Source organism: Flavobacterium sp. TR2 (genome assembly GCF_025252405.1).
Classification (GTDB): Bacteria; Bacteroidota; Bacteroidia; order Flavobacteriales; family Flavobacteriaceae; genus Flavobacterium.
This window is the reverse complement of record NZ_CP104307.1, coordinates 864144-921814: the sequence shown is the minus strand read 5'-3', so window position 1 is coordinate 921814 and position 57671 is coordinate 864144. Positions and strand designations below refer to the sequence as shown.

50 protein-coding genes (2 of these 50 cut by a window edge) are annotated in these 57671 nt (G+C 36.5%); 19 read left to right on the top strand and 31 right to left on the bottom strand.

The window, feature by feature from the left end:
• The 3 genes from N4T20_RS04405 to N4T20_RS04395 all read left to right on the top strand — a co-directional run.
• Nucleotides 1-232: the 3' portion of a thioredoxin family protein gene (locus N4T20_RS04405; RefSeq protein ID WP_260671890.1), read on the top strand. 233 nt of this gene lie to the left of the window's left edge; only the last 232 of its 465 coding nucleotides appear in the window; its start codon lies beyond the left edge, outside the window; its stop codon occupies nt 230-232.
• Between the two features lie 18 nt (nt 233-250).
• A complete protein-coding gene (locus N4T20_RS04400) occupies nt 251-1435 on the top strand; it encodes a lycopene cyclase family protein (RefSeq protein ID WP_260671889.1) in 1185 nt (394 codons plus the stop codon).
• Nucleotides 1436-1564: 129 nt separating this feature from the next.
• Nucleotides 1565-1975 (top strand): BrxA/BrxB family bacilliredoxin, encoded by a 411-nt coding sequence (locus N4T20_RS04395; protein ID WP_111284876.1) that lies wholly within the window; start codon nt 1565-1567, stop codon nt 1973-1975.
• A gap of 122 nt (nt 1976-2097) precedes the next feature.
• Here the strand turns inward: N4T20_RS04395 and N4T20_RS04390 are convergent, their stop codons facing one another.
• Genes N4T20_RS04390 through N4T20_RS04380 form a run of 3 tightly spaced genes read right to left on the bottom strand, consistent with a single transcriptional unit; the run spans nt 2098 to nt 7796 of the window.
• Entirely contained in the window at nt 2098-3465 is a 1368-nt protein-coding gene (locus N4T20_RS04390) for an efflux transporter outer membrane subunit (protein WP_260671888.1), read from the bottom strand.
• Entirely contained in the window at nt 3458-6631 is a 3174-nt protein-coding gene (locus N4T20_RS04385) for an efflux RND transporter permease subunit (protein ID WP_260671887.1), read from the bottom strand. The genes N4T20_RS04390 and N4T20_RS04385 overlap by 8 nt, the downstream gene beginning before the upstream one ends.
• Nucleotides 6632-6650: 19 nt before the next feature.
• Nucleotides 6651-7796, bottom strand: coding sequence for an efflux RND transporter periplasmic adaptor subunit (locus N4T20_RS04380; protein WP_260671886.1), 1146 nt, complete (start codon nt 7794-7796; stop codon nt 6651-6653).
• A gap of 232 nt (nt 7797-8028) precedes the next feature.
• Here N4T20_RS04380 and N4T20_RS04375 point away from each other — a divergent pair, with 232 nt between their 5' ends.
• The 5 genes from N4T20_RS04375 (at nt 8029) to N4T20_RS04355 (ending at nt 13941) form a co-directional block, all read left to right on the top strand.
• Nucleotides 8029-9018 carry a polyphosphate kinase 2 family protein gene (locus N4T20_RS04375; protein WP_260671885.1) on the top strand — a complete coding sequence of 330 codons (990 nt, stop codon included), beginning with the start codon at nt 8029-8031 and terminating at the stop codon, nt 9016-9018.
• 70 nt (nt 9019-9088) lie between these two features.
• A complete protein-coding gene (locus N4T20_RS04370; protein WP_260671884.1) occupies nt 9089-10768 on the top strand; it encodes a SulP family inorganic anion transporter in 1680 nt (559 codons plus the stop codon).
• A 158-nt stretch (nt 10769-10926) separates the two neighbouring features.
• Entirely contained in the window at nt 10927-12285 is a 1359-nt protein-coding gene (locus tag N4T20_RS04365) for a rhodanese-related sulfurtransferase (protein ID WP_260671883.1), read from the top strand.
• A 184-nt stretch (nt 12286-12469) separates the two neighbouring features.
• Nucleotides 12470-13711, top strand: a complete 1242-nt coding sequence (locus N4T20_RS04360) for a peptidase U32 family protein (protein WP_260671882.1) — start codon at nt 12470-12472, stop codon at nt 13709-13711.
• The gene (locus tag N4T20_RS04355) at nt 13711-13941 is read left to right on the top strand and encodes a ferredoxin (RefSeq protein ID WP_260671881.1); all 231 of its coding nucleotides are present in this window, start codon (nt 13711-13713) and stop codon (nt 13939-13941) included. Before N4T20_RS04360 ends, N4T20_RS04355 begins: the two co-directional genes overlap by 1 nt.
• A 77-nt stretch (nt 13942-14018) precedes the next feature.
• On the opposite strand, the gene N4T20_RS04350 is transcribed toward N4T20_RS04355, so the two are convergent.
• From N4T20_RS04350 to N4T20_RS04340, 3 genes are read right to left on the bottom strand one after another with little or no spacing between them, the layout of a single operon-like run.
• Entirely contained in the window at nt 14019-14561 is a 543-nt protein-coding gene (locus N4T20_RS04350) for a hypothetical protein (protein WP_260671880.1), read from the bottom strand.
• Nucleotides 14562-14580: 19 nt separating this feature from the next.
• Nucleotides 14581-15927, bottom strand: coding sequence for an ankyrin repeat domain-containing protein (locus N4T20_RS04345; protein ID WP_260671879.1), 1347 nt, complete (start codon nt 15925-15927; stop codon nt 14581-14583).
• A gap of 35 nt (nt 15928-15962) precedes the next feature.
• On the bottom strand, nt 15963-17138 hold the full coding sequence (locus tag N4T20_RS04340) for an ankyrin repeat domain-containing protein (protein ID WP_260671878.1): 1176 nt from the start codon (nt 17136-17138) through the stop codon (nt 15963-15965).
• Nucleotides 17139-17474: 336 nt separating this feature from the next.
• Between N4T20_RS04340 and N4T20_RS04335 the strand changes: the two genes are divergently transcribed.
• The 6 genes from N4T20_RS04335 (at nt 17475) to N4T20_RS04310 (ending at nt 26414) form a co-directional block, all read left to right on the top strand.
• Nucleotides 17475-18860, top strand: a complete 1386-nt coding sequence (locus N4T20_RS04335) for a regulatory iron-sulfur-containing complex subunit RicT (RefSeq protein WP_260671877.1) — start codon at nt 17475-17477, stop codon at nt 18858-18860.
• Nucleotides 18844-19323 carry a gliding motility lipoprotein GldH gene (locus N4T20_RS04330; RefSeq protein WP_260671876.1) on the top strand — a complete coding sequence of 160 codons (480 nt, stop codon included), beginning with the start codon at nt 18844-18846 and terminating at the stop codon, nt 19321-19323. The genes N4T20_RS04335 and N4T20_RS04330 overlap by 17 nt, the downstream gene beginning before the upstream one ends.
• Nucleotides 19324-19333: 10 nt before the next feature.
• Entirely contained in the window at nt 19334-21634 is a 2301-nt protein-coding gene (locus N4T20_RS04325; protein ID WP_260671875.1) for a penicillin-binding protein 1A, read from the top strand.
• A gap of 166 nt (nt 21635-21800) precedes the next feature.
• Nucleotides 21801-22505 carry a CoA transferase subunit A gene (locus N4T20_RS04320; RefSeq protein WP_260671874.1) on the top strand — a complete coding sequence of 235 codons (705 nt, stop codon included), beginning with the start codon at nt 21801-21803 and terminating at the stop codon, nt 22503-22505.
• Between the two features lie 93 nt (nt 22506-22598).
• Entirely contained in the window at nt 22599-23255 is a 657-nt protein-coding gene (locus tag N4T20_RS04315) for a CoA transferase subunit B (protein ID WP_260671873.1), read from the top strand.
• A gap of 369 nt (nt 23256-23624) precedes the next feature.
• The gene (locus N4T20_RS04310; RefSeq protein ID WP_260671872.1) at nt 23625-26414 is read left to right on the top strand and encodes a M4 family metallopeptidase; all 2790 of its coding nucleotides are present in this window, start codon (nt 23625-23627) and stop codon (nt 26412-26414) included.
• Between the two features lie 111 nt (nt 26415-26525).
• Here the strand turns inward: N4T20_RS04310 and N4T20_RS04305 are convergent, their stop codons facing one another.
• The gene (locus N4T20_RS04305; RefSeq protein ID WP_260671871.1) at nt 26526-27053 is read right to left on the bottom strand and encodes a DUF6646 family protein; all 528 of its coding nucleotides are present in this window, start codon (nt 27051-27053) and stop codon (nt 26526-26528) included.
• A 50-nt stretch (nt 27054-27103) separates the two neighbouring features.
• Nucleotides 27104-27838 (bottom strand): metallophosphoesterase family protein, encoded by a 735-nt coding sequence (locus tag N4T20_RS04300; RefSeq protein WP_260671870.1) that lies wholly within the window; start codon nt 27836-27838, stop codon nt 27104-27106.
• Nucleotides 27839-27978: 140 nt separating this feature from the next.
• Between N4T20_RS04300 and dinB the strand changes: the two genes are divergently transcribed.
• Nucleotides 27979-29061, top strand: a complete 1083-nt coding sequence (dinB, locus tag N4T20_RS04295) for a DNA polymerase IV (RefSeq protein WP_260671869.1) — start codon at nt 27979-27981, stop codon at nt 29059-29061.
• A gap of 102 nt (nt 29062-29163) precedes the next feature.
• Nucleotides 29164-29664, top strand: a complete 501-nt coding sequence (locus tag N4T20_RS04290) for a PAS domain-containing protein (RefSeq protein ID WP_260671868.1) — start codon at nt 29164-29166, stop codon at nt 29662-29664.
• Between the two features lie 117 nt (nt 29665-29781).
• Here the strand turns inward: N4T20_RS04290 and N4T20_RS04285 are convergent, their stop codons facing one another.
• From N4T20_RS04285 to N4T20_RS04225, 13 genes are all read right to left on the bottom strand, one after another.
• Complete coding sequence (locus tag N4T20_RS04285; protein ID WP_260671867.1) at nt 29782-31386, bottom strand: fumarate hydratase; 1605 nt, start codon at nt 31384-31386, stop codon at nt 29782-29784.
• 82 nt (nt 31387-31468) lie between these two features.
• The gene (locus tag N4T20_RS04280; protein WP_260671866.1) at nt 31469-32212 is read right to left on the bottom strand and encodes a hypothetical protein; all 744 of its coding nucleotides are present in this window, start codon (nt 32210-32212) and stop codon (nt 31469-31471) included.
• Nucleotides 32213-32232: 20 nt separating this feature from the next.
• A complete protein-coding gene (locus tag N4T20_RS04275; RefSeq protein WP_260671865.1) occupies nt 32233-32892 on the bottom strand; it encodes a hypothetical protein in 660 nt (219 codons plus the stop codon).
• Between the two features lie 204 nt (nt 32893-33096).
• Nucleotides 33097-34536: a nucleoside recognition domain-containing protein gene (locus N4T20_RS04270; protein ID WP_260671864.1), complete on the bottom strand. Its 1440-nt coding sequence runs from the start codon at nt 34534-34536 to the stop codon at nt 33097-33099.
• Nucleotides 34537-34785: 249 nt separating this feature from the next.
• Nucleotides 34786-35859, bottom strand: coding sequence for a winged helix DNA-binding domain-containing protein (locus tag N4T20_RS04265; RefSeq protein ID WP_260671863.1), 1074 nt, complete (start codon nt 35857-35859; stop codon nt 34786-34788).
• Nucleotides 35860-35948: 89 nt separating this feature from the next.
• A complete protein-coding gene (locus N4T20_RS04260; protein WP_260671862.1) occupies nt 35949-36662 on the bottom strand; it encodes a 3'-5' exonuclease in 714 nt (237 codons plus the stop codon).
• Nucleotides 36663-36846: 184 nt separating this feature from the next.
• Complete coding sequence (locus N4T20_RS04255) at nt 36847-37323, bottom strand: methylated-DNA--[protein]-cysteine S-methyltransferase (RefSeq protein WP_260671861.1); 477 nt, start codon at nt 37321-37323, stop codon at nt 36847-36849.
• Between the two features lie 147 nt (nt 37324-37470).
• Nucleotides 37471-39342 (bottom strand): DUF2207 domain-containing protein, encoded by a 1872-nt coding sequence (locus N4T20_RS04250; protein WP_260671860.1) that lies wholly within the window; start codon nt 39340-39342, stop codon nt 37471-37473.
• Between the two features lie 149 nt (nt 39343-39491).
• On the bottom strand, nt 39492-40313 hold the full coding sequence (locus N4T20_RS04245; protein ID WP_260671859.1) for an NAD(P)H-binding protein: 822 nt from the start codon (nt 40311-40313) through the stop codon (nt 39492-39494).
• Between the two features lie 95 nt (nt 40314-40408).
• Nucleotides 40409-40828, bottom strand: coding sequence for an SRPBCC family protein (locus N4T20_RS04240; RefSeq protein ID WP_260671858.1), 420 nt, complete (start codon nt 40826-40828; stop codon nt 40409-40411).
• Nucleotides 40829-40850: 22 nt separating this feature from the next.
• Complete coding sequence (locus tag N4T20_RS04235; RefSeq protein ID WP_260671857.1) at nt 40851-43244, bottom strand: M28 family peptidase; 2394 nt, start codon at nt 43242-43244, stop codon at nt 40851-40853.
• Between the two features lie 15 nt (nt 43245-43259).
• On the bottom strand, nt 43260-43607 hold the full coding sequence (locus N4T20_RS04230; protein WP_008465546.1) for a hypothetical protein: 348 nt from the start codon (nt 43605-43607) through the stop codon (nt 43260-43262).
• Complete coding sequence (locus N4T20_RS04225) at nt 43604-45133, bottom strand: bifunctional GNAT family N-acetyltransferase/carbon-nitrogen hydrolase family protein (protein ID WP_260671856.1); 1530 nt, start codon at nt 45131-45133, stop codon at nt 43604-43606. Before N4T20_RS04225 ends, N4T20_RS04230 begins: the two co-directional genes overlap by 4 nt.
• 177 nt (nt 45134-45310) lie before the next feature.
• Between N4T20_RS04225 and N4T20_RS04220 the strand changes: the two genes are divergently transcribed.
• Complete coding sequence (locus N4T20_RS04220) at nt 45311-45634, top strand: single-stranded DNA-binding protein (RefSeq protein ID WP_260671855.1); 324 nt, start codon at nt 45311-45313, stop codon at nt 45632-45634.
• A 367-nt stretch (nt 45635-46001) separates the two neighbouring features.
• Here N4T20_RS04220 and N4T20_RS04215 read toward each other — a convergent pair whose 3' ends face one another.
• From N4T20_RS04215 to metG, 8 genes are all read right to left on the bottom strand, one after another.
• Nucleotides 46002-46694 (bottom strand): DUF2461 domain-containing protein, encoded by a 693-nt coding sequence (locus N4T20_RS04215; RefSeq protein WP_260671854.1) that lies wholly within the window; start codon nt 46692-46694, stop codon nt 46002-46004.
• 352 nt (nt 46695-47046) lie between these two features.
• Nucleotides 47047-47565, bottom strand: a complete 519-nt coding sequence (locus tag N4T20_RS04210) for a ferritin (protein ID WP_111368145.1) — start codon at nt 47563-47565, stop codon at nt 47047-47049.
• A gap of 159 nt (nt 47566-47724) precedes the next feature.
• The gene (locus tag N4T20_RS04205; RefSeq protein WP_260671853.1) at nt 47725-49119 is read right to left on the bottom strand and encodes a hypothetical protein; all 1395 of its coding nucleotides are present in this window, start codon (nt 49117-49119) and stop codon (nt 47725-47727) included.
• Nucleotides 49120-49152: 33 nt separating this feature from the next.
• Nucleotides 49153-49782 (bottom strand): chloramphenicol acetyltransferase, encoded by a 630-nt coding sequence (locus N4T20_RS04200; RefSeq protein ID WP_260671852.1) that lies wholly within the window; start codon nt 49780-49782, stop codon nt 49153-49155.
• Nucleotides 49782-50489 (bottom strand): HAD family hydrolase, encoded by a 708-nt coding sequence (locus N4T20_RS04195; RefSeq protein WP_260671851.1) that lies wholly within the window; start codon nt 50487-50489, stop codon nt 49782-49784. The genes N4T20_RS04200 and N4T20_RS04195 overlap by 1 nt, the downstream gene beginning before the upstream one ends.
• Before the next feature lie 164 nt (nt 50490-50653).
• Nucleotides 50654-51541 carry a DMT family transporter gene (locus N4T20_RS04190; protein WP_260671850.1) on the bottom strand — a complete coding sequence of 296 codons (888 nt, stop codon included), beginning with the start codon at nt 51539-51541 and terminating at the stop codon, nt 50654-50656.
• A 74-nt stretch (nt 51542-51615) separates the two neighbouring features.
• Nucleotides 51616-53211: a hypothetical protein gene (locus N4T20_RS04185; protein ID WP_260671849.1), complete on the bottom strand. Its 1596-nt coding sequence runs from the start codon at nt 53209-53211 to the stop codon at nt 51616-51618.
• Nucleotides 53212-53325: 114 nt separating this feature from the next.
• Entirely contained in the window at nt 53326-55461 is a 2136-nt protein-coding gene (metG, locus tag N4T20_RS04180; protein WP_260671848.1) for a methionine--tRNA ligase, read from the bottom strand.
• Between the two features lie 570 nt (nt 55462-56031).
• On the opposite strand from metG, the gene N4T20_RS04175 reads away from it, so the two are divergent.
• On the top strand, nt 56032-56259 hold the full coding sequence (locus N4T20_RS04175; RefSeq protein ID WP_119793435.1) for a CDGSH iron-sulfur domain-containing protein: 228 nt from the start codon (nt 56032-56034) through the stop codon (nt 56257-56259).
• Nucleotides 56260-56322: 63 nt separating this feature from the next.
• Here the strand turns inward: N4T20_RS04175 and N4T20_RS04170 are convergent, their stop codons facing one another.
• Nucleotides 56323-57225, bottom strand: coding sequence for a PhzF family phenazine biosynthesis protein (locus tag N4T20_RS04170; protein ID WP_260671847.1), 903 nt, complete (start codon nt 57223-57225; stop codon nt 56323-56325).
• Nucleotides 57226-57392: 167 nt separating this feature from the next.
• On the opposite strand from N4T20_RS04170, the gene N4T20_RS04165 reads away from it, so the two are divergent.
• The gene (locus N4T20_RS04165) at nt 57393-57539 is read left to right on the top strand and encodes a hypothetical protein (RefSeq protein WP_260671846.1); all 147 of its coding nucleotides are present in this window, start codon (nt 57393-57395) and stop codon (nt 57537-57539) included.
• 22 nt (nt 57540-57561) lie between these two features.
• On the opposite strand, the gene N4T20_RS04160 is transcribed toward N4T20_RS04165, so the two are convergent.
• A protein-coding gene (locus N4T20_RS04160; RefSeq protein ID WP_260671845.1) for a protease complex subunit PrcB family protein crosses the window boundary here: on the bottom strand, nt 57562-57671 show its final stretch. It continues 319 nt past the right edge of the window; 110 of the gene's 429 nt are visible here — the last part of the coding sequence; the start codon falls outside the window, past its right edge; its stop codon occupies nt 57562-57564.

Below are 57671 nucleotides of genomic sequence, written 5' to 3'. Positions count from 1 at the left end.
CAATGCAGAAGAAAAACGAGATATTACTTTCCAAAAACAAACTTTTAAATACCTGCCTTCGGGCAATAATGTGGGCGTTCATGAACTGGCGCTACAATTGGGAACCATCAATAATCAGATTGCATACCCGACCTTGTGCGTTTTGAACGAGAAAAACGAAATCATTTTTCAGTATAATATTTATTTAAGCACAAAAGAGTTTAAAATTCTTTTGGAAAAACTGGAAAAATAAATTTTCTTATTTTTGAAAATGAACTCTTCGCAAATTCCACATTTCGATTACATTTTTACAGGAGCTGGACTCGCCTCTTTGATGACGGTTTATAAAATGGTTCTGTCTGGGAAATTCTCCGACAAATCGATTTTATTATTAGATCAAGATGCAAAGAGAACCAATGACAGAACTTGGTGCTTTTGGGAGAAAGAAGAAAGCGACTGGAATTCGGCGATTTCAAAAAAGTGGGACTTGGCTTTTTTTGCTAATGGGAACTTTAGACAAGACTTGGAGCTAAAACCTTATTCCTATAATAAAATCAATGGATTAGATTTTTATAATTTCGTTTTCGAAGCTATTTCAAAACAATCAAATATTACTTTTTTAAACGAAAAAGTAACCGATATCAACGAACTTGAAACACACGTTTTTGTCGGGACAGAAGAAAACCGATACACCTGCGAGTATCTTTTCAATAGCATTTATACTCAGGCTTTCGCAGAAGGTCAAATTAAATATCCCGTTCTGCAGCAGCATTTTGTGGGCTGGTTTGCGAAAACGCAGGAGGAAGTTTTTAATCCGGCAGAAGTCACTTTCATGGATTTTTCGGTTGAGCAAAAAGGAAATACAAGATTTATGTATGTGCTGCCAATTTCAAAAACAGAAGCTTTGGTGGAATATACTTTGTTTTCGGAAAAGCTGCTTCCGAAGGAAGAATATGAAAAGGAAATTCAAATTTATCTGGAGAAATTAGGCGTAAGCCAATATCAGATTCTCGAAAAAGAGGAGGGAAGCATTCCAATGACGTGTTATCCTTTTTGGGAAAGAAATACCAAACGTGTTTTGAATATCGGTACGGCAGGAGGCTGGACAAAAGCAAGTACGGGGTATACCTTTAAAAATTCAGACAAAAAATCATCAGAATTGGTTGGATTTATTGCTGATGCAAGCGCTTCTCCCGAAGCTTCGGGATCGCTCAATATGAAATCGTTTCATAAAAAGAATAGATTTTGGTTTTACGATTTATTGCTTTTGGATATTCTCTACCGTCATAACGAATTGGGAAGTTCTATTTTTTCTTCTTTATTCAGAAAAGGAAATCCCAAATTGATTTTCAAGTTTTTAGATGAAGAAACTAGTTTTTATGAAGATGTTCAAGTAATCTTGAAATGCTCGAAAGGGCCATTTATAAAGGCTTTATTTCGAGTAATGTTCAAATAATAGAAGATAGAATTGAGACTTTCAACTTTCTCAATCAAACTATAACAAAACTTTATACTTGAAAGTAACTAGTTGCGAGTAAACTTTGTAACTTTGCAGTTCAAAAGTAAAATTTTAAAAAACAAGAATATGTATCCACTAGACATGGTAAAACCAATGGAGGCTGAATTAACAGCTGCTGGTTTTCAAGACTTACATAGTGCTGAGGCTGTAGAAAATGCTATCAAAGCCGAAGGTACCACTTTAGTTGTTGTAAACTCTGTTTGCGGGTGCGCTGCAAGAAATGCACGTCCGGGAGCAAAAATGAGTTTGGATAATGCTAAAAAACCAGATCATTTAATTACTGTTTTTGCAGGTGTTGACAAAGAAGCTGTTGATGCTGCAAGACAGCATATGTTTCCATTTCCTCCATCTTCGCCATCTATGGCTTTGTTTAAAAACGGAGAATTGGTTCATATGTTAGAGCGTCACCACATCGAAGGACGTCCAGCAGAATTAATTGCTGAGAATTTACAGGATGCGTTTAACGAATTCTGCTAATTTGTAAGGTTCAAAGAAGCAAAGGTACAGAGGTACAAAGATTAAAAAAAGCACTATAAAATAGTGCTTTTTTGTTTTTTAGAATAGTTGAGAAACCTTTGTCACTTTGAACCTTTGTGCCTTTACAGACTCCATCCTCCGCCAAGGGCTTTATACAATTCGATCATAGAGCTTAATTGTCTTTCAGATAATTGCGCAAGGCTCAACTGGGCGTTAAAAAGGTTAGTTTCTACATCTAAAACTTCTAAGTAAGAAACGTAACCGCTCTCATATCTTTCGTGGGATAGTTTGTAGTTTATTAAAGCAGCCTGAACTTGTCTGTTGCGTGCTTTCCATTCTTCTTGATAAGTTCTAACGTTTTGTATAGACTGTTCAACTTCAGAAACGGCATCGATATATGCTTTTTGATAAAGGAATTTGAACTGTTCTGCCTGCTGTCTGTTTATTTCGACTCTTCTTTTGTTTTTTCCGAAAGCGAATATTGGTCCTGCAATTCCTCCAGAAGCATTTTGCAAATATGAACTTCCTAAAAACAGATTGCTTAAATCGGCACTGGCAAACCCAGCTATGGCAGCTAGGTTAATAGAAGGAAAACGCATGGCTTGAGCAACGCCAATTCTTTCATTTGCAGCTGCATATCTTAATTCGGCTGCTTTTACATCGGGTCTGTTTTCTAATAAGGCAGACGGAATTGACAACGGAATTTTACTGATTATCTGAAGTTCGGTATTGCTTTTACCTCTCGGAATTTCAGTAGGAAGCTGGCCTGTAAGCAATGCAATGGCATTTTCTTGATAGGTTATTTGTCTTTCAATGTTAGGAATTGCCGCTTCCGCAATGGCAACCTGCTGTTCAATCTGCACTTTGTCTACTTCAGAGATATAGCCTTTTTCGAACCTCTCGCTAATAATTTGATAGTACTTCTCTCTGGTTTCGAGAGTGTGCTTGGTTATTTCCAGCTGATCATCAAAATTTCGCATCTGAAAGTACGCTATCGCAATATTGGCAACGATATCAGATAATATTACTTTGCGAGCCTCTTCTGTAGCAAGGAGTTCATTTTTTACAGCATTATTTTCATGGCGAAATTTACCCCAAAAATCAAGTTCCCAAGACATACTGGCTACTGCGGTTGATGGCGTAATATATTTTTCGTTGCTGTTTATAGTGGCTCCGTATTGAATGCTTGGAAATAAATCTGCTTTGGTGTAACCCAATTGGGCACGAAACTGCTCGATTCTTGATACCGCAATTTTGAGATCATAATTATTCTCAAGACCTTTTTGGATCAGACCTTTTAAAACATCATCATTAAACAGATCAAACCATTTTAGATTGGTTACCGAAGCGAGACTGTCCAAATTTCTTTCGTTTCTGTAAGAGTCAGATTTTAATTGCTCCGGTTTTTTATATTTCGGTCCTACCATACATCCAGCCGGAAATAGGGTAAGAACCAATACAATAACGATTATTTTATACTTCTTACTCATGGTCTGTAGTATTTGATTCTACATTGTTTTCTCCTGTTGTGATTGTTTCTTCTTTTTTGTGTCCAATTTTTTCAATCATAACAAATAGACCTGGTACAATTAATACACCTAAAACGGTGGCGATCAACATTCCGCTAAATACGGCCATTCCCATTACAATACGGGCTTGCGAGCCGGCACCTGTAGCAGTCAGCAACGGCACAACCCCGAGAATGAAAGCAAAAGCAGTCATCAGAATAGGGCGAAAACGAAGTTTCGCCGCGTACATTGCCGATTCGTAAAGCGGTTTTCCTCTTTCATATTCTTCTTTGGCAAACTCAACGATCAGGATGGCATTTTTAGCTACCAATCCGATAAGTAAAACGAGTCCGATTTGGGCAAAAACGTTATTGACATAAGCATCACTTCCAAATCTTGCCAAAAGAAGCCCCAGAAACGCTCCAAATACGGCAAACGGAGCTCCAAGCAGTACGCTAAAGGGCAGTTTCCAGCTTTCGTATTGTGCGGCAAGGATTAAGAATACAAAGACCAATGCCATAACAAATACAGAAGATCCTCCAGGAGAATGTTTTTCCTGATACGATAAGTTAATGTAATCGTAACTCATATCTGCAGGCAAGGTCTGTTTGGCAACTTCCTCCAATGCGGTTAAAGCCTGAGCACTACTGTAGCCATCATTCGGACTTCCTCCAATTTCAGCAGATCGGAATAGGTTCAGACGATTTGTAAAATCGGGGCCAGAAACTTTGGTCGCTGTAACCAGTGTAGAAACAGGAAGCATATCGCCTTTGTTGTTCCTTACATAAATCATGTTTAGATCTTCGGGTTTCACACGATTAACAGCTTCTCCTTGCACATAAACTTTATATTGGCGTCCAAAACGGTTAAAGTCATTTACATAGCTTCCTCCTAAAAATGCTCCAAGCGCTTCGGTGACTTTAGAAACGGGTATTCCTAATTTCATTGCTTTATCATTGTCGATATCCAACTTAATTTGTGGAGTACCAGCATTAAAAGTGGTGTAAATTCGTTTTATTTCAGGACGCTGCTGTGCTGCAGCAATAAATTTTTGTGTCTGTTCTGCCAAATATTGCGGCGTATTTCCTCCGCGGTCTTGCAGCATTAAGCTAAATCCAGCAGAAGCTCCAAGACCCTGAATTGCGGGAGGGCCAAATGAAAAGCAGGTTGCCGTCGTAATTTGAGTAGCCAGTTTTTTATTGAATCGGTCTACAAACTGTTTAGCCGTTTCAGCTCTCTCTTCCCAAGGTTTTAAGGAAATAAAAATGAAAGCGTTGTTAGGCTGATAGGAGTTTGTAAGCATACTAAATCCGTTTATCGTTGTATAAGAAAGAATAGATTTTTCTTCTTTTAGGAAACTGTCTACTTTTCTGGATATTTCATCGGTACGCTGTAAAGACGATGCAGGCGGTAAAGAAATATTCACTAAAACATAACCCTGATCTTCCTCTGGAATAAATCCTAATGGAATTTTTTTGCCTAAAAAAACAATCGAAACGAGTATTACGGCTAGTAAAACAATAATGCGCATTGCTTTTTTGGCGAAAAATGTTGCTCCTCCAATATATTTTCCAGTAACATTTTCAAAAACTCTATTAAACCAGGAGAAGAATTTGGCAAGCCATCCTTTTTGCTGGTCAAGCGGTTTTGTCGGTTTTAACAGCATGGCACAGAGCGCGGGGCTCAAGGACAAAGCACTAAATGCCGAAAACGCGACCGAGACGGCAATGGTTATGGCAAATTGCTGATAAAAACGTCCTGTGATTCCGGGTGTCATGGCAACGGGGATAAAAACGGCACACAGAATTAATGCAATCGCAATTACAGGTCCAGATACTTCTTTCATGGCTTGAATTGTCGCTTCCCGCGGATTTTTTCCATGTTCGATATGATGTATTACAGCTTCTACAACCACAATTGCATCATCGACTACAATACCAATTGCCAATACTAATCCTAAAAGGGAAAGCGTATTGATTGAAAACCCTAACATTGGAAAAACCGCAATGGTACCAACAAGAGAAACAGGAACGGTAATTAACGGAATTAAAGTAGCGCGCCAGTTTTGAAGGAATATGAAAACTACTAAAATAACTAGAATAATAGCTTCAAAAAGGGTGTGCACAATATCATCGACCCCAGCGGTAATGGCAAGAGTGGTATCTAAAGATTCTTGGTATACAACGTCTTGCGGAAATCGTTCAGATAATTGCTTCATCGTTGCTTTTGCAGTCTCTGCCACATCAAGAGCATTACTTCCCGGCATTTGATACAAAGCAACAACGGCGCTAGGAGCACTGTTTCTTCTAGCAGTTGAGCTGTAATTTTCAGTTCCTAGTTCGATACGGGCAATATCGCCCAATAAAACCTGAGCGCCATCTTCCTTGCTTCGAACTACGATATTTCCAAATTCTTTTTCGGTCACTAATCGGTCCTGAAGTGTTACACCGTATGTAAATTCAGTATTAGGAGGTGCTGGCTCTGCTCCAAACTTTCCTCCCGGGCTAATCATGTTTTGTGCGTTCAATGCATTTTTAACATCTTCAACCGTTATGCCGAGTTTGTTCATCATATCGGCCTTCAGCCAAATACGCATCGAATAGTCGCTACCTCCAAAAAGCGCAACTTCTCCAACTCCTTTTATACGGGCCAGCTGGTCAACAACATTTATACTGGCGTAGTTATTTAAAAACTTGGCGTCATACTTCGGATTGGTTGAGGTAATGGTAAACAGCACCATCGGAAACGATAGCGATTTTTTTACAACCACACCTTGCTGCTTCACACTTGAGGGCATAAATGGAGCAGACTGGTTTTGTCTGTTTTGGGTAAGCATATTGGCATTATCCAAATTAGTTCCTACATCGAAAGTAACTTCAATGGTACAAGCGCCATCAGAAGTGTTGATCGATTTCATGTACAGCATATTTTCAACACCATTTACTTTTTGCTCAATAGGAGTAGCTACAGCCTGCTCAACATTCAGTGCATTTGCTCCAGTAAAAGAAGTCGTAATTTTTACAACAGGCGGGTTGATGTCCGGATATTGTGAAATAGGTGTTTTTTGTAATGCCAGTAATCCAAGTATCACAATAATAATACTAATTACAATGGCAACAATTGGTCTTCGGACGAAAAATTCTCCCATAATAGTATGTGATTTTAGATTACTTTGCAGCTACAGTTTCTGGATCGCCCAATTGCCATTGAACAATTTTTGGAGTGATGACGCTTCCATTTTTTAATAAAGAAGTACCTCCCATGGCTATCTTATCGCCTGGTTTTAGCCCTTCTTCAATAATATATCCGTTTTTAACAGCTGGACCAGGTTTCACAATCTGCATTTGGACTTTATTGTCATTGCCTACTACATAAACTTGATAGATTCCTTGGACTTCGATAACGGCACGCTGCGGAATTACGATTGCTTCCTTACGAATATCTGTTAGCAATGCAACTTTTACATATTGTCCAGGACGAAGCAATTTATCGGGATTAGGAAAGGCTGCTTCAAATGTGATTGCTCCCGTAGAAGGATCAATCTGTCTGTCGGCAAAACTTACTTTTCCTGTTTCAGGGTAGATAGAACCGTCAGATAATTTTATGGTAACAGTTGCTCCAGAGCCTTTTAATGCAGAATTGGGTTTGCTAAATTCTCTAAAAAGACGCAGAAACTCTTGTTCGCTAATAGTAAATCGTACTCTCACATCTCCCAAATCTGAAATGGTATTTAGGACTGACATTGCGCCGGGTCTCACATAATCGCCAACGCGAACTTTAGAAATACCGATTAATCCTGAAATAGGCGCCAAAATTTGGCAATAGCCCAGTTCAATCTTAGCATTGTCTACTGAGGCATCAGAGGCTTTTATTTGGGCTAATGAAGCGTTGTAAGCTGCTTTTGCCGAAACCAACTCTCTCTGGCTGACAGCATTCATCTTTGCTAAAGGCGTTATCATATCCAAATCTGATTTGGTTTTAGACAAACGTGCCTGCGATTCTGCTGCAACTCCTTGGGCTTCATTAAGTTTTGCCTTGTACGGTAAAGGATCAATAGTATAAAGCACTTGTCCTTTTTTAACAAAACTTCCTTCTTTGAAGTTCATGCTTTCGATAATACCATCAACTCGCGGGTTAATTTGTATATCCGATTGACCAAAAGTCTGCCCCGTATATTCAGACTCTAATTTTACATCTTGCTGTAAGACTGAAGTGACTGAAATTTCGAGAGGTTTGGGGCTTGGAGGAGTCTCTTTTTTGCAAGAAAACATAAAGAGGCTTAGTAAGATTGCTGAGGAGTAGATTTTGTTCATTGTTAAAATTCTTTAGGTGAAATTCATTAAATACAACTAATTAAAAACCAATAGAGTGCATGAGCTAAGTTAGCGTTTTTTTGGTTAAATGGATAAATATTGTTGGAATTTCGTTAATTTTAGTTAAAATTTTATTTATCTCACTTTCAGGAGATAGCATGAAGTAGGACGAAATGTAATATTCTATCGATGAACTGTGTTTTTGTAAGAAGATTTATTTCAAAAAATAGCAATGATAATTCAAAAAACCTTAATGATTATGTCTAAAAACAATAAGAAAAAAACCAAGAAAACAGATCAAGACGACAATGATTTAAAAAAAATAACCAAAAAAGAATTATTGCACCGAGCAAAAAAGTTCTCTGAGCAATATTGTGTAGGCGATGATAAAAATTTCACATTAAAAAATAAACCAACTTCTTATTTTGGTGATGAAGGGAAAGAGTTGATTAAAGAAACATTACAAATGGGAGTCAAAGCGCTTGCTGCTATGCAGGACATTTTGTATGCGCAGGATAAATGGTCGGTTCTTATCATATTTCAAGCCATGGACGCGGCAGGCAAAGACGGTGCAATCAAACACGTTATGTCGGGTATAAATCCGCAGGGCTGCCAAGTTTCTTCTTTTAAAGCGCCAAGTTCCGAAGAATTAGACCATGATTATTTATGGCGCTGCCAAAAGCATTTGCCAGAAAGAGGCCGAATCGGAATTTTTAACCGCTCTTATTATGAAGAAGTGCTGGTTGTTCGTGTTCATGAACAGATTTTAAAAAGTCAAAAAATCCCTGAAAAATTGATTACCAAAGATATTTGGGAGAATCGTTTTGAAGACATTCGAAACTTTGAAAAATATCTAAACAGAAATGGAACAGTTGTCATTAAATTTTTTCTAAATGTTTCTAAAGACGAACAAAAAAGAAGATTTATAGAAAGAGTTGACAATCCTGATAAAAACTGGAAGTTTAGTGCAGCCGATGCCAAAGAACGAGGATTTTGGAATGAGTATATGCACGCTTACGAAGAATTAATCAGAAACACATCAACCAAGAAATCGCCTTGGTATGTAATTCCTGCAGATAATAAATCGTATGCCCGAATTGCTATTGCTTCTGCAATAATTCATGCCTTAGACGAAATGGATTTGGAATATCCTAAAGTAAGCCCTGAGAAACTGGCTGAATTGAATGAGGTTAAAAAAGCGCTATTGGAAGAGAAGGAGTAACTTTTTTTTGCCGCTATAAAGATTGATTTATGCTTGTGAATTACGTACTATCTTAAATCTTTTTTCCAATATGATTTCTAAACTTTTACCTGCGGTAGACTGGATCAAAAATTATGAAAGGCAGAATCTTAAAAAAGATTTTATTGCAGGAATAACTCTTGCTGCGTACGGAATTCCTGTGTCTCTTGCTTATGCAACGCTTGCAGGTCTGCCTCCGCAGTATGGGATTTACGGTTACCTCATTGGCGGAATATTTTATGCTTTGCTTGGCACTAGCAGACAGCTTGCTATCGGACCCACGTCTGCCATTTCTTTATTGGTAGGCACAACAATATCTGGCATGGCGCATGGAGACGTACAGCGCTGGTCTGAAATTGCCTCATTGACAGCATTAGTATTCGCCGGAATGGCAATCATTGCTTATTTGCTGAGGTTGAGCGGCATCATTAATTTTATTAGCGAAACGGTTTTGGTGGGGTTCAAAGCCGGAGCGGCTATTACTATTGGTTTAACTCAATTGCCTAAATTATTGGGAGTTAAAGGCGGTGGAGATAATTTTTTTGACCGAATTATTATGCTCTTTCATCAAATTCCAGACATAAATACAGCTGTTTTTATTTTTGGAATAATAGCGATTGTAATTTTAATTGTGGGAGAAAAAATTGCGCCTCAGCTGCCTGTAGCCATTTTGATTGTCACTCTATCGATTATTCTTATTTCGACCACATCATTAAAATACGCAGATTTCAAAACAGTCGGGATTATTCCCACGGGGCTTCCAGAATTCCATCTGCCTTCTCTTCGAATTCGTGATGTCGAAGGAGTTTTGCCCCTTGCTATGGCTTGCTTTTTATTGTCTTATATCGAAAGCGTTTCAGCCGCGCGAACGTTGGCGCAAAAAAACGGATATGTTATTGATCCGCGTCAGGAACTACTGGCACTAGGAGTAGCTAACGCAGCTGTTTCTCTCGGACACGGATATCCTGTGGCTGGCGGTTTATCGCAATCAGCCGTAAATGATGCCGCAGGGGCAAAAACACCGTTATCTCTTTTGTTTGCTTCTGCTGCAATTGCCTGCTGCCTTTTATTTTTAACCCCATATCTTCAAAATCTTCCAACAGTAATTTTGGCTGCCATTGTTCTAGTAGCCATAAGAGGGCTTTTTGATTGGAAAGAAATGAGGCATCTTTATAAAATAAACAAACAAGAATTTGCCGTTGTCATGATTGCACTTGCAGGAGTATTAATTTGGGGAATTCTCGCGGGAGTTTTGCTTGCAACACTTGTAACCCTGCTGTTATTATTAAAAGCAGCTTCAAAACCTCATGTCGCTTTTTTGGGCAAAGTTCCAGGAACTAGAATTTATACTGATATGAAAAGGCATCCTGATAATGAGGAAATTGAAGGCGTATTGATTGTTAGAGTTGAATCTTCCATATTTTATTTTAATGCCGAATACATTAAAGAACGAATTTTAGAAAAAGTATACAGCGAAAACGGTTCTCTAAAAACAGTAATATTAGACCTCAATTCGTCTCCGCGCATCGATATAACGGGAGCGCGTTTTTTAAAAAATCTTTTTATTGACTTGCAGGCAAAGAATATTGCGCTAAAAATTGCCGAAGCCCGTTCTGATGTTAGAGACAGCCTTCGCGCAGAAAATCTTGAAATTCTCTTTGGGCATATTAGCCGCTCTGTATCAGTAGACGATTTGGTTCAGCGATCTGTAAAAGACTATCAAAAGGAATAGTTTAGGCTGGAAATCAGTATTTAAAGCATTGAGAGATGTTAAAAAAATCAGATAATTGGGGCTTGACCATTTTTAATCTCAAAATAAACTCTAAATTTGCCGCAGATTTTAAGGAAAATCTAAAAAATATATATTCTTAACTTAAAACTGTTTATAGCATGCAACTGTATAACACTTTAAGCGCAGAAGAAAGAGCCATCATGATCGATGATGCAGGTAAACAACGACTTACGTTGTCTTTTTATGCGTATGCCAAAATTCAAGATCCACAAAAATTTCGTAATGATTTATTCGTAGCCTGGAATGCCCTTGACGCATTAGGCCGAATCTACGTTGCTAATGAAGGAATTAATGCTCAGATGAGTGTTCCTGCCGAAAATTTTGAAGCTTTTAGAGAAACTCTTGAAGTTTACGATTTCATGAAAGGCATACGATTGAATGTCGCCGTAGAACAAGACGATCATTCTTTTTTAAAATTGACTATCAAAGTGCGTAATAAAATCGTTGCTGACGGTTTAAACGATGACACTTTTGATGTTACTAATATTGGCGTTCACTTAAAAGCCAAAGAATTCAACGAAATCCTCGATGATCCAAACACAATTGTAGTAGATTTTAGAAATCACTACGAAAGTGAAGTAGGGCATTTTAAAGGAGCTATTACTCCAGATGTTGAAACTTTCAGAGAAAGTTTGCCAATTATCAACGAACAGCTTAAAGATCACAAAGACGATAAAAATCTGGTAATGTATTGTACTGGAGGTATTCGCTGTGAAAAAGCAAGCGCTTATTTTAAACACCAAGGCTTCAAAAACGTTTACCAATTAGAAGGCGGAATCATTAATTACGCTAAACAATTGAAAGAAGAAGGTTTAGAAAGTAAATTTATCGGTAAAAACTTCGTGTTTGATAATCGTCTGGGCGAAAGAATTACAGACGATATTATTTCGCAATGCCACCAATGCGGAAAACCTTGCGATAATCACACCAACTGTGAAAACGATGGCTGTCATTTGCTGTTTATTCAGTGTGATGAATGTAAAGCCGCAATGGAAAACTGTTGTTCTACAGAATGTCTTGAAATTATCCATATGCCATTAGTTGACCAAGTTCGTCTTCGAACTGGAAAACAAGTTGGAAATAAAGTTTTTAGAAAAGGAAAATCAGAGAATCTAAAATTCAAACACTCAGGCGAACTACCTGAAACTGCTTTGGCTACAGCACAAAAGCCAGCTGATATCCGTCAGAAAATAAAAGTAAAGAAAGTTCTTCTTGGAAAAGCTGAACATTATTATGTAAAAGCGCAAGTTGGACAATTTACCGTAGAAAACCACGAATTAAACGCCGGTGACAAAATCCTTATTTCAGGCCCGACTACAGGTGATCAGGAATTGGTTTTAGATAAAATCATTGTTAACGGAGCAGAAACTCAATCTGCTAAAGTTGGCGATAAAGTTACTTTTGAGGTTCCTTTCAGAATTAGATTGTCTGATAAAGTATACAAGATTTTAGATTGAATTTAATATAAGTGTTGCGACATTTACATTAAATTTTAATAATATAGAACAAAGCCCACTGATTCAATCGTGGGCTTTTTTATTAATATACTGCGAATAATTTTTAAAATATATACTATGATATAAATCATAGGAATCTAATCTATACCTATATTATTTTTGTCATTTGAATAATAAATCAAAAATGACACTTACCAATAAAATTGAACTCATGTCTCCGGCGGGAGATTTTGAGTCGCTTCAAGCTGCTTTAGATAATGGCTGCGATTCAGTATATTTTGGTGTTGAACAGCTGAATATGCGTGCAAGATCGACAGTTAATTTTACTATTGAAGATTTAAAAGAAATTGCCAATCGATGCGAAGCTAAAAATGTTCGAAGCTATCTTACTTTAAATACGATTATTTACGATCACGATTTGTCGGTTGTAAAAACATTATTGACAAAAGCTAAAGAAGCAAACATAACAGCGGTAATTGCATCCGATCAGGCGGTGATTGCCATGGCAAGATCGATTGGAATGGAAGTTCACATTTCGACACAATTGAATGTGACGAATATTGAAACCATAAAATTTTACAGCTTGTTTGCCGATACAATGGTTTTAAGCCGAGAATTGAGTTTGCGACAGGTAAAGAATATTACCGATCAAATTGAAAAAGAACAGATCAAGGGGCCGAACGGGAATTTGGTCGAAATCGAAATTTTTGGGCATGGAGCTTTGTGTATGGCAGTTTCGGGAAAATGTTATTTGAGTTTACATTCACATAATTCATCTGCAAACCGTGGTGCGTGCAAGCAAAATTGCCGAAAAAAATATACCGTTATCGATCAGGAAACAGGTTTTGAAATCGAATTGGATAACGAGTACATGATGTCGCCAAAAGATTTGTGCACGCTGGATTTCTTAGATCAGGTTATCGATTCTGGAATTAAGGTTTTAAAAATCGAAGGGCGAGGACGTGCGCCAGAATATGTGGCAACAGTGACTAAAACTTATAGAGAAGCAATTGACGCCTATTATGATGGAAGTTTTTCAAAAGAAAAAATCACAGATTGGATGAAAGCATTAGAAACAGTTTACAATCGCGGATTTTGGTCAGGATATTATCTGGGTCAGGAATTAGGGGAATGGAGCGATATACCAGGATCTGCAGCAACTCAGAAAAAGGTTTATGTCGGTAAAGGAACACATTATTTCCCAAAAGCAGGGATAGGGCAATTTAAGATTGAAGCTTACGATATAAAAATTGGAGATAAAATCTTAGTAACAGGACCAAGCACAGGCGCACAGGAAATGATTATTAATGAAATGTTTGTGAATGATGCAGCGGGCGAAAAAGCAACTAAAGGAGATGACTGCAGTTTTAAGCTGCCATTCAGAATCAGGATGTCGGATAAACTATATAAAATTGTCGAAGCATAATGGTTGTCATTACGTTACAAAGAGATAAATGCATTGGTTGCAATTATTGTGTCGAAATGGATCCGACGCATTTCCAAATGTCCAAAAAAGACGGCAAATCGGTTCTTATCCATTCGCAGAATGCAAAAGGATTTTTTACGCTGAAATCTCCCAATCATGCAATCGTAGAAAGCTGTGAATTGGCGGCCAAAGCCTGTCCGGTAAAGATCATTACGGTTAAGGAGACATAAATTTATAATTTAATAAAAAAAACAAACCCTATTTGGAGCGCTGTAAATAGGGTTTGTTTTTATAAACGGAGGAAATTTTAAATTCCGATTTTGGCATTTATATTATGTTTGTCTACATAAGCCTGCGCAACATTCATCAATTTGGTAAATTTCGCATCTATATCGTTTTGAGTTGAAGCATCAAAATCGGCAATTGCTTTTTGGATTTGTTCCGTTGGAGCCTTTTCGTCTTTCAGTTTAGCAATTGGCAAATAACCTTCTTTTTGTTTCGAAATCGCATAAGTAAATAAATCTTTTGATGCCTGAAGCAGTTCTTTATTATCTTCATCTTCTGTTATTTCCTGAATCGTTTTTAACCGAATTTCTAAATTGCTAATGTCGTATTTGAAAGATTCTTGGTAAGTAGACGGAATCATTTTCTTTTGCGTTTCATCATAAACCTGAGGTTCAGATTGCAGCTTCTCATTAATTTCCTTACTTCCAAAACGAGATAATAAATTCGAGTTTAAAGCGGCAATTTCGAAAGTCTTTTCTGGCGAAAGATTGGTGCAGGAAGTAGAAATCAAACTACCAATGATTACTGCTAAAAATAGAATTGTGGCTTTTAAGATTTTTTTCATTTTTAAATTTATTTATTGTTTATCCTTTTAAAATTTTACTTTTTTCACTTTCAAATTCTTCCGAAGTTAAGATGCCAGTATCTAAAAGTTCTTTCAAATCGAACAATGCCTTTTTCTTTGCTTCCATCGAATTTGGCGTGTCTCCTTTAGGTGTTTCAGATTGATGCTGCGTGTTTATTGGATTTACAGCCATTCCCGAAGGAGCATATTTTAGAATCAGTTCGGTAATTTCATTAAAACCTTTTACATTCGAATAGTCAATCGCTTTTTGTTCTTTCACGTTTACGATTGCAGCATCAGCTTTGTTATCCAACAGGTACTTTACAGCATCTTTTTTTCCGTTTGCGGCGCTGTAATGCAGAGGCGTGTTTCCAGATTCATCTTGAATATTGATGTTGGCTCCAGCTTCGATAAGCAGTTTAACCATGCTGAGGTTGCCTTTTTTGGTGGCAATATGCAAAAGACTTTCCCCGCCGTAAGCATAAGAATCGTTAAGTGTAAAACTAGATTCGTTAGAAATAGTAGTCGCGCTGGCAATCCAATCCAGGTAATCATTCATTGAAGATGTATCGCCCGCAACAGGCTTGCTATAGTTGACATCCACTCCGTTTTCTAAAAATAGGGCAACAATTTCCTTTTGATTATTTGCGCAAGCGTACCAAATAGGAGAATGTCCATTATTACTTGAAGTAAATACGTCTGCACCTCTTTCAATCAATAATTTAGCTAGCATTCTGTTGGTTTCATAGCAGGCAATTAAAAGCGCAGTTTCGCCAGAATGATTGACATGATTTATATCGGCGCCGTTATCTAAAAGCAATGTCACCATCGGAATCGATTTGGTATAACACGCATAAATAAGCGGAGTATTTCCCTGTTTATCCGTAACATTAATGTCAGCGCCATTGTCTAAAAGGAGTTGGATGATTTCTCTATTTAATTTTGCTGAGGCTAATATTAGAGGTGTCTCTCCATTGTTATTCAGTAAATTAACATCGATTCCATCTTGAAGCAACTTTGTTGCAATTTCAGTTTGACCCGTCTGAACGACTAAATGCAGCAGACTATTTCCGTATTTATCATTTTTGGTGATTTCTGCTCCATTTTCTAAAAGATATAATGCAGTTTGTTTTTGCTTTTGAAGACAGGCAAAGTACAGAGGCGTTTCTCCCTGATGATCTTCGTAGTTAATATCAGCATCTTCTTCTCTTAGAATTTTCACAATATCAAGATAACCGCGATGCGCGGCATAATGAAGAGCAGTTCTTCCTTTTTCATCTGTGTATTTTACATCTACTTCTTTGTTTTGAAGTAGCAATTCGGCTATTTTGCGGTTCCCGTTTTCGCAGGCAACTATAAATGACATTGACATATTTGGGTAATTTTAAGTAAATGATCGTTTTATTGTTTCATCAAAAGTTCGACGGTTTTAATCTTCAGGTTATCTCCAGAAGCGAGCATCAAGGCGGTTTCGTCTTTATCGTTTGTAATCGAAATGTCTGCTCCCTGATCTAATAGCAGTTTTGTCTTTCTATAGGTTTCTTTTGCCATTTCTGCATCATAATTGACATCATAGGCGCAAACTTTATGCAAAATGGTATTTCCCTGATTGTCCTGTTCATTTACATCCAAAGAAACATTTTCTAAAACCGATTTAAGAATGCCTGATTTTTTCTCGACAATATAATCAATACCCGATTTTGGATTTCCATAATATTCAGCGCAGTGATTTAAATCGGCTCCATCTGATAATAGTCTCTGTAGTGAATTCAGATCGTATTCAGAATCAGACATCATTCGGATAAACTCTGTGAGTAAAGTTTTTCCATTTTTATTGATGTTATTAAAATTGGCTGATGATGATTCTGCCAAAATTTCATACATCGGAAAAGAGAACTGTTCAGCTGCGGCGTAATAAAACGAGTTATTTTCTTGGTTATCAGTTTCATTTGGATCTGCTCCATTTTCTAGTAAAAATGGCAAAACGTCTTTTCGATTTCTTTTAACAGCACAAATTAGTGGAGTAGTTCCAACAATATTTTTCTCATTAATATCAACACCATTGTTGGTCAAAATGCCGATGTATTCTTTTACTTTTTCTGCATCAAGACCATAAGTATTTAGAATAGTGTAGATGAAATTTTCTCCTGCATTGTTCTTATACTGAGTGTTAGCACCAAAATCATCAACTAAAACTTTAACTATTTTTGGCGAAGCTCCTTTTTCAAGAAAATAGCCAAGAAGAGTTTTATCGTTTATCTCATCGTTGATGTTTTCCATTTTTGACATTAGCTCCTTAAAGAAGGAAATCGACTCTTCATCATCTTTTAAGTATAAAGTTAATGGTTTGAAAATAGACTGATCAAAACTGTCCAATTCGTAAATATCGGTTTCAATAAATCCAGCTTTTATCAATTTTTCCACAAAATCTATTTCTTTAGCATCAATGATTTTGGCTACAATCTGCGAAAAATTGTTTTTTAGATATTGCTCGTTAAATTTTTCTCCGTTATTTAGGCATTCTCTGGCCTTGTCAAATTTTCCCTGAAAGAGGAAACTTTCAATCTGGTTTTGCATTATGATTGTTTTTAAATGAAATATTTAGTTGATTTGAGTTTAAAAGAAGGATATTTAAACTATTCTGTAAGATAAAACATAAAAATGAAAAATATATTTCAGTATAAAAAGTTAAATTATAAGTATATACTTTAAAGCTTGCAGAAAAAGGTTTTGAGAGCAAATTTTTTTAGAAGGAAGAAGCAAAAGAAATAATTTACTTACAAAAAAATGTGTTTTGTTATTTAACAGCCCTTTAGTTTTTATCAATAAAAAGCAAAATAAAAAAAATACTATCTTTACCGATCAAACGTTTATGAACTTAAGCTGCGTTTTAGCAGCACTACATATATAATTATGGCATGTACAAGTTGTTCAACCTCAGATGGTGGCGCACCAAAAGGTTGTAAAAATAATGGGACTTGCGGCACCGATAGCTGCAATAAATTGACGGTTTTTGACTGGCTTTCTAACATGAGTCCGTCTAATGGAGAGGCGATTTTTGACTGTGTTGAGGTTCGTTTTAAGAACGGACGAAAGGAATTTTTTAGAAATTCGGAGAAATTAACTTTAAGTATTGGCGATATTGTAGCAACTGTTGCTTCGCCAGGACATGATATTGGAATTGTGACTCTTACAGGAGAATTGGTAAAGATTCAAATGAAGAAAAAAGGAGTGAATTACGAAAGTAATGATGTTCCTAAAATTTATAGAAAAGCATCTCAAAAAGATATAGACATCTGGTCTGTAGCGAGAGATCGAGAGGAACCAATGAAAGTTCGCGCACGCGAGTTGGCAATTCATCATAAGCTGGAAATGAAAATTTCTGATATTGAATTTCAAGGAGACGGATCAAAAGCGACTTTTTACTACACAGCAAATGATCGTGTCGATTTTAGAATGCTGATTAAGGATTTTGCTAAAGAATTCAGCACCAGAGTAGAAATGAAACAAGTTGGTTTCCGCCAAGAAGCAGCTCGTTTAGGAGGAGTAGGATCTTGCGGACGCGAATTATGCTGTTCGACTTGGTTGACCGATTTTAGAAGCGTGAACACATCAGCCGCTCGTTATCAGCAGCTGTCATTAAATCCGCAGAAATTAGCGGGACAGTGCGGAAAATTAAAATGCTGTCTGAACTATGAGTTAGACACGTACATGGACGCATTAAAAGATTTTCCTGACTACGACACGAAATTAATTACCGAAAAAGGAGATGCTGTCTGCCAGAAACAAGATATTTTTAAAGGATTAATGTGGTTTGCCTACACAAACAACTTCGCAAACTGGCACGTTCTAAAAATTGATCAGGTAAAAGAAATTATCGCTGAGAATAAGCAGAAAAATAAAGTGTCTTCTTTAGAAGATTTTGCAGTTGAGGTAACTTCAGAACCTGAAAAAGACTTCAATAACGCAATGGGACAAGAGAGTTTAACTCGTTTTGACCAGCCAAAAAGAAAGAAAAAACCAAATCGCAAGCGCAAACAAAATGCAGAGGCGGCTGGTGTTGCAACTCCAGTAAAACCACAGCAGGAGAAGAATGCCAATAACGCGAAACCGGCAGGAAACAACAATCCGAATCCGAATAATGGTAATGCGAATAAGCCAAACAATCCAAATAAGCAAAATCATAAGAAGAAGCATAATTCGAATAAAAATAATCCGAATAAGCAGAATTCAAACGAAAATAAACCTGCTGAACCTAGAAAACCAATAACGAATACTAAAAATGAGAATAAAAAATAGCGGAATTCTTCTTTTGGCGGCAATACTTCTTTTTTCTTGTGATAAAAAAAGGGTATTTGACGAATACAAATCTGTTGGAAGTGCTTGGCACAAAGACAGCATTGTAAGCTTTGATCTGCCAGTTTTAGATTCTACAAAAAAGTACAATCTTTTTGTCAACATACGAGACAACAACAATTATCCGTTTAATAATTTGTTTTTGATCGTTTCAATGGAAATGCCAAACGGATTTACAAAAGTGGATACCTTAGAATACCAAATGGCGGAGCCAGACGGAACATTGTTAGGAAATGGATTTTCTGATATTAAAGAAAGTAAGCTTTATTACAAAGAAGATGTGAAGTTTAGAGGAAAATACAAAGTTCACATCAAACAGGCCGTTAGACAATCAGGCAAAATACCTGGTGTAGAAGCTTTACAAGGAATTACAGACGTTGGTTTTAGAATAGAACAAAAAGATTAGAAAAATAGTTATGGCTGCTAAAAAAAACAATCAATCAAACAAGGATATTAATTACTATAAAAAGAAATTCTGGAGGGTTTTTGCATACTCTCTTTTAGGAGTTTTGGCCTTCTTTTTATTTGCTTCTTGGGGTTTATTTGGATCTATGCCTTCATTTGAAGATTTAGAAAATCCAGATTCAAACCTTGCCACAGAAATTATTTCTTCTGACGGAGTGGTGTTGGGTAAATATTTTAAAACCAACAGATCTCAGCTTAAATATTCTGATTTGCCTAAAAATCTAGTCGAAGCGCTTGTTGCAACTGAAGATGCCCGTTTCTACGAACATTCAGGAATTGACGGTCGCGGAACTTTAAGAGCGGTTTTTAGCTTAGGAACAAATGGAGGAGCGAGTACATTAACACAACAGCTTGCAAAACAGCTGTTTCACGGAGAAGGATCTAAGTTTCTGCCTTTTAGAATCGTGCAAAAAATAAAAGAATGGATTATTGCCATTCGTCTAGAAAGACAATATACAAAAAATGAAATCTTAGCGATGTATTGCAACGTCTATGATTTTGGAAATTATTCTGTTGGAGTAAGCTCGGCGGCCCAAACGTATTTTTCTAAAGATCCCAAAGACCTTACCGTAGACGAATCGGCTATTTTGGTGGGAATGTTCAAAAACTCAGGTTTATACAACCCGGTAAGAAACCCAGAAGGCGTAAAAAACCGTCGTAACGTGGTTTTGTCTCAAATGGCAAAAGCAAAAATGATTTCAGAAGCAGAGAAAGAAAGACTTCAAGCGCTGCCTATCACATTAAAATTTAAACTGGAAAGCCACCGTGAAGGTATTGCAACTTACTTTAGAGAGTATCTTCGTGATTACATGAAAAAATGGGTTGCTGAAAATAAAAAACCTGACGGGTCTGACTACGATATTTACAAAGACGGTCTTAAGATTTATACTACGATAGATTCTAGAATGCAAACTTATGCTGAAGAAGCTGTTGCGGCGCATATGCAAAACCTTCAACAGCAGTTTTTTATTGATCAAAAAAATAATAAAAACGCTCCTTTCGTAAATATCACACAAGCTGAGACAGACAGAATCATGATGCAGGCAATGAAAAATTCTGTTCGTTGGGCTCAAATGAAAGAAATGGATAAAAGCGAAGACGATATTATCGCTTCATTCAAAGTAAAAACAAAAATGCGTGTCTTCACTTGGAAAGGAGAAAGAGATACTGTAATGACTCCGTTAGATTCTATTCGTTATTATAAACACTTTCTGCAATCTGGTTTAATGTCAATGGAGCCTCAAACAGGAGCGATTAAAGCTTGGGTTGGTGGAATTAACTATAAATATTTCCAATACGATCACGTAGGGCAGGGAGCTAGACAAGTAGGATCTACTTTCAAACCTTTCGTTTATGCAACCGCAATCGAAGAGCTGAATATGTCTCCTTGCGATTCTATTCTAGATGGGCCTTTTATGATTCATAAAGGACGCCACCACGTAACAGAAGACTGGGAGCCAAGAAACTCAGATTACAGATACCGCGGAATGGTAACTTTAAAGCAGGCTTTGGCAGCTTCTATCAATACCGTTTCGGCTAAATTAATCGACAGAACAAGTCCAGAAGCAGTTGTAGAACTGACTAAAAAATTAGGAGTTAAAACAGAAATTCCGGTACAGCCTTCAATTGCGTTAGGAGCGGTAGATATTACAGTTGAAGACATGGTTGCGGCATATAGTACATTTGCCAATCAAGGAGTTTATGTGAAACCACAGTTTTTAAGCAGAATTGAAAACAAAAGCGGTGAGGTGATTTATGAGCCAATTCCAGAGTCTCATGATGTTTTAAATAAAGATATTGCTTTTGCGGTGATTAAATTGCTTCAAGGGGTTACAGAAAGCGGTTCTGGTGTGCGTTTGCGTACGCAAGGCGGAGGAAGCGGAGATAATCGTTGGACTGGTTATCCGTATATGTTTACAAATCCTATTGCTGGTAAAACAGGTACAACGCAAAATCAATCTGATGGTTGGTTCATGGGAATGGTTCCTAACTTAGTTACCGGAGTTTGGGTTGGATGCGAAGATCGTTCGGCTCGTTTCAAAAGTTTGACTTACGGACAAGGAGCTACAGCAGCTTTGCCAGTTTGGGGTTATTATATGAAAAAATGTTATGCCGATAAAGATCTTCAGATTTCAAAATCTGAATTTGAGCGCCCGGCAAACCTTTCAATAAAAGTAGACTGTTATACTAGACCGGCAGTGGTAAAAGATACCACTCAAACCGAACAAAATACCGATGAATTTGAATTGTAACATTGTTGCAATAAAAGATATCTGATTATATTTCAATCCCTTTACAACTCTTTTTGGAAGAGAAGTAAAGGGATTTTTATTTTGGTTTTATTTTTACGAAATCGTTATAATTCAATCTAAAAATCTTATTTTTATCAAAAATATTCAGCAATAAAGATAGTTTGTTATGATAACAAAAAAAGTTAATAGCGTTCAGGAAGCTATTGAAGGAATTAAAAGTGGCATGACCATCATGTTTGGCGGTTTCGGATTGTGCGGTATTCCTGAAAATACAATTGCAGCTTTGGTAAACACGACAATTTCAGATTTAACTTGTATTTCTAATAATGCAGGGGTCGATGATTTTGGCTTGGGATTATTGCTTCAGAAAAAGCAGATCAAAAAAATGATTTCTTCTTATGTTGGAGAAAATGCAGAGTTTGAACGCCAAATGCTTTCTGGAGAATTGGAAGTGGAGCTGACCCCACAAGGAACTCTTGCAGAGCGCTGTCGTGCGGCTCAGGCTGGAATTCCAGCATTCTTTACACCAGCTGGTTACGGAACAGAAGTTGCCGAGGGAAAAGAAGCACGCGAATTCAATGGAAAAATGCACATCATGGAAGAAGCTTTCAAAGCCGATTTTGCAATCGTAAAAGCTTGGAAAGGTGACGAAGCCGGAAATCTCATTTTTAAAGGAACTGCTAGAAACTTCAATGCTTGTATGGCAGGAGCTGGAAAAATCACCATTGCAGAGGTGGAAGAATTAGTTCCAGTTGGTGCTTTAGATCCAAATCAGATTCATATTCCGGGAATCATGGTGCAGCGTATTTTTCAAGGAGAAAAATTTGAGAAGCGAATTGAGCAGCGTACCGTGAGACAAAGAGCAAATTAGATAATTAGAAATGCGATAATTAGATAATTATTTAGATTGCGCAAGTATGGCATTATCTAATTATCTAATTTCCTAATTGACACATTAAGAAATATGTTAACAAAAGAAGATATAGCAAAACGAATTGCAAAAGAAGTAAAAGACCGATATTTTGTCAATCTAGGTATTGGAATTCCAACTTTGGTGGCAAATTATGTTAGAGAAGATATTGCAGTAGAATTTCAGAGTGAAAACGGAGTTCTAGGAATGGGACCATTTCCTTTTGAAGGAGAAGAAGATGCAGATGTTATCAACGCAGGGAAACAAACCATTACGACGCTTCCGGGGGCCAGTTTCTTCGACTCGGCATTTAGTTTTGGAATGATCAGAAGCCAGAAAGTAGATTTAACTATTTTGGGAGCAATGGAAGTTTCAGAAAACGGAGATATTGCCAATTGGAAAATTCCCGGTAAAATGGTAAAAGGAATGGGAGGCGCAATGGATTTGGTGGCTTCGGCCGAAAATATCATCGTTGCCATGATGCACGTAAACAAAGCAGGAGAATCTAAAATCTTAAAAAGATGCACTTTGCCATTAACGGGTGTAGGATGCGTTAAAAAGGTCGTAACAGAGCTTGCGGTTCTCGAAGTGACTGAAAAAGGTTTTAAGCTCTTAGAACGAGCGCCAGGCGTCTCAGTCGAGCATATCATTGCCTCAACCGAAGCAGATTTGATTATTGAAGGCGAAATTCCTGAAATGAATATCAGCTAAAAAATATTTTTTTTCTTAAAAAATGACAAAGGCCAGCTTTTAAAAGAGCTGGCTTTTTTTGTAGGAATTAATTAAAGGATTTCTAGCTGTTGGTTTTGACAGATTATATAAGATTTAAAGTGTTTTTTAAGTATAAGTAGTTATAAGTCAATTGAATAATTATTTTTTGAGCCTTTTTATTACGAGATTATTATGGTTTGTTAAATAAAAATGGAATTAATGTAAAAAATGTTGCATTTTATCGATTAACGGCATATTTAATCGATTATATAACATAAATAAAATATTTTTACATCAAAATAAAGTATTTACTTACATTAAATATTTTGTTTGTAATCCATTTAACCAAAATTTAAATACCACATTATTATGGAAAGAAAATTACCCAAAATTATGGCTTCAGCCGTTATTATTCTTACATTTTCAGCTCCTGTACTTGCTCAAAATACAGACAAGCGGATAAGCCAGAAAAATTTATCAGAAAATGGACAACCAAGTCTAATCACTTTTAGTGATAAATCTACCTACAAGGGAACAGATTTTAATACTGTTTTTAAAGAGCAGCTGGGATTAAAAGATAACCAGACTTTTTTGAAAGTTAAAACCGAATCAGACAGAGAGGGGTTTATCCATGAAAAGTTTCAGCTGTACGAACAGGGAATAAAAGTAGAATTTGCCAATTATTCATTACATTCTAAAGAAGGCAAATTAGTTTCTATGAATGGTGAGTTTTATGCTTTTAAAAATGTAAAAACTACTCCAAAATTATCAAGTCAAGATGCATTTGCTCAAGCGATTGCTTACACGGGAGCAAAAGAATACTTGTGGGAAAAGCCTGAAGATGCCGCTGCAATGGATTATGAAAAACCAAAAGGGGAATTGGTTTTATTGCCAGATATGGAAGAACAAGGCGAGGATAGAAAATCAGATAAAGTTCGATTGGCTTATAAGTTTGATATCTATGCTACAAATCCGTTAAGCAGAGGTGATCTCTACATTGATGCTGAAAATGGAAAAGTATTGTTTTATAATGCGACCATAAAGCACCTTGGAGAATATAGTCACGGAGCGAAATTGAAATCTGCCAAAGCAAATCAAAAGGAAACATTTAATGCAAAAGCAGCAATTGTTTCAGCAAATGCAGCGACACGCTATAGCGGAACTCAGACCATTCAGACTACTTTAAGTGGATCTTCTTATATTTTATCTGATGGAACTCGAGGAAATGGAATTCAAACCTATAATTCTGCCAGAACAGCAACTTACCCAACAACCAATTTTACAGATGCTGACAATAATTGGACAGCTGCTGAGTATAATAATACGAATAAAGATAATGGAGCATTAGATGCGCATTGGGGGGCTGAAATGACATACGATTATTGGTCTGCTGTTCATGGAAGAAACAGTTATGACAATGCCGGAGCAAAAATTAAAAGTTATGTTCACTACAACTTAGTGGCCGCTGGATATCCAAATAATAATAATGCATTCTGGAACGGAAGCGTTATGACGTATGGTGACGGAACTGGAACTGGCGGATTTGATATCTTGACTTCTATAGATGTTGCCGGCCACGAAATAGGTCATGCAGTTTGTACTTATACAGCAAATCTTGCTTATCAAAAAGAATCGGGAGCAATGAATGAAGGTTTCTCGGACATTTGGGGAGCTTGTATCGAATATCGTGCTGCGCCAACAAAATCAACATGGTTAGTGGGAGAAGATATCGAAAGAAGAACAGGACATCTCGCTTTACGTTCTATGAGTAATCCAAAATCAGAAGGGCAGCCAGATACTTATGGAGGAACCAATTGGGTGAGCCAAAGCTGTACACCAACTAGCAGCAACGATTATTGTGGCGTTCATACCAATTCAGGAGTTCTAAATCATTGGTTTTACATTTTATCAGTTGGTAAATCAGGAACAAATGATATTGGAAACGCCTATAACGTGACTGGTATAACTATCGATAAAGCAGCAAAAATTGCCTTTCGTTTAGAGAGTGTGTATTTAACCGCAAATTCGACTTATGCAAATGCAAGAACATCAGGAATACAATCTGCAATAGATTTGTATGGCGCAGGTTCGGCTGAAGTGATAGCGACTACCAATGCATTTTATGCAGTAGGCATTGGTGCTGCTTATGTAGGGTCTAATGATACTGTTGCGCCTACAGCTCCAACAAATCTTGCGGCTTCTGGCACTACTGGCACAACGACTAACTTATCATGGACAGCATCAACAGATAATGTAGCTGTTACAGGGTATGATATTTACCAAGGAACCACATTAAAAGGTTCGTCTACAACAACAAGTTATACCGTAACTGGTTTGACAGCATTAACGGCTTATAGTTTTACTGTCAAAGCTAAAGATGCCGCAGGAAATGTTTCGGTAGCGAGTAACACAGTAAATGTTACAACTACTTCTGCCGCGTTAACATATTGTACATCTCAGGGAAATAGCACAGCAGACGAAAAAATTGGTAAAGTTGTATTTGGAACAATCAATAACACATCTGCGGGAACAGCAGGTTATGAAAATTATACTTCAATTTCGACAAATGCAGCAAGAGGAACTGCATATACCATTACGATCACACCGAGTTGGACATCTACAGTTTACAGTGAAGGATATGCTGTGTTTATAGATTATAATCAAGATGGTGATTTTGCAGATTCTGGTGAAACGGTTTGGACAAAAGCAACATCAACAGCAGCTTCAGCATCAGGAACTATTACAATTCCGGCAACGGCAGCGCTTGGAACAACAAGACTTAGAGTTTCTATGAAATATAATGGAATTCCAACATCTTGCGAAAGTTTTTCTTATGGGCAAGTCGAAGATTATTCTATAAACATAACAGCTTCAGGAACAGTTGCGAATGAAGAAATTGTTGCGGAATCGGGATTGGCAGACACTAATGAAAATCCGGAGTTTGCATTATATCCAAATCCTGTTGCAAATGAGCTAAATGTGTCATTTGTAAACAGTAAAGGATATACATTTAGAATTACAAATATTTTAGGACAGCAAATTAGTAAAGGTGAACTTTCAGAAAGTCCAATTGATGTAAGTGCTTTAAATAAGGGGATTTACGTTATAGAATTAGACAACGGCGCAAAAAGAATCGTTAAGAAATTCGCTAAAAAATAAAAACAAAATATTATAAAAAAGAAAAACCGCCAAAAGCGGTTTTTTTCTTTTTAAGTAAAAGCTTAGCATCTCAGAAACTTAGCGCCTTAGAAGCTTAGCATCTTTAAAAAACTATAAATTAAACGAAGCTCCTAAACTAAAAGTAGCCTGATTGTTTAAATGATAAAAGGGATCGTTGTTTGAACCGTATTTAGCAATTGGAAATCCGATTTCTGTGAAAACACCAAATCCTTCAGTAAAGAAATAACGACCTCCTACGTGTCCTCCGAAATTATGCAAACCTAAGCTTAATCCAGGGTAAACGTCTAATTCTTTCACACCAATTACACTAGATAAGTTAGCATTGATTCTTGCTTTTGCATCAAAACGATCTGAGAAATCTGGCTCAACATCGTGATAAAGATTGTTGCTGCCGTGGTAGTAACCATTAAAATTATCAAATCCTAAGATATAATTAGCAACAAAACCAAAAGAGAAATTTTCTCCTAACCCAAAATCAACAGAACCTTGAATTCCAGAACCACCATCTTGCAAATTAGCTCCTACGTTTACTTTAATATCTCCCTTTCCTGTGAAAGCTTCTTGAGCATTAACAAATCCGAATGTTACTAAAAACAAGAGTGTAATAACCTTTTTCATAAAAATTTAAATATTAATTATTTCGGCAGCAAATGTAACTTTTAAATAAATTAATTCCTACCTTTTTCGTTAAAATAGAGTTCGTTCAATGGCTCACTCTGCCAGTATTCCTTAGTGTCGACGTCTAAAATCGTAAGCGGACCTCTAAATGCGGCGCCAGTATCAACATTCCAGACACAAGCTTTATTTACAGGAACCGTTTCGCCAATTCGGGTAACTGGGGTGTGGCCAATATAAACTTCTTTATAAACGGTAAATCTTTTAGGATAGTGTAAGTCGTCTTCTTTTAATTTTGGGTCTAATGAAAGAGCTGTTTCCCAAAGTGTTCTATCCCAGTAGAATAGCTTCGAAAAATATTCCCATTTTACGCCGCTTAAATTGGTGAAACCAGCGTGAACAAACAAACGGTTCTGATCGTCAAGGTAATAATCCTGAAGATTTTCCAGAAATTCGATATGGGCTCTTTTTTTCTCTTCAGAAATTTTGGCATAACCTTCAACAGTCGCTTTTCCGCCATGTTTGTACCACATTTCTTCGTCAAAATCATCATGTCTATTTTCTAGCCAGTCCAAAGCAAGCTGGTCGTGATTTCCTCTTATGCAGATAATGTTTTGTTTGGTTTTTAAATCAATCAAATAGTCGATTACTTCAACAGACTGGCTCCAGCCGTCAACATAATCGCCCAAAAAAATTAGAGTATCTTCGGTAGTAACTTCAGCTCTTGCAAGCACTTGTTCAAGTGCAAGTAATCCGCCATGAATGTCACCTATAACAAATGTTCGCATTATTTAATTTTTCGAGTAGAAGAACAAAAATAGAAAGAATTATTGGTTTGGACTCATCGAATTCAGATTCTTTAAAAATTGATATGATTTATAACTATTTACAGGGCTTTTTTATTGTTTTTACTCTTTAAATTTGCAATATGTCAGAAACACCAACATATCGTAAAATTATTCACATTGATATGGATGCCTTTTATGCATCGGTAGAGCAGATGGACAATCCGGAATTAAGAGGAAAACCTGTTGCGGTTGGCGGTTCAGAGAATCGGGGAGTGGTTTCGGCAGCCAGTTACGAGGCAAGAAAATTTGGTGTCCGCAGTGCCATCAGCGGGGTTTTGGCCAAAAAATACTGTCCAGAAATTATCTTCGTTCGGCCAAGATTTGATCGCTACAAAGAGATTTCATCCAAAATCCATAAAATTTTTCATGAATATACCGATCTGGTTGAGCCTCTTTCGCTTGACGAAGCTTATTTGGATGTGACTAAAAATAAAAAAGGAAATCCGAGCGCAAGCATTCTCGCGCAGGAGATTAGAGCAAGAATTTTTAATGAAGTAGGACTTACAGCCTCTGCTGGCATTTCAGTCAATAAATTTGTCGCCAAAATTGCCAGTGATTACAACAAGCCCAACGGACAGAAAACGGTAAATCCTGACGAAGTGGAAACTTTTCTTGAAGATCTCCCGATTCGCAAATTTTATGGCGTTGGAAAAGTCACAACAGAAAAAATGTATCAGCTTGGAATTTTTACAGGAACCGATTTGAAAAGCAAGTCATTAGAGTTTTTAGAAAAGCATTTCGGAAAATCTGGCGCATTTTATTATCATGTTGTTCGTGGTATTCATAACAGTGAGGTAAAATCTTCTCGAATTGCTAAATCTGTGGCTGCAGAACATACTTTTGATGTGAATTTGTCTTCTGAGATTTTTATGATGGAGCAGCTGGAACGAATTGCCGGCTCGCTAGAAAAACGCCTAAAGCGGTACAATGTTTCAGGAAAAACCATTACGCTTAAAATTAAATACAGCGATTTTTCGCAGCAGACAAGAAGCAAAACGCTGCCTTATTTTATTTCTGATAAAAGCCTGATTATGGAAAATGTCGAGGAATTATTGTATCAGGAAAAAATGAAAGATTCGGTAAGATTGCTTGGAATATCGTTAAGTAACTTAAACACAGAGGTTAAGAAGGCGGTTGTCGTCCAGCTGAAATTTACATTTTGATAACGCTTTTTAATCGTATATTAAGACTTCTGACTTTTTATAACAGGATTTTTCTTGTATCTTTGAGAGAAAAGATTCATTCATCTTCTGAATTATTTTAATATGAAAAATAAAAATTTTGATGATTTAGTGCAGCGAAATTCGGTTCCAATCCTATCTTGGGATTTTCATTACGAATATTTAAATGAGCTAAAAGCTTTAAGCACTGATTTGGAGAGAGTCAGTAAGATTTCAACTGAATTTGTCTGGGATGAAGAGAAGCTAAACATTCAAGAAAGAATTAAGCAAGAAGTTGTTTTGGTGACTGATTTGGATTTGAAAATAGTTTTCGCGTCAAGCGGAATAAAAAAAATGACGGGTTACAAAGAAGAAGAAATCTTAGGAAAGACGCCAAAGATGTTTCAAGGTCCGGCAACTTCTCAAAAAGACCTAAAGGAAATCAGAGAAGCAGTGAAGAAGCAGATTCCTTTTGCGAAAACACTCGAAAATTATAGAAAAAACGGACAGACCTACAAATGTAAAATAGATGCTTTGCCGGTTTACAATCTTAAAGGCGAAATATCACATTTTATAGCTTTTGAAAAACAAGATTTAAGTGCTTAATTTGTCGCAAAGGCACTAAGACGCGAAGATGTTTTTTTAAGACAAAAAAGAAAGCCACCTATTGGTGGCTTTTATTATAAAAATTTTGTGTCTTAGTGCCTTTGTGGCAAATAACCTTTATAGATTTGCAAAGAAATCATTTCCTTTATCATCAGTAATAATAAAAGCAGGGAAATCTTTAACAGTGATTTTACGCACAGCTTCCATTCCTAACTCTTCAAAGTCAACCACTTCTACTTTTAAGATGTTATCTTGAGCAAGAATAGCAGCAGGGCCTCCGATAGAACCTAAGTAGAATCCGCCGTATTTGTTGCAGGCATCCGTTACTTGTTTAGTTCGGTTTCCTTTTGCAAGCATAATCATGCTTCCGCCATTTTTCTGGAACTCATCTACATAAACATCCATACGGCCAGCAGTTGTTGGTCCAAAACTTCCAGAAGCCATTCCGTCTGGAGTTTTTGCAGGACCAGCGTAATATACTGGGTGATTTTTGAAATAATCTGGCATTGGTTTTCCGGCGTCTAGCAATTCTTTGATTTTTGCGTGAGCAATATCACGGGCAACAATTACAGTTCCGTTTAGTTTTAGACGCGTTTTCACTGGATATTGAGACAATTTTGCCAAAATATCGGCCATTGGCTGATCTAAATCAATTTCTACAGGAGCTTCTAAGTGTGGAGCTGTTTCTGGCAAAAATTGTTTCGGATTGGTTTCTAATTGCTCAACAAAGATTCCGTCTTTGGTGATTTTTCCTTTGATGTTTCTGTCTGCAGAACAAGAAACTCCTAATCCCACAGGGCATGAAGCTGCGTGGCGCGGCAAACGGATTACGCGTACATCGTGAGTGAAATATTTTCCTCCAAATTGCGCACCGATAGCACTTTCCTGACAGATTTTCTGAACTCTTTCTTCCCATTCGTGATCACGGAAAGCCTGGCCAGCCATGTTTCCAGAAGTCGGAAGGTTGTCATAATATCCCGCAGAAGCCTTTTTAACAGCGCTTAAGTTGGCTTCGGCAGAAGTTCCGCCAATTACCAAAGCTAAGTGGTAAGGAGGACAAGCAGAAGTTCCTAAGTCTTTGATTTTTGTGCGAATGAATTCATCTAACGATTTTTCATTCAATAAAGATTTTGTCTGCTGATATAAATAAGTTTTGTTTGCAGATCCTCCGCCTTTTGCCATAAACAAAAAGTCGTAAGAAGTTCCTTTTTTAGCGTAAATATCAATTTGCGCAGGAAGATTTGATCCTGAATTCTTTTCTTCAAACATCGAAATCGGAACAATCTGCGAATAACGTAAGTTTCTTTTTTGGTAAGTATTGAAAATACCGCGGCTCAACCATTCTGCATCATCTGCGCCAGTAAAAATACTTTCGCCTTTTTTAGCCATTACAATTGCAGTTCCTGTATCCTGACAGCTCGGCAGCTGACCTTCAGCCGCTACAGAAGCGTTTTGGAGTAAATTGTAAGCTACAAATCTATCATTGTCTGTCGCTTCTGGATCGTCTAGAATTTTTCTCAGCTTTTGCAAATGCGTTGTTCTCAACATAAACGAAACATCTGTCAAAGCTTCTTCTGCCAATAACTCTAAACCTTTTGGATCAACGGTTAAAACTTCGCGTTCACCAAATTTTTCAACTTTCACAAAATCAGAAGTGATTTTGCGGTACTGCGTATCATCCTTTAAGATCGGATAAGGATCTTGGTATATAAAATCAATCATTAGTTTTGTTTTTTTACAAATTTAGAAATTATTTACCTAAGAAAGAATTTGAATTAGGGGTCTTTACCTAATTTTATGATTTTTATTCTACGCTATTGAATTGGTCAAACGTCATCTTTTTTTCAAAGTACGGTTTGTCTTTAGCAGACAGCAGCATTTTTTTCCATTTATTGTCTTTTAGCTCGAAAGATATTGAGTCTGAGTGCGAAAGAATTCCCATGTCAAGGTTCTCATCTTCATCTGCAGGCACAAATGCAACAGTTTTGCAATAAAAAGATTTTGGGTCAGAGTTAGTAGAAGGATTAACAATTTCAACCCAACTTCCCCAGCCGCTGTCAGACATGGTGCTCCATTGGTGAACGAGCTGCAATCCGTTGTTTTTTAAATAATACAAATAGTTGTCATGCGAATAGCCGCAAGCAGGATACCCAACTGAAATCTGTATAAATGGAGAATTTTTTGAAGTTTCAGAGGTTAGTCCGTAAGAAGCAATCCATTCAGAACCTTTCTCAAAACCTTTTATCGCAATTTTTGAAGAGGCTGTTTTAGTTTTATTCTGATAAAAATCCAATCGGTATTTTACCGTAACGATACTGTCTTTGTCTGCCTGCTGATCTACCAAATGTGCCAGAATATAATCTGTAGAAGATTCTGTTCCGTCAGTATAAATGGATACAGTGTCAGTTTTAATGATCTTTTCATTTGCTGAAACCTCTAAAGTTTCTTGCGGTTCGATGATTTCAACTGTTTCTGGTGCAGCATCTGTAGGTTTTGTTTTTTGGCATCCGACTAAAATAAGCAGGAAAAAAAGAGTGTGGATTTTCATAAATATAAATGCAAATGTAGTTATTCAACAGATAGGACTAAAAGCTTCTTTTTTTGATAAAGTTCTGCCAATGAGATTTTTTCTCCGTTAAGATAAAAAAGCTGGTCTTCGTACTTGACTTCATTCGGGTCTATTAAAAAGCAATAATTATCTCTGTCATTTAGAACACTAAGGTTTTCATGATTCAATTCTACTACTTCAACATAATTTATCATGTTGAGTTTATGGGCTTCTTCGATAGTCACGGGAGTACTCTCGTCATATCTGAAAAAGAATTTTTCGCCTCCTCCAGGCATTCCAAACCATGGCATGGCCTTTCCTGAAACCAGCGATATATAATCTGGCACCTCGTTGAGCACAAATAATTTCTTTTCCATAGTTTCAAAAAAACCAGGAAGCGATTTGTTTTCAAAAGCTTCTTTTTCTTTCCAAAAATACAGACCCTGATTTTGCCAGGAGGGATCCTGAGGGTCTTTTGCAGTATTGGAATCAGAATAGTGCATAAATAATTCGCGAGGGATAAAGGCAAGAAGCGAATCATTAATGAGCCAGTCAATTTTATTAGAATCGATGGCGGTTTGCACAGATTCAGCGTTTTCGGTAGGTTTTGCTTCTTCTGCGCATTCAATTTTTTGGGGACTCTTAGAGTCCTTCTTTTTACTTAAAAACCATTTAAACATATTTGGGGGAATATTTAATTGTTTTATTCTTTTAGAAGGCTCTAAAATATAAAATTCTAAGAGGTTTTTACAAAAAAAGAAAAAATATTGTAAGATAATGCGCCTAATTCATGTCGCTGTCTTGTATTAAAACTTTAATAAAAAAGCCTTTAACGATTGTATTAAAGGCTTTTGTAAAAATAAGTTTATGTTTTTTGCTGTCTCTTAGAAAAACCAAGTGGCCACAAAAATTGCTGTAATAACGCAGATTAAATCTACCAGAAGCATTGTGCCCAGCGCATAACGCGTATTTTTGATGTTTACAGAACCAAAATATACCGCAATTACATAGAAAGTGCTCTCTGCACTGCATTGAAAAATACTGCTTAATCTAGCGGTTAAAGAATCGGCTCCAAAGGTGTTCATAGAATCTATTAAGAAACCTCTTGAACCTGCAGAACTAAATGGACGAAGCATGGCAACTGGCAGGGCATTGGTAATTTCTTTGCTGACACCTAAATTTGAAAAGACGAATCCGATGGCATCGCTTATAATTTCGAATAAACCGCTGTTTCTAAAAAGCGAAATTGCAACCAGCATTCCTAAAACGTATGGGAAAATTGTAACTCCAGTTTTAACTCCGTTATTAGCGCCTACTACAAAAGTGTCAAAAACAGTGGTTTCGGCATCTTTGAATTTCTTTTCATGCTTAAATGAAAAAATCAGGGTGAAAGCAATAATTGCAACCAATATTAATCCAGAAAGGTTAGAAGTAAAGTAATTTTTTCCGATTAGGTCTAAATGATTTACATACATCAGCAAACTTACAATTGCAGCAATCAGAACCATAAGGCCAATAAGAAGCGAAGCGCTCTTAAAATTGATTTTCTGTTTGATTCCAACAATTAAGAAGGCAGCGATCGTTCCGATAAAGGAAGTAATGATGCATGGCAGCATCACATCTGCAGGATTGCTTGCGTTAGCAGCCGCACGATAGCCAATAATCGATGTTGCAATTAAAGTTAATCCAGAAGCGTGGAGACACATAAACATAATTTGCGCATCGCTCGCTTTATCTTTTTCGGGGTTTATTTCCTGTAAACTTTCCATGGCCTTCAATCCAAATGGAGTTGCGGCCGAATCGAGTCCTAAGAAATTGGCAGCGAAGTTTAAGGTCATGTATGAAATAGAAGGGTGGTTTTTAGGAATGCTAGGAAATACTTTTACAAAAACAGGGCTTAAAGCTTTTGCTAAGTTTCCAGAAGCTCCAGAAACGATCAAAAGTTCCATCAATCCGCAGAAAAAAGCGAGATAGGCAATAAGCGGAAGTATTAAATCGACCAAAGTGCTTTTGCAAGTTGGCAGCAAGCCATCAGATTTTTGAAGACCGCTGTAAATTTTTACGGTTTTGTTTTTGTAAACATAAGTCGTGTCGGCATTTAGCGTATCACGATTAATGATCATGGTCTGGTCTGGAGCTTTTTTGATGCTGTCTTTTAAGAAGGCAGGCAGGTCTTCAACGTATTTTTCAGAAACCAAAATCGGATCGTCTTTCTTTCCATTTAAAATAGAATCAATGGTATAGGTGTTGGCAGTAAACAAACTGACTACAATAAAAACAATCGAAGAAATAAAAATAACTAACCAAAATCTGCTCAATACCATAATTACATTTTTTTGTAAATGTAATTATTTAGCAATAAAATGCATAAATATTTTATGTAAGAGGCGGGAATTTGAGTTTATGTGTCGCCCCGCTGGGGCTTTTTAATTATAGCCAGAATCATTTCTATAAATATTTCGCTCTTCCAGAGCTGTTTCGCCAGATTAAAATTCAAAAAGAGCTCTGGAAGAGCGAAATATTTATAGCATATGTGATTTCCCAATTTCAAAAGCCCCAGCGGGGCGACACAATTATTCAATTACAACTTTTGTATCCAAGTACGTTTCAAAAGATTTAATTGCTTGAAATAGAATTTCTTTTTTCGAATTTTCAGTTTCATTAAAAAATTCCGTTTCAATTTTAGCATGATCTTTTTTGATGGTTCTTTTCCAAATTCCGATTACTTTACCGTTTTCTAAAATTATGGGTTTAAAAATCCCATTGTTGGTAAAAGTTTTGGATTGATGATCTCCTGTAAATGAAGCTTCGCGTGTTTTGTATGAAATTAAAATTTCATCAAAAGCTGGAAGAAAATGTACGCTTTCGCGAAATTTATTCTCACTTGAAAAGTCTTTTCCAAACCAATAGGTCTGATTATCAATGGTAATAGTGTTTAATTGCAACTCAATTGCATTAATTGCTTTTTGGCAAATTGTGGGAGCAAAACCAGACCACCACGAGAAATCGAGTACTGTAGCAGGGCCATGACTTTCAAAATAACGCCGAGCCAATTTTGCCAAAGCTTCTTCTTTAGTCAATTTGGTTTTTGGCTTTAGAACTCGCTCTTCGAGCAAAGCATAAGTGATTTGCTTGCCTTTCATTTTGCCGTTACAGACTAAACCATCCAATTCTGCATTCATCATGATGGCAGCGCTCAAAAAATCTTCGCTTGAAGTTTTTTTTATGCCAAGTTCTTGCATGATTTCGTCTCGAGTCAAATGATTATTTCCGGCCAATAATTTTTCAATGGCGGCATTGGTTTGATTTAGCTTCTTTTCATCATAACCAAATTTTTTCGCTGCAGATGCCGTAAAGCGCTTCACTTGCGGAGCAGAAAGGTCAAGCATCCAATAAATATCATCGGCGGAAACAAAATGCCAAGTTGGGCGCAGAATGTGTGTTCTGATAATTTTTGCTGAATTGACGGCTTCTTCGATTTCTTTTTCGCTAGAATTGCAGCGAGAACCGATTGCCCATTTTGCCATGGCATAATCCTGAGCCTGCATCGCACCAAAATGATGTACAATTTCCTGAGGAGAACATTGATTTTCCTGATAAAGCTTCTGAGAAGCCATGCGATAATGTGAAATTTCAGAATGAATCATTTTTTAAACCCTATAAGTTATTTAAGTTTATTTAAACATTGTGCTAAAAACGTAGTCTCTTAGAATCTTATCAACTTAGTAGCTCAAATTTACACATGAATAATTTCGTCGTCAATCAATAAATCTTCACGGCGCAAGCGCAAGAAAATCTGGGCTACGGCGATGGTGTCTTTTTCGCAATAGGTAATGATTCGGTCAATATCCTTTTCGACATAATAGACATGAGCAACCTGACTTCCGTCTATATCTCCTTTTGGCGAGGGGATTCCTAAGATTTTGGTCAGTAGCTTTAAAGAAGTGAAATGCTTGTAATCGCCAAACTTCCATAACTCTAAAGTATCTAAGTGCGGCACTTCCCAAGGTTTTTTGCCGAATAAATTCAGTTTGTCGGGAATGGGCATTTGGTTAATGATCATTCTGCGGGCAATAAACGGAATATCAAATTCTTTTGAATTATGTCCGCAAAGCAAATGCTGCGGCTGATTAAAATGATTGCTGATCAGATTTGAAAAGTCTTTTAAGATCTTTTTTTCTTCTCCAAAAAATGAAGTCACTCGGAAATTGCGGACATCTCCTTTGATGGTAAAAAAGCCAACCGAAATGCAGATAATTTTTCCGAATTCGGCCCAAATTCCGGCACGTTCGTAAAATTCTTCTGGAGTAAACTCATCTTTTCGCTGATATTGCGTTTTTAAGTCCCAAAGCGATTGCATTTCAGCGTCAAGCGAATTGAAGTTCTCTTCTTCAGGAACGGTTTCTATATCAAGAAATAGAATGTTATTGAGGTTTATCTTTTCAATCATATTTTTTTGCTGTGGTTTTTTGTCACGAATGACACGAATCGCACTAATTTTTTATTTTGCATAAATGTACACAAATTTGATTTTATTAGTTTTGAAAAAATACAAATTGAATGAAATTTCTTAAATAAGAAGAAATTCGTAAAATGCTTCGTCTGTTCGCTATCGTTGGATTGTGGCTATAAAACTAAAACAAGCTTTGCTGAGCAGATGGAGACTCATGTTCTAAAAGCCATTTCTTGCGAGATAATCCGCCAGCGTAACCGGTTAAAGAGCCGTTTGTACCAATAACGCGATGGCACGGAACTACAATCCAAAGCGGATTTTTTCCATTTGCCGATGCCACTGCGCGAATTGCTTTTACATCGCCCAGTTTTTTGGTCTGATCCATGTAGCTTACCGTCTTTCCATACGGAATTTCAAGAAGTGACTTCCAGACTTTCTGCTGAAATTCGGTTCCTTGCGGATTCAGTTTGAGATTAAAATCGGTTCTTTTGCCTTCAAAATATTCGTTTAACTGCAAAACGGCGTCTTGCAAAACTGCTGGAATTTCTTTAGAAACTTCATTTGTCCCAACATCAGAAACGGAAATTACAGATATGCCGTTTTCATCTCCAATAATTTTGGTGATTCCTAAAGGTGAATTGATGAAAACTGTTTCCATAATTTTTAACCGCAAGGTTGCTAAAATTTGCGCTTTTGCGCCTTTGCGAGATTTTTCTAACCGCAAGGCGCAAAAGTTTAACGCGAAGTTCGCAAAGTTTTTTTTATGATGAAAGCAATTTAAGTTTTAATCGTTTTTGAAAGCGGTTTACCAGCCACCGCCTCCTCCGCCACCGCCACCGCCTCCAGAGCTTCCTCCGCCAGAACTTCCGCTGCTAGAGGAGCTTGAATAGGTAGTGTATGAGCTGCGGAAATTCATGAAAAATTTTGGAGAAGAAACATAAGTGCTGCCACTTGTTTTGATCCAATTACTGGTGTAGTTTAATTTTTTTAAAATATCAATGAACTTGAGATTCCATTCATCTTCAATTCCTAATGCAAAAGCATAAGGCAGATTTTCTTCATAAACGCTTATTGCAGTGCTTTCTTCTGGTTGATAAGCTAATAGATATTCTTTCAGCTTTTCGATTTCAGCTTTTGTTTCAAGTCCGAGTTTGGTGTAAGCGCCAATTAGACCTAGGTAAATGCTAAATCCGACAATTATTAAAAAGAGTACCAGCAAAGTTAGGACAGAATAACTTTTGTCAGCATTGCTTGTAATATACCAGCCGAGAGAAAAAACACCTGTAAAAAGGGATAAGAAAAGACAGGCCGCCATTGACTTATAATCTTTTTCAATAAAGGTTTGCACTGCACCTTTGAGCAGTAAATAAGTAAAAACCATCATCGTAAATCCGACAATAACACCCCAATAAATCGTTCCTTTCGAATATTGGCAGTAACCCAATAAAGCAGCTACTGTAATTGCAAAACCAATTAAGATTTGTTTGAAATTAATGGAATAATAATCGTCCAAATTATGCTGCTCTTCTAACGGGGAGTTGAGAGCGTAGTTTGCTTCTTTAAAGATTTTATACGTTTCTTGGTCTAACTCAAAAGAATCTTTTTCACTAAACAAAGTATTTAAGACGGCACTTTCCTCTTTAGGCAAATTGGCTGTTTTGTTCCCAATTTTAAGCGAATATTTAAATTCATCTGCCCAAGTTTCTTTTCCATTATCTGAAATTTGAAGAGCGCCTTTTAAGGCCAGATTAATTATAGTAACTAAAAGCGTTTGAGAGTTGACAATTTGATCTTTTATGTATTGCAACGCAGTAGGCGTATAAAGGCTTTTTAAATCGATGCTTCTGTTTTCATTATTTAATTTCGGATCTTCGCCATATCTCTTCCATGAAAAATAATAGAATGCAAAACAGATTGCAACTACAGCAATTGCCAATAGTATTTTTTCAGCGTCTAAAAACTCCTCCATTTTATAGTGAGGTCTGAAAAAAGGCTGATTAACAATGCCTTTAGGAAACCCAGCGGCAATGGTAAAACCTTCTTCTTTTTTTAGATTTTTAGAAGTGAAAAAAACAGTATTGTCTACAATTTTTGAATCGCATTCTCGCGCTTTTGAACCAAAAACACCAGTGTAGCAAGCTGTCTGGAATACTTTTGCAGATTTTGGCAAGGTCAGTTTTGCCGTAACATTGTCAATTTCAAAATCCCAGTAGTTTCCGGTGACATTCCAGTAAATTTCATCAAAGTCATTATAAGAATGCAGTTGGGCTTCTACTTCATAAGTTATTTTATAAGTATGGTTTCCTTTTGCAATAGGATATTTTTTGTTACCAATACGGATTTCAAAGTTTTCAAATCCTGCAGATACGTGATATGGCTCATTTAAGCCGTTTCGGGTAACGCTTAAGACAGTGTAGTAATTGTTCTGAGAGACTTTTGGAGAAGCGTTCTTCATAGGAAGCTCCCTAAAGATGCCGCGCTGTATTTGTACACCACTAGCGTAAACTTTAATAGTTTCGGTAACAATTAGATTTCCATTTTCTTTAACAACAATATCGGCATGAAATTTTTTTATTTTTTCTGCTTCCTCAGGAATAGAGTCGTTTTGGCTGTAACTTTTAGTAAAAGAAAAGAATAAGATGCAGGCAAATAATAGAAAATGTAATCTTTTTGTCATAAAAACCGCTTGTTTTTGGTGGCGGAAAAGTAGTAATTTTTGTTTAAATCCTATAAGTTGTATGGGGAATTTAAAGATTTTATGTTCTATTTTAACCAATATTGCCCTGAGCGTCACGAAGCTTCGGGGTCGCTCAGCCTGATGTTTGGCTAATAATCTTCTAATCTAAATTTATAATCTAGAATGCTTTCTATTTTTTCGCTGGAGATTACCTTTTTTATGTTCGATTGCTGCAAACTGAATTTTGGCAAGGGCAAGTTCTTTTGGGCTGCTTTTTGAGTATAATATTCGGCTCTTGTTGGATGATAAGGCGCAACGGCATTAAAAATCTCCTTCCATTTGGACTGACTTAGGATTGCTTCAATAATACCGATGCAGTCGTTTTGGTGAATTAGATTTACGGGAGCGTCTGGATTTTCAATGTTTTCTTTTCCTGCGAGAAATTTTACAGGATGGCGATCTTCGCCAATTAGGCCGCCGAAACGCAGAATTGTCGTTGTGAAGTTTAGATTTTCTAGCAGAAGATTTTCGGCTAGAAGCAGCTGTTTGCCGCTTTCTGTTTCGGGATTCGGATTGGTTTCTTCTGTTATGAAACCATTATCATCACCATAAACAGAAGTCGAGCTCACAAAAAGAACGCTCTTAACCGCTGATTTTTCTATGAAAGGAATCAGATTCTTGATTTTGTTTACAAATGTCATTTCAGATTGAGACGAGGAACTTTGGCTCGCTCTCAATTTTGGCGGAATGTCTACAATTAAGATTTCGCTTTCTGCTAAAAAGGATGCTATGCTTTCAGAAATTCCTTCGCTTTCAACATTTACCAAAAACGAATTTATTCCTGCCTCTTTTAAGATTGGGAGTTTGTTTTCTGAAGTTGTCGATCCATTTATTGCAATTCCTTTTTTAAGTAATGCTTTCGCTAAAGGAAGTCCTAGCCAGCCGCAGCCCAGTATGCTTATTTTTGTCATTTTTTCAGATTCAAAGGAACAAAGTTACAGAGTAGAAAAGGTTTTTTTAGCTATGAATCAAATAAAAGAGCAGATTGACAAATCTGCTCTTTTATTTACGATTCTACTATAGCTTTTAATGCTTGCAGAATTGGATTTTCTTCTCCTTGCGGTTTCTCCTGAACCGCTCCAGGACGATTATCTTCCTGAATTATTTCGAGTTTCGTTTTCTGATTCTCTTCGGTTAGGACATAATTCATTATAAAATAATTCTCGGGTTTATCTTCTAATCCTGGTCTAGGGAAAAAGAGAGAATATTTAATTTTCTGATTTGGAATAACATCTAAGATTGTTCCCCATTGCTCAAAGACTTGGCTTTCCCATTCATTTCTAAATCTGATTTCGTTTCCCGGTTTCCAATCGGTAATTAAATCGCTTCCGTATTGCCATTGTTTGACTAATTCTGGTTTGGTCAATGCATTCCAGACTTTTTCTGCCGATGCATTCAAAACTATTGTAGAAATATTTGTTGCCATAGCATTAAGTTTTTAGACTTTATTAAGGTTGTGGTGCAGTTACGGGCTTGATGCTGTCTTTTGGTACAGCCAGACTGTCTTTTACTGCAACTGGTTCAATAGGTTTTACTGGCGGCGTATAGCGTTTAATTTTCTGCTGAATCATAACAGCATCATTCAATACAAACGGTGTAGGCATCATCCAATTTTCTCTTGGCTTAACATTTAACAGAGAGTTGCTCAATAAATCGAACGAACTTTCAATTAAATCCATATCAAAAACAGTCGATTTGTTGATGTAGAATTCCATTTCTAGCGGTTCGTTGCCTACTACGTAGTAGCATAAAATTTTGCTGTCAACTCTTTGCAGACGGTTGCCTTTTTCTCCAGAAGTAGCAACTCCGTTTGCTTTAAAGTTATAAAACGTCATTTTTGGATTGGCATAAATGTCGTAGCGGTTTACTTTTCTGTTCGGCGTAATTCTGATTTTTAAATATCTGTTGCTTCCAATAACGCTGTCTCTTAAAAACTGAATGGTTGGTTTCTGAACAGCTACAACAGGGGCGATTGCGCTATACGTAAAGGTCGTATTGTATTTGCTCGTTAGCGGAAGCGTATTTAATCCCACTGCTTTTTGATTGGTTTCGCCTAAGTAAGATTTGGTCCATTCGTCCAAATTAGTGTCATAAGTGGTCCAGACTGCAGCATTGTTGTCGGCATTGTAAACATATAATAAACTGTTTGATTTGGCCTTGCCATATTCGTAACCCGAATTGTATCCCGCGTAAACGAAAAATGCTATTGAGGTAAGAAAGAAAACCACTATCCAAGCGCCTTTTTTAGGAAATGCTCCAAATATTGGGAGCAGCAATCCGAATAACAAAACAGTCAAAATAGCACTGCCGTATAGTATTTTAAGCCCCAATCCGATAGGGAACATTACGATGAAAGGCGCCACAATTGCTAGAGCAGGTATAGAGAATATCAAATTCATTCCTAAACTGTAGTGCTGCGTGAAAACAAAGATTCCGAATAATAGTATTCCGAAATAAACTGGAATAATTAAAAACCCGGCACCTGTTAAGCTGTTGGCCAAAAATGCATTAATGATGATCCAAAGCAGTAAAGGAGCCACGAAATGGTTCATGGTGGTTTTAGCTTCAGAGAAATGATGGTAGAAAGCAAAACAGATTGCAATGCTTAGCGTAACAAAAGCGCCAATATAAGCGTGTCCGTTGTATGTAAATCCGTTTAGAAGGTCAGAGTATTGCGGGTAAATTTCGAGAATAAGTTTCCATCCTAAAAATGTTACCAATCCTGCAATTATGATAGATCCTAAAAGCGGAACAAAGCCTTTGAAAATTTCTGTGAAAGTGATGATTCTTTTTACCCTTCCAACGAAAATGAATAAAACCAATAATCCGAAAGCAACCAGAGTCATTGGCATTACCCATGCAAACGGATAGCTGATGAATGTAAAAGGAGCGCTGAAATAAACATCATCTTCTGTAGATTCTGTTTGGTTTAAATCGATGTTTGTGAAGTATTTCAGCAAAGGCATGATGTAAGTGCCCTGATGCGCTAGCGTAGTTTTGTTTAAATGCTGAATGTCATCTTGCTGGGTATGGTAGTTGAAGTGGCCATCGATGAAGGCGAAATTAAACCCTTGAATATTTCCCTGTTCTCTAAAAACAGTCAGATCGGTATCATTTGGAAGCATTTTGTAAATGCTGTACATGAGAGAGTTTGAAACGGGGTAAGAAGGTTTTGCTTTAGTAAATTCTTTAACCAGAGCCTCGTTTCCTTTGTTGGTTTCCATTAGCATATAGCTCGGTCCAGAAGTTCCTCTTGCTTCAAAGTTTAAAACCAAACCAACGTCTTTGGCCCAAGGATGCTGGTTTACAAATAGCGCAGCGCCGTTTAACCCTAATTCTTCTGCATCAGAGAATAATATGATGATATCGTTTTTTTGAGGATGTTTTGAGTATAAAAAGGCACGTATGCCTTCTAAAATTGTGGCAACGCCAGAAGCGTCGTCGCTTGCGCCTTTTGAGAAAGAATGCGGGGCGCTGTCATAATGAGAAAGAAGTAAAAGCGCTTTGGTATTGTTTGTTCCTTTAATGCGGGCCAAAATATTTTTTGATTTTACCAAAAGCCCTTTGTCATTTAGTGTAAAACCTTCCTGAACACTCGTTTCTAATCCAATTCTGTTTAATTCTAGTTTAAGATAATTTGCAACAAGCTCATGATTGGTCGATCCTACATAGTGCGGTTTCTGTGCTATAATTTCGACCTGATTTAAGGCTCTTTCAGTCGAGAATTCAGCAAGAGCTTCATCGTCTTTAGAGATTCCTTGCGGCATCATCGTGGCGTATATAATGCCAAGTAAAGCTAAAACGCAGACTATGGCTAGAATTGAGGTGGGGTTTTTTCTCATGGTAAATAATACTAACTATATTTCTTTTTTAACAAGCATAAAATAATCATTGTCCAAGGAACGATAGCCTTGATCGTACAAGAAATAATATGTATTTCCTGTCTTGGTTTGCAAAATGTTTGTAAAGAACTCAAAATCAAAACCTTTTGTTAGTAATTTGTCTCTCGAAGCTTTAGATTTTCCGTCTACATTTAACTCTGCCAAAATACGGTAATTTTTGCGTAACTTGTTGTTTATATTTCGCATGAAATTCGTACTATCTTTATTTATTTTGTTATTGTAGGCATTTCGACAGCTGTCGGAGCAGAATTTCTTGTCTTCTCTGCCGAAAATTTTGGCTGAACATTCGAGGCACGTTTTCATGAATTCAATTTTTTAATTTCGTAAAGGTCAGATCTTCTGTCTTTTAATGTTTTTACGCTTCCATGTTCATGAAGTTCTTTCAGCAGATTTAAATCAACATCAACAATAAGCGTCATTTCGGTGTTTGGAGTGGCTTCTGCCTTGATTCCGTTGCTCGGGAAAGCAAAATCGGATGGGGTGAACACAGAAGACTGCGCATATTGAATATCCATATTGTTTACTTTCGGAAGATTTCCAACGCAACCTGCTATGGCTACATAACACTCATTTTCGATGGCGCGCGCTTGCGAGCAATGCTTTACGCGAGTATATCCGTTTTGAGTATCGGTCAAAAATGGCACGAATAAAATATTCATTCCTTCATCGGCTAAAAGTCTTGAAATTTCTGGGAATTCGACATCATAACAGATCAAAATTCCGATTTTACCGCAGTCAGTATCAAAAGTTTTAAATTCTGATCCGCCTTTCATTCCCCAATGAACAACTTCGTTGGGTGTGATATGAATTTTGGTATACATTTCTGAAGTTCCGTCTCTTTTGCATAAAAAACCAACATTGTAAAGATTCCCGCTTTCTACATAAGGCATACTTCCAGTAATGATATTGATATTGTATGAAATGGCAAACTCCTGAAAACGCTTGCGAATTGGATCGGTATGGCGAGCAAGTTCGCGAATAGCTTCGGCTTCAGATAAATGATTGTAATCGGCCATTAAAGGCGCGGTAAATAATTCGGGAAACAAGGCAAAATCTGAACCATAGCCAGAAACGGCATCAATAAAAAATTCGGCTTGCTCAAAAAGGGCTTCGACATTGTTTAACGGACGCATCTGCCACTGAATTAATCCTAGACGTATAATTTCTTTCTTAAGATTAATCAGTTTTGGACTGTCGTCGTAGTAAATATTGTTCCATTCCAGCAATACGGCAAACTCTTTCGATTCTTCGTCGCCTTCCAAATAATTCTTAAGAATCCTCAAAACGTGAAAATCATTGCTTAACTGAAAAGAAAGAACCGGATCGTACAATTCTTTGGTGCGTACTTTTTCTATATAAGCTTTTGGAGACAGTTTCTTGGCGTGTTCTCTGTAGTTCGGAATTCTTCCGGCAAAAACAATTGCTTTCAAATTCAATTGCTCGCAAAGTTCCTTTCTAGCATCATATAATCGGCGTCCTAACCGAAGGCCTCTATAATTAGGATGAATAAAAACATCTATTCCGTATAAAATTTCGCCATTTGGGTTATGTGTAGAGAAGGTATAGTTACCGCTAATCTGCTGATAATTGTGTCTTTTTTCTACCAGCTTTTCGTCAAGAATAAGAGACAAGGCAGAGCCAACCACTTTCCCGTCAACCAAAATCACCAGCTGCCCTTCGGGAAAAATAGACAAAAGCCTTTCTATATCGTCAGAGCCCCAATACGAATCGGCCATTTCGGGATACGATTCAATCATGGATTTCTTCAATTGTCTATAGTCCTCAATTTCAAGGTTTCTTAACTCTACTTTTTTAATATTTGCCTTCATATCGTAAGATTTATCTCAAATATACAAAAAACAATTTCCATTTACAAACGGTTACAAATAGTTACAGTCGATAGTAAATAGTTAACAACCGACTGTCAGTGCTGAGGTTCGCCATCTTTGCAGTGTTGAATTTGATAAACGATTCAACTTATTCATAACATAAAAACAATATACGCCATGAAAAACAGAGTTCAGTTAATTGGGAATGTAGGAAACGATCCAGAAGTTAAAACATTAGAAAACGGAAAAAAACTAGCGCACGTCTCAATCGCAACAAAAGATTATTATAAAAACGATAAGGGAGAAAGGGTAGAACAAACCGAATGGCATCGAATAACAGCCTGGGGAAAAACAGCAGAAATTATAGAAAAGTATGTTGTGAAAGGAAAAGAAATTGCCGTTGAAGGAAAACTGACGCATCGCAGCTACGATGATAAAAATGGCGAAAAACGTTATATAACCGAAGTGGTTGTAAATGAAATTTTATTGCTGAGCAAATAAGGTTTAATATTCCGCTAGGAATATCTCGTCGGTCGTAGAAAAAGAAATGAATTTTATTGCAGAGCAAATAAGATTTAATATTCCGCTAGGAATATCTCGTCGGTAGTAGTAGTAGAAAAAGAAATGAATTTTATTGCAGAGTAGATAAAGGTTTAATATTCCGCTAGGAATATCTCGTCGGTAAATGTTAAACCATAATCCAAATCGAATTCAACCATGGGACATTCCTACGGAATAAAATGCTTTTAGGATTAAAGGATGATTAATTAAACCCGACAAGTTTTTATCCCGTCCCGATCCCGTCCCGATCCCGAAACTTCGGGACGGGATCGGGACTGTCGGGTTTTATACTTTTTAAAAAGTGGTTTTATAAAATAGAAACCCCGTTAGCATCAGTCGTAAGAACTTCGCTCATGTAATCGAAAAAAGGTCTCATGTTTTTGAAAGCGTCTAAAGCCAGTTCTAAAAATTGCGGACTCAATACTTCTTCATCAGTAAAGCGTTTTATCACCAAAAATTGTTTGAAGCGAAGCAAGTCAATAGCGGGATGATCCACATCAAAGCCTTTTGGTTTTGTTTTGAGCTGTTCGCCTTGCAAAACGCCAAAATTGCTTTTGAATGATTCTGAATTCAATATTTCTTGAAAAGTTTCGGGATCATGGGCAAACTCAGTTCGTATTCGTTTTAAATCTGCGGCATTTGGTCCCCAAAAACCCCCGGCAAAAAAGCTGTTTCCTTTTTCCAGATGAAAATAATAGCCGCCGCGACGCGCTGCTGTTGCGCGCGTATAACTTCCGCCCCAAAATGTCTTAAAAGGAGTTTTATCTTTAGAAAAACGAATGTCGCGGTAGATTCTGTAGACACTTTTCTTGCCCGAAGCATTTTCTAAAACATCTGTTTTGGAAAGTTCTTTCAGTAAGGCGCCCGCAAAATTTTCGATATGATTGAGTTCTTTCAGATATTGCGGTTTATGCGCTTCAAACCAAGCTTTGTTGTTGTTTTCTTTTAGCTGAACCAAAAAATCAAGACTAGATTTGGGAATTGTTATGCTGTTTTTCATATATGGACTTTAAAAATCGGAAATAGACTGCAATTTAAAACTAAAAAACCCACCAGAGAAATCTGATGGGTTTTTCTATATCGCGTTAAGCAGTTTTTTTGAATAAATCGAACATAGGACAGCGCGAGCAGCGTTTCTTTTCGCTCTTTTTATATTTCTCACAGCAAGAAGATTTACAGTTCTCAATCTTCTTAATTTTATCAAGGATATCTTTGTTTTTCTTTTTCTTTTTATCCTTTTTTTTGTCCTTGTCTTTTTCTTTCTTGCTCACTTTTCCTCGGTGTATTAAAAACAGAGACAAATATAAAAGAAAAAAGTTATTTTTAAATGTTCTAAATAAACTTTAACTTTTTTATTTAGGATTGATAGCGATTGAACTCGTAACTGTTAATTGCTGAATATCACGATCAAACAAGTAAAGTCCGCCTTTATCATCGCCAATCAAGTTAATTTTATCTAAAATAGATTTAGCAGTAGCTTCTTCTTCAATTTGTTCAGAAACGTACCATTGCAAGAAATTGTGTGTAGCATAATCTCTTTCTTCAAAGGTAATGTGCACCAATTCGTTAATAGATTTCGAAACAAAAAGTTCGTGGTTATATAGCTCCTCAAACATCTCTTTGAAAGTGGTGTAAGTTGTTTTTGGCGCTTTAAGATCTGTTACCTGAGCGTGCCCTCCACGTTCGTTTACATACTTTACCAATTTAAGCATATGCGCTCGCTCTTCGTCTGACTGTGTGTACATGAATTGAGCAATTCCCTCTAATCCTTGCACTTCAGCCCAACAAGCCATAGAAAGATAAGTTTGTGAAGATTCTGCTTCTATGCGGATTTGCTTGTTTAAAGCCGATTCAATATTTTTTGCTAACATAATAAGTATCTTTTTTGTAAAATTAAGAAAAATTATTCACTTCATTTTTTCGAGAGCTCGAAAACATTAGACTTTTGGATTAACTCTTACTAAATTTAGAGAATAAGAAATATCCCATCAACCGGTGGTTTTGCAGTATGCTTTTAAAAACGAATTTATTTAGTCAAATCCATCTGCGAATTTGCGTAAAACTAGCTGTTTTGCAACAATGTCGTAATAACTTAGAATAATGTAATTATTAAGTTTGAGCGTACTAGAAAGTGCCGCTTCTTTGTGAGAATCTAAGAAATAGTACACTTTATCAGCAGCAAAAGGTTCGTGCGTTGCTTGGGTTAATTCGAGTTTTTTGGTCCAAATGCTTTCAAGAAAGACAGAATAGTTGGTTTGAATATTGTAATAGCTGTTTGAAGGGAAATCTCCAAAAGGATCATTAAAATTAAAGCCATTCAATGAAACCGATTTTAAATCACTGCCCGAACCTCCTAAAGTGATAAAGAGATTTTTTTGGTTTTTATAAACCGAAAGCCCTGCATCAAGAGAAGACAATGCTTTTAAAAACTTTGCCGTATTCTTTAATTGTTTAGGTGCGCGGTCCTCAATCTGCATCAGTAAAGGAGAATTGGCAAAACGGATTGTATCTTTTTTTGTAATGGCAAATGATTTTATAGATTCGCCAGATTCATAATCTTTTATATCAAACAAAAGTTCGTCAGCGTTAACATTGATCTGATACAATTTATTTTCATGGTAAAAAGAATTGGAGGTCTTTGGATTTTTCTCTCCAACAGGTTTCATAAACGTCTTCTCTTTTATTTCCTGATTTTCTAAATTAATGTCAAACAATTGCGTTTTTCTAAAACTTTGGTCTAAAGTTAGAATCAAACGGTTAGGAAGCGTGTAAATTTTGCTTTTGGCAGTAACTTTATTTAACGCATTATATTCGCCAGAATCCATTTTCTCGATCGGGTTTTCATACAAAATCTGGCTGAATGTTCTCGGCTGGGTTTTCCTGTCTATGAATTTGAAAGAACTGAAATCCAAAAATCTTTCCTCTGCCAAACCATTTTTAAAAACAAAAGCAGTCAATGCCTGTTTTGTTTTGCTCTGCAGTAATAAATAGAAATTATTGTCTCTCTGATATTGTGTTAAGAGATAGTTGTCTTCTAGCGGAATTTTAAATTTTAATGCTCTTGTAGTTTTATTTTCCAGATAATATTTAATCAGAATGATGGATTTTTCTTCTTCCGAAAACCAATATAAAGTCGGATTTCCGTCTTCGCTGAAACTATACCCCATCAACGATCTGTTTTCAATGTACTGGCGGGATGTGGCAAATTTATCTCTTAAAAATAAAGCGCTATTGTATTTTAATATGGAAAGGCTGTCTGCGCTCGCTGCAAAAACAAACACATCATGAGTAGCAGTATTTTCGCCAGCCATGATTTCAGATTGTCCTATTTTGTTTTTTAAATCAATCGCATAAGAAGACAGTACCGTCTGACTTAATAGAACAGTACTGGAGATTAAAAACAAAAAAAGAAAAGTTCGCTTCATATGTTTTTTAGGGCGCAAAAATCATTCCGTTTATTATTGATTCATAAGCTCTTGAAAAAGATCTACAAATTGGCCAACGTGCATTCCGTCCATCAAAGCATGATGTACATAAACCGCCATCGACATGGTTCTTTTCCCCGTTTCAGAAACCATCATTTTTCCAAATGAAATTTTAGGACAGCTGTCTGGATACGTAAAACTGCGCGCATGGGTTATCGAACTGAAATTCAGCCACGGAATTGCCGAAAAATGAATCAGATTATCATCATCAAAAGATCGGGTGAAAAGTCCGGTTGTATTCTGGATGCGTTCAATTTCAGTTAAAGCTGTTTGCTCAAACGTTTTAAAATCTGGATGATATTCAATTAGAGAAAACCCAAAAGTGCCATCTTCACGTCCAATAGTTGCCGAAGCGTCGATACGGTCGTTGATGTAAATCTGGTTTTCTGAAATGCGATATTTAAAATTTTCGATTGCGTTTACCGCTGCTAAAGTTTTATGCAAATAGAAAATGAAAAAAGAAGCATTGATGCTTTTTGCGGTTTGATACGCTTTGGTGCAATCAATTTCTACCGTTGCGCCAAAAAAAGGCTCTTCCATTTGTTTAAAATGGAAAAAATGCTCTTTTCTATTCCAATTTTCTAGGTCAAAAAGTGTTTTCATTATAATAAATTCGGAACCACTTCTGCAATAGTTTCAAATGAACTGAAATGCTCGTGTTCTATAGTGTGATTAATTTTTTCGTGCTCCCAAGTGGTGTGAAACGGAATATGGACCGCATAACCGCCAATTCCTAAAACAGGCAGAACATCTGATTTTAATGAATTTCCGATCATCAAAAACTCATGCGCCTGAATATCCAAACGGCCAAGCAATTTTTGATAATCAATTTCTTGTTTGTCTGACATTACCTCAATATGGTGGAAATAATGACCCAAACCAGAACGATGCAGTTTGCTGTGCTGATCTTTTAAATCGCCTTTTGTTGCCACAACCAATTTGTATTTGCCTTTTAAAGCTTCAAGAGTTTCTTCGATACCGTCCAGCAATTCGATTGGTTTTTCGAGTAATTCTTTTCCGTATTGAATGATTTTTTGAATGACTTCCATCGGAATGGTATTGTTGGAAATATTCATTGCCGCTTCAATCATCGAAAGAATGTACCCTTTGATTCCGTAGCCATACAAAGGCAGATTGGCAATTTCAATTTTAAACAGTTCTTGCGAAATGCCCTGATGCGAAAGATAATCTTCCATCAAAGCGCAAAATTTATGTTCGGTTTCTTGAAAATAAGGTTCGTTTACAAACAAAGTATCATCGGCATCAAATGCGATTACTTTTAGGTTTGGTATTTTAGATTTATGTAACATGGTGTTTTTGTTTCAAGTGTTTTTTGTTTCAGGTTTGTTTTTTGCCACGAATTAAACGAATTGCACGAATTTTTTTCGCCACTCCCGATAGCTATCGGGATATTAAGATTTAAATGATTTTTAAAATCTGCTAAAATCTGTATTATCTGCGTGAAACCTTTTATTTAATCTTTAGAAAAAAGCCTTTTCAAAGAAATCGTTTTATCGTAAAAAGTAATCCGGATTCCGAAAAGAAGAATAATTCCGCCCAAAATCATCTGTAAAGTTATTTGTTCTTCCAAAAACAACCAAGCCAAAATTGAGGTAATTACAGCTTGACTCAATAAACTCAACGAAACTCTAGTCGCGCGCATATGTTGCGTAGCATAACTGATCGAGAGCCAGGCGCACAATTGGCAAATAACCGCTTGAAGCACCAGAACAAACCAGCCAGCATTGGTAAAACCAGTAAAAGGTTCGTTTAGCGAATAGCAAAGTATTCCTAAATAAATGCTTGAAGCAAATAAACTAATGGTCATAAAAGAAAGAACATCAACCTCTGAAAGCACATTTTTGCTGACCAAAAGGTAAATGGAATACAGAATGCCAGATAAAACAGCAAATAGAAATGCTTTATCGAAGTTTAAATCGATGAAAAATTCAAAACCGACCAAAGTGATCATTCCAAATAAAGCGACCAAGGTCCCGATCCAGAAATTCGTGGCAGGTTTTGCTTTCAGAAAGAAGAAAGAGCCAACGCCAACCCAAACTGGAGATAAATTGGTCAATAAAGAAGCCTGAGTCGCGCTCGATTCCTGAATGGCGATATTCCAAACCGCAACATCAGACGAGAACAAAACACCGCAAAGCACCGCCAAAAGCGCAAATTTTGGTTTTGGAAATTTAAAGTTTCCGCTAAAAATAACATACGGCAAAAGCAACACTACAGCAAAAAACATTCGGTAAAACGCCGAAATCAATCCCGGCGTTAAACGCAATTTTACCAATATCGGAAAAATAGATATGCAGAGTATACCGCAGATTAGAGCTAATCTTGGTTTTGTGAGTTTCATTTTTAGTTTAATAAATAGATTCTGGTTTAATTCTTTAAAAGCTTCGTTGTTTGTTCAATGTAAATCCCAAATTATTAAATTTTCATTTTGAAAAAATAAGTTTGGGCAGCTTCTCCTACTACATTTGGTTGATAAGTTTTACAGGTAATTATAGTGTTGTCATCAATAAACAAAATGGATTTCCTATTATCATCTAATGGAAATGGGGGATAGCTGAAAATAACAGAAAGATTATCATAGTTATATACTTTTTCTAGATCAGATAAATAGATATTTGACGGACTTGCGGCTATCATTTTCGTATTAAATTCTCTTTTTACTTGAAGACCTAAATCCAATTGATACTTTTCCCAAAAAATGGATTCATTATCTTCTGAAATAAAAAGAAACGGTTCCGGATATAAAACTCCATTAGGAAATACCGGATAATTCTTTTCAATTTTTAATTCCTGATTAATGTATGTATTAGCATAAATTACTCCGGAAGAAGTATTACTTTCTCCCATATATAATTTGCCGTTTTTACTATTAAATTCTATATCTCCGTGTATATATGCATTGTAACTAATGTTAATTGCATCTCCATTTGCTCCATTAATTGTATAAATACCCGTAGCACCTGAGGTTGGAGGTGTTCTATGGCAGAATAAAACATTATTATTTCCTGCTTCAATTTTATGAAAACCCCAGCCGCCTGTTTGTGTTGGAAAGTTATATACAGACATTGTCGATAAGTCAACTTTCGTTAATTTGTCGATATAACGTTGTGTTAGATATAAATATTGACCATCAGGTGAAATGTCCAAATCTGAAAACCTTTCATTGGTTAAAATATGGGATTCAATTTTTAAATTTTTACTATCAATTATCAATAGACCATATTTGTCAGCCTTATCAGAGTTATATTGAGGCGCAACAATTGCATATATCTTTGATCTTTGAGCGTCTTTAATCATTTTCGGAATATAGTATTGAAATTCTATGAAATTACCCGTTATGATTTCGACAATATTGCTTCCTATAACTTCGCTTGGAGAGCTAGAAGTTTTAACTACAATTTGATATTTCTGTTTTTCGATTAAGGATTTTGTTTCTAGATATTCGTAAGTTAATTTATTAATATCCGTAATTTCAGCTAGTGGTTGGGAGTTATTACCATACACTAAATAAGAAATAAAGTTGTTTCCTTCATATTTAGACCATTTTAAATTTATCGATCTGCCTGTATCATTGGATGCCTCAAGTTTAATTGCATTTGAAATTGTTATGGAGTCCTTCTTAATCAAAAGGTTGTTGTTATTGTAAACCTCAAAGAAAATTTTATGTAATCCTTTAGTCAAATTGATATTAATTTCACTTTCTAAATTGTTGTCTGGTTTTCCTTCATAAAGTGATCCGTCGATATTGCTTCTCCACTTAATTGCTAAATTAGTTTTGGAATTGCTATCATCAGAGAGTACTATTTTTGCTTTTAATTTTTTTTTAACTGTTGGATCTTCAAAAATGCCCGCAGTACCATTATTATAAAAAGATAGATCCCTCTCTTTTATAGGTTCAATAATAGTTGCAGTTAATTTTACTTCGGATATTTCAGTTTCATCAACAGTATTTTTGTCACTGCTGCAATTGTATAAAACAATTGATAATAGTAGAATAAGAATTTTTTTCATTTTAATTTTTTGAGGAACATTTTATTTTGAGGGAATAAATTTACATTTAATTAAACAAAAAAGCGTGAATCAATTTGCATTAACTGATTCACGCCATTTATAAAATGTATAAGATTAATTTACCGTAGCTCCATTTGGTGCATCAGCATCTGGATTTACAAAAACCAATTTTCCTTCAGCATTTGTTGTCATCAAGATCATTCCTTGACTTTCAACACCGCGTAAAGCTCTTGGAGCAAGATTTGCCAATACAGAAACACGTTTTCCGATGATTTCTTCTGGCGAAAAACTCTCTGCAATTCCTGAAACAATCGTACGAACATCGATTCCAGTATCTACTTTAAGAACCAAAAGTTTGTTTGCTTTCGGCATTTTTTCAGCTTCCAAAATAGTTCCGATACGAATATCCATTTTCGCAAAATCCTCAAACTGAATTAAATCTTTTTGCGGATCTGGTTGTTTGCTTTCAGCTAGATTAGCTGTTTTTGTTGCTTCCAATTTATCTATTTGTTTTTGTATTTCTTCGTCTTCGATTTTAGCGAAAAGCAATTCTGCTTCGCCAATTTTATGTCCAGAAGGCAATAAATCTGAGTTTTCAGAAATATCGTTCCAGCCTAAAGTTTTCTCGATAAAGATATCTTTTGCATCACGATTTTTCTCTTTCAAGAATTTGCTGAAACCTTCAAAATGTTCTTTAAGGTCAGCTAAATTCAATATTTTAGAAAGTTTTGCAGCTGTAAAAGGTAAAAACGGTTCTGCCAAAACGCTCAACGCCGCAGCAATTTGCAATGCTACATACATTTGAGTTTTTACGCGCTCTGGATTGTCTTTCATTACTTTCCAAGGCTCTTCGTCAGCAAGATATTTGTTTCCTAAACGAGCCACATTCATTAATTCGCCCAAAGCTTCACGAAATCTATAACGCTCAACTGAACTTGAAATTACAGCTGGATAGGCTTTTAATTCTGCTAAAGTTTGCTCGTCAACTTCTGTAAATTCGTTTGGTGTTGGGATAACTCCGTCGTAATACTTGTTGGTTAAAACCACCACACGATTCACGAAGTTTCCAAAAACAGCAACCAATTCATTATTATTTCTAGCCTGGAAATCTTTCCAAGTAAAGTCGTTATCTTTTGTTTCAGGAGCGTTAGATGTTAAGGCATAACGTAAAACATCTTGCTTGTCTGGGAATTCTTCTAAATATTCGTGCAGCCAAACCGCCCAGTTTTTAGAAGTCGAAAGTTTGTTTCCTTCCAAGTTCAAAAACTCGTTTGCAGGAACGTTATCTGGTAAAATATAGCTTCCTTCGGCTTTTAACATCGCTGGGAAAATGATGCAGTGGAAAACGATATTGTCTTTTCCGATAAAGTGTACCAATTTGGTGTCTTGATCTTTCCAATACGGTTCCCAGTCTTTTCCTTCGCGCGCTGCCCATTCTTTGGTAGAAGAAATGTAACCGATAGGAGCGTCAAACCAAACATATAGTTTTTTGCCTTCGGCACCTTCAACAGGAACATCAATTCCCCAATCCAAGTCACGTGTTACGGCGCGAGGCTCTAATCCTGCGTCGATCCAAGATTTTACTTGTCCGTAAACGTTGGTTTTCCAGTCGTTTTTATGTCCGACCAAAATCCATTCTGTTAAGAAATCGGTATATCTGTCTAAAGGTAAAAACCAGTGTTTTGTTTCTTTTAAAATAGGAGTTTCGCCCGTAATTGTCGATTTTGGGTTGATCAAATCAGTCGCGTTCAAAGTAGATCCGCACTTTTCGCACTGATCTCCGTAAGCTTCAGGATTGTCACATTTTGGGCAAGTTCCAACCACAAAACGATCCGCTAAAAACTGATTCGCTTTTGCATCGTACAATTGTTCTGTAACTTCTTCAATAAAATCTCCTTTATCATACAATGTCCTAAAGAATTCTGAAGCCGTGTCGTGATGAATTTTTGCAGAAGTTCTTGAATAATTGTTGAATGAAATTCCGAAATCTTCAAATGACTTGCGGATAATCCCATCATACTTATCAATAACCTGCTGTGGTGTAACTCCTTCTTTTTTGGCTTTCATCGAAATTGCAACCCCGTGTTCATCGCTTCCGCAGATAAATGCTACATCTTTTCCTTGCAATCTTAAATATCTCGAATATATATCTGCAGGCACATAAACCCCAGCCAAGTGACCAATATGAATAGGTCCGTTGGTGTAAGGCAATGCCGCTGTGATCGTATATCTTTTTGGATCTTGTATCATAATTCAATTTTATTGAGTGCAAAAATAAGCAATAGAATTGAGATTTTAATATGGCACGAAGATTCGTATGTAATTTCACAGCGTTGCACAAAGAAAAAGCTTAAAGATTCGTTAAGTATTTTGTTTTTGGGATTGAGCAGATTCAGGTAGAATTTTTGCTTTTTAATTTTGCTGAGCAGCAGAACCGTAAAGTTTTTAAAGTAGTTGAATGATCTCGAACAAACTTTTAGATTGTCAGGCTGAGCGGAGTCGAAGCCCCCACAACGTGATTCAGCAAACGGGGCTTCGACTCCGCTCAGCCTGACAGCAAATTTGCTTAGTTTCACTATAAGATTAAAAAAATAAAACTTTGCTTTTCTGTAACTTTGCGAGATTATTTCGTCAAAATAAGTATCAATCTTTGCGGGGCTTCGACTCCGCTCAGTCTTATAATCTAGTGTATCTTTGCATAAGACCTCTGCGCTCTTCTGCGTAATTCCTCCATAAAATAGAACCAGTTTAAACTAGCCTTCCAAGCAAAATCTTCAAAATATATTTCGCAATCTTTGCATCCGAAAAAAAACAAATTTTATGAGCAAGACTAAATTAATCATCAATAAAAACGGATCAATCAAAATTGAAGGCGATTTTGAAATCATGGATCCAGAAGGAGCGCTTTACGGTTTACAGGGAAGAACTGCTCTTGGACTTTGCCGTTGCGGACATTCTTCAAACAAGCCATTTTGCGATGGAGCACACAGAAACAACTTTGAACACGATTCTGTTGCGTTTGATTTACCGCCAATGAAAACGAACTAAAAAGTTTCTTTTCTAGGTTTACATATAAAAAAAGCTGCATTTTCTAGATGCAGCTTTTTTTATTTAGATATAAAGTTCTCCTTTCATAGTTATAATTGAAGAGCCGCCTACCAAAATATCTTCTTCACGATTCATAACCTCAATCATAGAAGCTTGTTTTAGCTTTACGCCTTGAAGAATTTTATATTCCTTATCCGATTTAGTAAATTTTTTTTGCGTTAAAAAACCAATTAATGGTCCTGCCGCCGTTCCAGTTGCCGGGTCTTCGATTATTCCGATTATAGGGTTAAAAAATCTTGTTTCTACTATATGTTCTTCACCTTCATCTGCGGGAGTGAAACAATAAAAACCTTCAAAATTATATTCTTTTGAGATTTGAATTAAAAGCTGGTTGTCTGGAGTAAAGCTATTCAATATTTGGCTGTTTTTTATCGGAACCATTATATGTGCAACTTCCGTCTTAACTATTGTAGGCACAAAAGAATTTACATCCAAATCCTCAATCTTTAATCCCAGAGCTACTGCAATTTTATATGTTGGGATTTCTTGTTTGATAACTGCCGATTTTTGGTGCATCTGAACCACTGGGTAAAGAGTAGTCAAGTCAAAACTTACGGATACAGGAATTGCCGAATGTTTCATAATTACAAAGGGCTCACTTTCGTTTTGCTCATCAAAAATAGCCAATCCTTTTAGTAGAGCACCGCAGACTGCACCCAATAAATTATGCCCTGCACCATCGATTTCGATTCCGGTTGGAGTAAAAGAACGAACCACAAGCGCTTTTTCTCTTGTGGAATAATAGACAAATGAGGTTTCAGAATAGCCAAATTCTTTAGAAATATCTTGATAAGTTTCTAGTTTTAGATTTCCATCTGTAAAAACGACTGAAAGCGGATTTCCCCTGTAGCTTTCGTTTGAGAATACGTCTAAAACGTAATATTCTAATGCTTTTCTTGCCCTCATATTTTTCTATTTTGCTGCTAAACCAATTCTGGATGCAATAAAATTACGGTTTATTCTTGTATTTCGTCGACAGGTTTTATTTTTAATAAATATTTTAATGTTGTTTGCGGATTATCAGGTTTCTGGATAAAGCAAAGTTTAAAGATTTTGATGCAAAGAAATTTTTAATGCTCTACGAATATGTCTCGCATATTGAAACCAAAGTAAAAATAACGCCAGAAGAAAAAGAAATATTAGTGCTTTCTGGACGTTTAGCAATTTATTTAAAAACTAATGAATTGAAAGAATTGCTGTTGGAGAATATAAGGAAATGAATATGTTTTCTAGATTGTAAACTTATTGTTCAAAAACCACTTTTTTGTCTGTTTTTGCTGTTTTCACAACATCATAAGGTCTTGAGGATTTCTTTGTGAGATTACCGTTTTTCAGCTTTTCGACTTTTACGA

Excerpts from the sequence above, each read along its gene's own strand:
- N4T20_RS04215 (WP_260671854.1), bottom strand. The coding sequence starts at position 46,694 with ATGAAAAACAGCATAACAATTCCCAAATCTAGTCTTGATTTTTTGGTT.
- N4T20_RS04385 (WP_260671887.1), bottom strand. The coding sequence starts at position 6,631 with ATGGGAGAATTTTTCGTCCGAAGACCAATTGTTGCCATTGTAATTAGT.
- N4T20_RS04235 (WP_260671857.1), bottom strand. The coding sequence starts at position 43,244 with ATGAGAAAAAACCCCACCTCAATTCTAGCCATAGTCTGCGTTTTAGCT.
- N4T20_RS04165 (WP_260671846.1), top strand. The coding sequence starts at position 57,393 with ATGCTCTACGAATATGTCTCGCATATTGAAACCAAAGTAAAAATAACG.
- N4T20_RS04250 (WP_260671860.1), bottom strand. The coding sequence starts at position 39,342 with ATGACAAAAAGATTACATTTTCTATTATTTGCCTGCATCTTATTCTTT.
- N4T20_RS04205 (WP_260671853.1), bottom strand. The coding sequence starts at position 49,119 with ATGAAGCGAACTTTTCTTTTTTTGTTTTTAATCTCCAGTACTGTTCTA.
- dinB (WP_260671869.1), top strand. The coding sequence starts at position 27,979 with ATGTCAGAAACACCAACATATCGTAAAATTATTCACATTGATATGGAT.
- N4T20_RS04330 (WP_260671876.1), top strand. The coding sequence starts at position 18,844 with ATGAGAATAAAAAATAGCGGAATTCTTCTTTTGGCGGCAATACTTCTT.
- N4T20_RS04335 (WP_260671877.1), top strand. The coding sequence starts at position 17,475 with ATGGCATGTACAAGTTGTTCAACCTCAGATGGTGGCGCACCAAAAGGT.
- N4T20_RS04380 (WP_260671886.1), bottom strand. The coding sequence starts at position 7,796 with ATGAACAAAATCTACTCCTCAGCAATCTTACTAAGCCTCTTTATGTTT.
- N4T20_RS04185 (WP_260671849.1), bottom strand. The coding sequence starts at position 53,211 with ATGAAAAAAATTCTTATTCTACTATTATCAATTGTTTTATACAATTGC.
- N4T20_RS04360 (WP_260671882.1), top strand. The coding sequence starts at position 12,470 with ATGACACTTACCAATAAAATTGAACTCATGTCTCCGGCGGGAGATTTT.
- N4T20_RS04190 (WP_260671850.1), bottom strand. The coding sequence starts at position 51,541 with ATGAAACTCACAAAACCAAGATTAGCTCTAATCTGCGGTATACTCTGC.
- N4T20_RS04230 (WP_008465546.1), bottom strand. The coding sequence starts at position 43,607 with ATGAAAACGTGCCTCGAATGTTCAGCCAAAATTTTCGGCAGAGAAGAC.
- N4T20_RS04315 (WP_260671873.1), top strand. The coding sequence starts at position 22,599 with ATGTTAACAAAAGAAGATATAGCAAAACGAATTGCAAAAGAAGTAAAA.
- N4T20_RS04400 (WP_260671889.1), top strand. The coding sequence starts at position 251 with ATGAACTCTTCGCAAATTCCACATTTCGATTACATTTTTACAGGAGCT.
- N4T20_RS04285 (WP_260671867.1), bottom strand. The coding sequence starts at position 31,386 with ATGATTGATTTTATATACCAAGATCCTTATCCGATCTTAAAGGATGAT.
- N4T20_RS04170 (WP_260671847.1), bottom strand. The coding sequence starts at position 57,225 with ATGAGGGCAAGAAAAGCATTAGAATATTACGTTTTAGACGTATTCTCA.
- N4T20_RS04310 (WP_260671872.1), top strand. The coding sequence starts at position 23,625 with ATGGAAAGAAAATTACCCAAAATTATGGCTTCAGCCGTTATTATTCTT.
- N4T20_RS04290 (WP_260671868.1), top strand. The coding sequence starts at position 29,164 with ATGAAAAATAAAAATTTTGATGATTTAGTGCAGCGAAATTCGGTTCCA.
- N4T20_RS04340 (WP_260671878.1), bottom strand. The coding sequence starts at position 17,138 with ATGCAAAACCAGATTGAAAGTTTCCTCTTTCAGGGAAAATTTGACAAG.
- N4T20_RS04390 (WP_260671888.1), bottom strand. The coding sequence starts at position 3,465 with ATGAGTAAGAAGTATAAAATAATCGTTATTGTATTGGTTCTTACCCTA.
- metG (WP_260671848.1), bottom strand. The coding sequence starts at position 55,461 with ATGATACAAGATCCAAAAAGATATACGATCACAGCGGCATTGCCTTAC.
- N4T20_RS04195 (WP_260671851.1), bottom strand. The coding sequence starts at position 50,489 with ATGTTACATAAATCTAAAATACCAAACCTAAAAGTAATCGCATTTGAT.
- N4T20_RS04265 (WP_260671863.1), bottom strand. The coding sequence starts at position 35,859 with ATGATTCATTCTGAAATTTCACATTATCGCATGGCTTCTCAGAAGCTT.
- N4T20_RS04345 (WP_260671879.1), bottom strand. The coding sequence starts at position 15,927 with ATGTCATTTATAGTTGCCTGCGAAAACGGGAACCGCAAAATAGCCGAA.
- N4T20_RS04350 (WP_260671880.1), bottom strand. The coding sequence starts at position 14,561 with ATGAAAAAAATCTTAAAAGCCACAATTCTATTTTTAGCAGTAATCATT.
- N4T20_RS04210 (WP_111368145.1), bottom strand. The coding sequence starts at position 47,565 with ATGTTAGCAAAAAATATTGAATCGGCTTTAAACAAGCAAATCCGCATA.
- N4T20_RS04325 (WP_260671875.1), top strand. The coding sequence starts at position 19,334 with ATGGCTGCTAAAAAAAACAATCAATCAAACAAGGATATTAATTACTAT.
- N4T20_RS04305 (WP_260671871.1), bottom strand. The coding sequence starts at position 27,053 with ATGAAAAAGGTTATTACACTCTTGTTTTTAGTAACATTCGGATTTGTT.
- N4T20_RS04280 (WP_260671866.1), bottom strand. The coding sequence starts at position 32,212 with ATGAAAATCCACACTCTTTTTTTCCTGCTTATTTTAGTCGGATGCCAA.
- N4T20_RS04320 (WP_260671874.1), top strand. The coding sequence starts at position 21,801 with ATGATAACAAAAAAAGTTAATAGCGTTCAGGAAGCTATTGAAGGAATT.
- N4T20_RS04220 (WP_260671855.1), top strand. The coding sequence starts at position 45,311 with ATGAAAAACAGAGTTCAGTTAATTGGGAATGTAGGAAACGATCCAGAA.
- N4T20_RS04260 (WP_260671862.1), bottom strand. The coding sequence starts at position 36,662 with ATGATTGAAAAGATAAACCTCAATAACATTCTATTTCTTGATATAGAA.
- N4T20_RS04395 (WP_111284876.1), top strand. The coding sequence starts at position 1,565 with ATGTATCCACTAGACATGGTAAAACCAATGGAGGCTGAATTAACAGCT.
- N4T20_RS04375 (WP_260671885.1), top strand. The coding sequence starts at position 8,029 with ATGATAATTCAAAAAACCTTAATGATTATGTCTAAAAACAATAAGAAA.
- N4T20_RS04255 (WP_260671861.1), bottom strand. The coding sequence starts at position 37,323 with ATGGAAACAGTTTTCATCAATTCACCTTTAGGAATCACCAAAATTATT.
- N4T20_RS04200 (WP_260671852.1), bottom strand. The coding sequence starts at position 49,782 with ATGAAAACACTTTTTGACCTAGAAAATTGGAATAGAAAAGAGCATTTT.
- N4T20_RS04175 (WP_119793435.1), top strand. The coding sequence starts at position 56,032 with ATGAGCAAGACTAAATTAATCATCAATAAAAACGGATCAATCAAAATT.
- N4T20_RS04240 (WP_260671858.1), bottom strand. The coding sequence starts at position 40,828 with ATGGCAACAAATATTTCTACAATAGTTTTGAATGCATCGGCAGAAAAA.
- N4T20_RS04245 (WP_260671859.1), bottom strand. The coding sequence starts at position 40,313 with ATGACAAAAATAAGCATACTGGGCTGCGGCTGGCTAGGACTTCCTTTA.
- N4T20_RS04355 (WP_260671881.1), top strand. The coding sequence starts at position 13,711 with ATGGTTGTCATTACGTTACAAAGAGATAAATGCATTGGTTGCAATTAT.
- N4T20_RS04365 (WP_260671883.1), top strand. The coding sequence starts at position 10,927 with ATGCAACTGTATAACACTTTAAGCGCAGAAGAAAGAGCCATCATGATC.
- N4T20_RS04270 (WP_260671864.1), bottom strand. The coding sequence starts at position 34,536 with ATGGTATTGAGCAGATTTTGGTTAGTTATTTTTATTTCTTCGATTGTT.
- N4T20_RS04300 (WP_260671870.1), bottom strand. The coding sequence starts at position 27,838 with ATGCGAACATTTGTTATAGGTGACATTCATGGCGGATTACTTGCACTT.
- N4T20_RS04225 (WP_260671856.1), bottom strand. The coding sequence starts at position 45,133 with ATGAAGGCAAATATTAAAAAAGTAGAGTTAAGAAACCTTGAAATTGAG.
- N4T20_RS04370 (WP_260671884.1), top strand. The coding sequence starts at position 9,089 with ATGATTTCTAAACTTTTACCTGCGGTAGACTGGATCAAAAATTATGAA.
- N4T20_RS04275 (WP_260671865.1), bottom strand. The coding sequence starts at position 32,892 with ATGTTTAAATGGTTTTTAAGTAAAAAGAAGGACTCTAAGAGTCCCCAA.